Here is a 48,035-nt window from a genome sequence, read left to right on the forward strand (position 1 = left end):
GGCAGTTGTACTACGAGACCGACCGGACGCTGTTCCCGCTGCACCGCGGCCCGCACCGGCTGCGGTACACCACCCGGCCGCTGCTGTCCGCCGAGCGGTTCGCGGCCTCGCTCGCCCGGCAGCCCCGACTCCCCGTCCTGCCCGGCCTGGTGGAGCCCCGCCCGCACCGGCCCGGGCCGGAGGGCGACCTGTACGACTACGCGTTCCCCCGGCTGCTGGTCTGCCAGGACCCGGCGATCGCCGCCATGCTGCTGGCCAACCGGCTGCACCTGGAAGGGGGTTGCCCGATTCTCACGGCCGGCCGGCTGCCGCTGGAGGCCCGGCTGGTGGCCGCCCTGGAACGGGCCGGGGACGCCGTGGTGCACGTGCTGCACGACGCCTCGCCGGCCGGGCTGGACCTGTTCGGCCGGGTGCGCGAGCACGCCGGCCCCCGGCTCCGGGTCCGCACCATGGGCCTGCTGCCGCGGCACGCCGCCGCCCTGCACCTGGCCGCGCTCGCCGGTCAACCCCCGTGCGAAGCCGCGGAGTTGCCCGCCGAGCTGCCGGCCGCCGAGCGGGCCTGGCTGGCGAGCGGCCGGGTCGCGGAGCTCGCTGCCGTCCGCCCGGCCCGGCTGCTGCGGACCGTGCTGCGCACCGTCCGCGGCGGCGGCTTCGCCCCGCCCGCCCGTCCGGCCGCGCCCACCCGGGCCCGCGACACCGGCTTCCTGACCTGGCCGACGCCCTGACCCCCGAGGACCGTGGACGATGACTCAGCCACCCGAAATCACCTACAGCGACGAGTTGTTGGCGGACGGCACGGTGCACCGCCGGTACTCCGACGGCCGCAGCGAATGGCGCAGCCGCGGCGCCGACGGCCGGATCCACTGGCGCGACGACCGGGGCGACTCGGGCACCGACGAGCGCCTGGGCCGCGACCTGGTCAAGCGCCTGCACGCGGACGGCCGGGCCGGCTACGGCCGCGACATCGGCTACGGCCGCACGGTGTGGGGCCAGGGCCAGTACGTGCTGGTCAACCGCAGCTCCTTCCCGGGCCGGGTCGGCGTGGTGCTCGGCGCGCTCGGCCTCGGCGCGGGCATCGCGGCCGTCCACTACGCGCCCGAACTGCTCTCCCCCGACGAGGAGGAGGAACTGCGCCGGGAGGCCGAGCGCGCCCGCTCCTCGGGCGGTGACGGCGGTGGCGACGGCGGCGGCGGTGGTGACAGCGGCGACGGCTTCGACGACGGTTTCGACGACCACGACGGCTTCGGCACGGCCGGGGACGGCGGCGACGGGCACGACGCCTCGGACGGCGGCGACGGCTGGGACGGGGACGACTTTGGCTGAGTCGCAGCGCCTCGCCGCGCCCGCCCCCGCGGCGGTGCGCGCCCCGGCCCGCTACACCGTGCTCGCACTGCCGGCCGGCGGCCACCGACGGCCCGAACCCGGCCTGGTGGCGGGCCCGTTCGAGACCGGCGGCCGCCGCACCTCGGCCGCCCTGCTGACGGGCGTGCCCGGTTTCGCGGACGGCCCGTTCACCGTGGACGGCCGGACCGCCGTCGGCGAAGTCACCCTGCACAACCGGGCGGAGCTGCTCGCCGCCCTGTCCGCCGCTGGCCGGCCGGCCGAACCGGCCTGCCCGGACGGCGAGTTGCTGCTGCGCTGCTGGCTGGCGCTGGGCCCGGACGGGCTGCGGACCGCGGACGGCATGTTCACCCTCGCGGTGCTGGACGGCCCGGACCTGGTGCTGCTCCGCGACCACGTCGGCGCCCGCACCGCCTTCCACTGCCGCACCCGGGACGGCGGCTGGGCGGTCTCCAGCTCGCTCCGCGCGCTGCGCGAACGCCCGGACGTGGACACCGGGTTGGACCTGGCCGCCGTCCGCTCCTTCCTCACCTTCGCCTACCTGCCGGGCACCGAGACGCTGCTGCGCGGCGTGTCCGAACTACTGCCGGGCAGGGTGACCCGGCTCGGCGCGGACGGCTCGGTCCGCACCGAGGAGTTCTGGGAGCCGCAGCACCGCACCGCCGGGGCCGAGCTGACGACCGGTCAGTACGCGTCCGAGCTGCTGGAGTTGCTGGAGCAGGCGGTGGCGCGGCGGCTGCCGGCCGGCGAGGACGTCGCGGTGCTGCTGTCCGGCGGCGTGGACAGTTCGCTGGTGACGGCGCTGGCCGCCCGGCTGCACGACCGGCCGGTGCACACCTACTCGATCAGCTTCGGCAACGAACTGCCCAACGAGCTGGGCTACTCGGGACTGGTCGCCGCCCACTGCGACACCCGGCACCGGGTGCTGACCGTGCCCGGCGAACAGGTCGCGGCCCGGCTCGCCGACACCGTCGCGCTGCTCGACAGCCCGGTCGGCGACCCGCTGACCGTACCCAACCTGATGCTCGCCGAAGCCGTCGCCGGGGACGGCCTGAGCGTCTCGCTGAACGGCGAGGGCGGCGACCCGGTGTTCGGCGGCCCGAAGAACCTGGCCATGCTGGTCTTCGAGCTGCTCCGCGAGGACCCGTCCGAACAGGCCCGCGCCGACGCCTACTTGCACACCTACCGCAAGTGTTGGGAGGACCTGCCGGTGCTGCTCACCGGCGAGGCCCTGGCCGCACTGGACGCGCTCGGCCCCGACGCGCACCCGCGCCGGCACGTCGCGCCGTACCTGACGGACCGGCGGATGCCGTCCCTGCTCGACCAGTTGCTGCACTGCAACCTGCGCACCAAGGGCGCCCACCACATCCTCACCAAGGTCGAGCGGCTGACCTCCTCGCAGGGCGTCCAGGGGCGCTCGCCGCTCTTCGACCGGCAGGTGGTCGACCACGCGTTCGGCACCCCGCCCGCGCTCAAACTCCGTGGTACCGAGGAGAAGTGGATCCTCAAGGAGGCGGTGCGGGACCTGCTGCCCGACACCGTCACCTACCGGCCCAAGAGCGGCATGCGGGTGCCCGTCCAGCAGTGGCTGCGCGGACCGCTCAGCGAACTCGCCGGCGACCTGCTGCTCGGCCCCGCCGCCCGCGCCCGCGGCCTGTTCCGGCCCGACACGGTGGAGACCTGGATGCGCGGCGGCGGCCTGCTGCTGCCCCGCCAGGGCGGCAAGCTCTGGCTGCTGCTCACCCTCGAACTCTGGCTGCGCGCCTACGACCTGTGATCCCGGCCCCGCCCCGCCGGGCGACCGACCGTGCAACCCCTGGAGCACCACTGATGGACCTGATCGACCCCCGCACCGGCGACGTCCGTCGCTCCCTCGCCCCCGGCCGCGCCCCCGAGGTGTCCGCCGCCGTGGCGCCGCCCGCGACGCCCGGCCCGGCTGGGCCGCCCTCACCCCGCGCGAACGCCACCGGCGGCTCGCCGCCCTCGCCGACCTGATCGAGCGGCACGCCGCGGACTACGCCGCCGCCGAGGGCGCGGGCACCGGCAAGCCCGCGTCCGAGACGGACGGCGAAGTCGCCGAGGTCGCCGACCTGTTCCGGTTCTACGGCGGCGCCGTCCGGGCCGGCACCGCCCCGCCGCCGGCGACTACCTGGCCGGGCACCAGAGCTGGGTGCGCTGGGAGCCGGTCGGCGTGGTCGCCGCCGTCGTCCCGTGGAACTACCCGCTGCTGATGGCCGGTTGGCGCTGCGCCCGGCCCTGGCCGCCGGGAACACGGTGGTCCTCAAGCCCGCCGAGACCACCCCCGACAGCGCGCTGCTGCTCGCCGCGCACGCCGAACAGGCCCTCGGCCCCGGCGTGTTGACCGCCCTGCCCGGCGACCGGGAGACCGGCCGGCTGCTGGTCGCGGCCGGCTGCGACCTGATCGCCTTCACCGGCAGCCCCGCCGGCGGCACCGACGTCGCCGCCCGCGCCGGACTCACCCCCGTCAGCCTCGAACTCGGCGGCAACAGCCCTGTGCTGGTGCTGCCCGACGCTCCCGCCGACACGTGGCAGCAGCTCGCCGCCGCCTGCACCTACAACGCCGGTCAGAGCTGCGCCGCCCCCGCCCGGGTCATCGTCCTCGACGAGGCCTACGACGCGGCGGTCGGCGCGCTCGCCGCCGCGATGGCCGAGCGCCGGGCCGGCCGGGACTTCGGGCCGCTCAACAACCGCGACCAGGCCGCCCGTTACGACCGCATCGTGGCCGCCAGCGCCGCGAAGACCGTCCGGGTGGCCCCGGCCGCACCGACGGCCTGTGGCGGCCCGCGACCGTCCTCGCCGACCTGCCCGCCGACGACCCGGCCGTGGTCGAGGAGGTCTTCGGCCCGCTGCTGACCGTGCAGCGCGCCACCGGCCTCGACCACGCCGTCGCCCTCGCCGAGTCCGTCCCGCAGGCCCTCGCCGCCTCCGTCTGGACCACCGACCTCTCCACCGGCCTCGCCCTCACCGACCGGCTGTCCGCCGGCGAGGTCTGGCTCAACTGCCACCTCGCCCAGTCCGCCGAACTCCCGCACAGCGGCCGCCGCTCCAGCGGCGCGGGCACCGACCTGTCCACCCTCGCCCTCCGGGAGTACCAGCGCCCGAAGACCGTGACGGCCCGGCTGGTCTGACCCCAGGTGCGGTCCGGGCCTGGGAGGATCGGCGGATGGACGAGGAGCAGCTGACCGGCGGGCTGGCGAACGCCGGGGCGGTGGTGCGGCGCGGGGCGGTGGTGGAGCGGCCCGCGCCGCCGCAGGTGGCGGCACTGCACGGATTCCTGACGGCGCTTCGGTCCGGCGGCTTCGCCGGGGCTCCGCTGCCGGTGGGTGAACCGGCGGGCGGGCGCGAGCAGTTGGAGTTCCTGCCGGGGGACGTCGCGGTCCTGCCGTACCCGGAGTGGGCGCTCGGGGAGGAGGCGCTGGTCTCGGTCGGCCGGCTGCTGCGGCGCTGGCACCGGGCCGCCGCGCGCACGCCGTTCGACGGACGCGCCGGCTGGTCGCGGGAGCTGGCGGATCCGGCGGGCGGGCCGCTGCTCTGCCACAACGACGTGTGCGTGGAGAACGTGGTGTTCCGGGGCGGCGCGGCCGCCGCGCTGATCGACTTCGACCTGGCCGCGCCGGGCCGCCCGCTGTGGGACGTGGCGATGACGGCCCGGTACTGGGTGCCGGTGCTCGACCCGGACACGGCCGCCGAGACCGGCCGCGCCCACCTCGAAGTCCCGCGCCGGCTGCGGCTGTTCGCCGACGCGTACGGCCTCTCCGCCGCCGACCGGGCCGCGCTCCCGGCCGTCCTGGCGGAGGCCACCGCCGTCTGCCGGGCCTTCGTCGGCCGCCGGATCGCCGCCGCGGAGCCCGCGTTCGTGGCGTACTTCGACTCCTGCGGCGGCTGGTCCCGCTGGGACCGCCTGCAGGCCTGGCTCACCGCCCGACTCCCGCTGCTGGAAAGGGCCTTGACGGACTGACGGTACGTCAGGCAGGGGGCTCGATGCGGCCCGCCAGGTGGTCGACGGCGAGGTGGGCGTGCAGGCGGACGCCCGTCGGCAGGGTGTCGTCGTCCAGGTAGAAGCGCGGGTTGTGGTTCGGCACCACGCCGCGGCCGCCGGGGGTGGGGACGATGTTCCCGGCGGCGTCGAACTCGGAGTCCTGGGCGCCGAGCATCAGGTACAGGCCGCCGTACGCGTTGACGAACTCGGAGACGTCGTCGTAGCCGAGCGCCCCGCCGGTCTCCACCACCCGCTCGTCGCCGACCACCCGGCGCAGCGTGGGCAGCGCGGCGTCCAGCCACTCCTGACGGTTGTTCACGGCGGGCACGTCCTGGAGGTGTTCGACGGTCGCGGTGCAGCCGTAGGCCTGCGCGGTGTGCTCGGCGAGCCGGGCGAGGCGCTGCTGCACCTCGGCCATGTCGGACTCGACGGCGCACCGGACGGTGCCCCACAGGGTGACGTGTTCGCCGATGATGTTGAACCGGCCGATGTCCTCCAGGTGCCCGATGGAGACGGTGACGGGGTGGTTGGCGTCGACCTGGCGGTAGAGCTGCCCGATGCCGGTGATGATCGCGGCGGCGGGCGGCATCGGGTCGATGCCCTGCCAGGGGGTGGAGCCGTGCACCTGACGGCCCGTGATGGTGATCTTGACCAGGCAGGACGCGGCGTACTGGTTGCCGACCCGGTAGGCGAGGTGGCCCTTGGGGTGCGGGGTGAGGTGCACGCCGAACACCATGGTGGGCTCGGGGTCGGCGAGCGCCCGCTCGACGAGCATCTGCCGGGCGCCGCCGGTCTCGGTGACGGGCGGGCCCTCCTCGGCGGGCTGGAACACGAACAGCACGGTGCCGGGCAGCTGTTCGCGCACCCCGGCGAGCACCGTGGCGGCGCCGAGCAGCATCGCGGTGTGGCCGTCGTGCCCGCAGGCGTGCGAGACCGGGAACGGGCCGCCCGGGTAGTCCTGGTCGACGGCCGTCGAGGCGAAGTCGGTGCCGCACAGGTCGGTCACCGGCAGCGCGTCGGTGTCGGCCCGCAGCGCGATCACCCGCGTGCCGGGCCGCCCGCCGCGCAGCACCCCGACGACGCCGTGCCCGGCGATGCCGGTGCGCACCTCGTCCAGGCCGAGGGAGGTCAGGTGGTCGGCGATCAGCCGGGCGGTCGCGCCCTCCCGGTTGGACAGTTCGGGGTGCCGGTGCAGGTGCTGGCGCCACGTCACCACCTGCGGTGCCACCTCGGCGCACCTGCGGTCGAGTTCGGCGTGGATCGAATCGCCCATGGTTCCCTGTTCCTTCCGTCCGGCCGGGTCGAGCGTACGACGGACCCTCCCGATCGGCGGATGATCGGACCGGCGTGGCGCGCCGCCGGGCGGGTGAGGTCCGGATTCGCGGACGGTACGGGCGGGGAACGGCTGCCGGGGTGAGCGGTGGCGGAGTGATGCTGGCGGTGTCGAGCGCCCGGCGGGTGTTCGACGAGGGCTGGGTGCTGGAACGGAAGTGGGACGGCATCCGGGCCCTGGCGGTGCGGGACGGCGAGCGGGTGACCCTGCGGTCGCGCACCGGACAGCACCTGGAAAGCGCTTACCCGGAGCTGGTGACGGCGCTCGCCGCGCAGCCCGTGCCGCGCTTCGCGGTGGACGGCGAGATCGTCGCCTTCGAGCACGGCCGGACCAGCTTCGCCCGGCTCCAGCAGCGGATGGGCCTGCACGACCCCGTCCGGGCGCTGGCCAGCGGCGTCACCGTCGACTACGTGCTGTTCGACCTGCTGGCCCTTCAGGGCCACGACACCACCGGCCTGCCCCTGCTGGACCGCAAGCGACTCCTCACCGAGGCCGTCGAGTTCGGCCCTCCGCTGCGGCTGTCCGAGTACACCGCCGCCGAGCCGGGCGTCCCCGTCTCGCTCGCCGAGGCCTGCGCCCGCGGCTGGGAGGGCCTGATCGCCAAGCGCGCCGCCGGCCGCTACGTGGGCGCCCGCTCCGGCGACTGGCTCAAGCTGAAGTGCGAGACCGGGCAGGAGTTCGTGGTCGGCGGCTGGACCGACCCCGCGGGCAGCCGGGAGGCGTTCGGCGCGCTGCTGCTCGGCTACCACGAGCACGGCCGGCTGCGCTACGCGGGCAAGGTCGGCACCGGCTTCGACACCCGCACGCTGCACGCCCTGCACCGCGTGCTGCTCCAACTGGCCTCCCCCGTCAGCCCGTTCGCCGAGGAGGTGCCGCTGCGCAAACCGCACTGGGTGCGCCCGGAACTCGTCGTGCAGGTCGGCTTCACCGAGTGGACCCGCGACGGCCGCCTGCGCGCACCCCGCTACCAGGGCATCCGCACCGACCGCCCGGCGGCCGCGGTGGTCCGCGAGCCGCCGGGCTGATGTCCCGTCAGCGCGCCCGGAACGAGGACGGGCGGGGTGCCCGCGGCCGGCTGCCGCGGGCACCCCGCCCGTCAGGTCGATCCTCCGTCAGGCGCGACGGCCCCGGCGCCGGGTGAGGGCGACGGTGAGCCCGCCCGCCACCAGCAGCGCGAGACCGATCGCCGCCGGAGCCAGCACGTCGCCACCGGTGCTCGCCAGGAAGCCCGACCCCTGCGGGGCCGGCGCGGCCGGGCCCGGGTTGCCGCCGGGCGCCCGGCCGCCGCCGGTGGCGGTCGGCGTCGGCCCCGGGGTGGCCGTGGCCGTCGGGGTGGCGGTCGGCGTGGGCGTGGGTGTCGGGGTGATCGCGGTCTGGACCGTCAGGTCGGTCTCGCAGCTCGACTCCGCCCGGCAACTGCCGCGCCTGCCTGGATCGTTGATGGTGACGGCGCTGTGCAGCCGGCCGTCGCCGTTGCCCGTCACGGTGACCGAGAACCGGACCGTCACGCTGGCGCCCACGATCAGGTCACCGGTCCAGGTCAGCTTCCCGTCCTTGACCTCGGCGGTGCCGTGGGTGGCCGTGACGTCCCCGTTGTAGGCGGCGTCGTCCAGCAGCTGCGACAGGTCGCCGGTGATGCCGGCGCCCATGGCGTCGTCCGGTCCCTGCTGGGCGACCGAGAGGTCGTAGGTCACCTTGTCGCCCGCCTTCACCGTGGAGCCGGCCTTCGGGTCCGAGTACTGGTGGAAGACGAAGGAGCCGGTGACCGCCGGGTCCTGGTAGCTGAACGCCTTGCCGGCCGTGGTGCCGCCGGGGTGGTGACGGTGATCTCCACCGGGCCGGCGGCGCTCGCCGCCGGGGCCGTGGCGGTGATCCGGCCGTCGCCGACGACGGTGAACGAAGTGGCGGGCGCGGAACCGAAGTTCACGGCCGTCGCCCCGTTCAGGTCGCTGCCGGTGAGGGTGACGACGGTGCCGCCGGCCAGCGGGCCGCGGTCCGGCGCGATGCCGGTCAGCACGGGCGGCGTCACGTCGTAGGTGTACGGCACGGCGACGCTGGAACCGGTCGCGGTCACCACCACGACGTCGACCGCGCCGGGCGTGACGTTCTCGGGAGCGGCCGCGGTGATCTGCGTGTCGCTGTCGACCTGGTAGGACTGCGCGGTGTCCGACCCGAAGCGGACGGCGGTCGTCCCGGTGAAGTACTTTCCGGTGATGACGACGGCCGTACCGCCCGCCAGCGGGCCGTGGTTCGGCGCGAGGCCGGTCACGACCGGCGCGGGGGCCTCGTACCGGTACTGCACGGGAGCGGTCGTGCCGGACGGGGTGGTCACCGTGACGTCGACCGTGCCGGGCTCGCTTCCCGCCGGAACGGTGGCCGTGACCTCCGTGTCGCTGACCACGGTGACCGCCGTGGCAGGCACGTCCCCGAAGTGGACCGCCGACGTCCCGGTCAGGTTGCTGCCCTTGACGGTGACGGTGGTGCCGCCGGCCATCGGCCCGAACAGCGGGGTGATGCCGGTGACCGCGGGCGGCGGGCTCTGGTACGTGAACTGCCCGGCGGGCAGCGTGCTCCCGCGGACGGTCAGCGTGACGTCCACGGCGCCCGCGGCGTGCGCGGGGGCGGTCGCGGTGACGGTGGAGCCGTCGACGACCGTGACCTCGGTTGCCGCGACACCGCCGAAGGAGACCGCGGTGGCGCCCGTGAGGTGACTGCCCGTCAGCGTGACGGTGGTGCCGCCCGCCACCGGACCGTGGTCGGGGGCGATCCCGGTGACCGCCGGCGGTACGGGCTTGCCCACCGCCAGACCGAACGGGCCGGACCCGGTGGGCACGGTGGCGGTGACGGTGTTGGTCGCCGTGTCGATCACCGACACGGTGTTCGACGTGTTGTTGGTGACGTACACGACGCGACCGGACGGGTCGGCCGCGATGCCGATCGGCCGGATGCCCACCGGGACGGACGCGATCTTGCGGTTGGTCGAGACGTCCACCACCGACACCGCGTTGTCCCGGGTGTCGGCGCTGTAGACGTACTGCCCGTCCGGCGTGACCGCCAGGCCCTCCGGCCCCTGGCCGACCGGGACGACGGCCACGATCGTGTTGGTGGCCGTGGCGATCACCGAGAGCGTGTTGCTGTTGTAGTTGGCCACGTACACCAGCGAGCCGTCCGGCTTCACCACCAGGCCGGCCGGGTTCATGTTGTAGCCGTCGCTGACGGTGGCGACCACCACGTTGGTGGCCGTGTCGATCACCGACACCGACCGGCTGTAGAAGTTGGCGACGTACGCCAGCCCGCCGTCCGGCGTCAGCCCGATCATGTTCGGGAAGCCGCCGACCGGAACGGTGCCGGTGACCTTCCGGGTGGCCGTGTCGATCACGTCCATGCCGCCCGGGTCGGCACCGACCGAGTGGGCCACGTAGGCGCGCGCCCCGTCCGGTGAGAACGCCACCGGCATCGGGGCCTCGCCGACCGGGATGTCACCGGCGACGGTGTTGGTCACGGTGTCGATCACCGAGACGCTGTTGCTGCCCTTGTTGGTCACGTACGCCTGCGCGCCGTCCGGCGACAGGGCCACGAACTGCGGCTTGCTGCCGACCGGGATGGTGGCGACCACCGCGGCGGTCTCCGGGTCGTAGGCCGTGACCGAATTGCCGTTCTGGTTGACGACGTAGACCAGCTGTCGCGCCGACTCCGCGTGCCCCGCCGCGGCCGGCAGCACCGCCGCCAGCGCCCCGAGCACGACGGTCGCCAGTCCCGCCGCCGCCCCGCGCCGCAGTATTCGTCTGCGGCCCGGGCGGGTCGCCCCGATCTCAGGGGCCAATGCCATCTGGTCCGCCTCTCCGAGGGTGTGATCCGTCCGGCCCCCCGGCCGGACGGCGTCAAATCACGCTTCGTGCGCGGATTCTGACGGTCCATAGAATGGCGGACGGAGGCCCCCGCCGTCCATTCACATCCGGAGTTCGATCCTCCGCAACCTGCTGTCGATGCCCGCGCCCCCGGAGCGCGGCCCGGCCGCCGCGGCCGGGCGCCACGACCGCGCGGCCCACCCCCGGATGGCCCGCTCCGGCGGGCGGCGCTCCCGGGCAGTCCGTACGGTGCCGTTTCGGGGGACGTACCCGAGTGAGAGGCAATCACTGGCATGGCTGGGAAGTTCGAGCTGTACGTGGACGAGTCGGGCAACCACCGGTTCCGGCTGAAGGCGAGCAACGGCGCGGTCGTGGTGACCGGAGACCCGGAGGAGTCCCGGGAGCAGTGCCTGAAGAGCATCGAGTCGATCCGCAAGCTCGCGCCGTACGCGCAGCTCCAGGAGACCGGCGCGAACGCCTGACGGCGCGGCGGCCCCCGCACCGGGCCGCGGCGACGGGCCCGTGACGAGCTGACCGGCCGTCACGGGCCCGTCGCCGTTCGCGGTTCGGGCGCCCGGTCCTGCGGCATGCTTGCGGGGAGAAGGCTGGCGGCCCGGACGAGGGGAACACGGCGATGACGGGGCGTGGATTGTTGGCGGCGGCCGGGGTGCTGTTCCCCGACGAGCAGGGCCGGGTGATGGTGGTCCGGGCGTCGTACCGGGCCAAGCACCCGATCGAGGTGCCGGGCGGCGGCTGGGACGCCTCCGACCCCTCGCCCCGGCACACCGCCGTCCGGGAGATCCAGGAGGAGCTGGGCATCACCCCGGTGCTACGCGAACTCGCCTGCCTGGACTGGTCCCGCAACCACCGCCGCCCGCCCATCGCGGCCTTCCTGTACTGGGCGGACCCGCTCACCGAGGAGCAGCGGGCGGCGATCCGGCTGGAGGCCGAGGAGCTGGACGCCCTGGTGTACCTGACGCCCGATCAGCTGCTGCCGGCCCTGGCGCCGCTGCTCTCCCGCCGGATCGGCTCGTGCGCGCTGGCCCCGCGGTCGGCCGCGCCGCTGGAACTGGCGGACGGGATGCCGGCCGGTCACACGGCGCTGCACCTGCGGCCGTGGCCCGACCCGGTGTACACCGGCCCCGCCGGGATCGCGGCGCTGCTGCCGCCGGGCGGCGACCGCCCGGCCCCGCCGCCGCCGATGGACCGGGAGACGTACTACGCCAGCCGCCCGCGGATCCGCGGCAAGGCCCGGATGCTGTTCCGGGACGAACGCGGCCGGGTGCTGCTGGTGCGGCTGACGCCGTGGAACGACGAGTCGGTGTGGGTGCTGCCGGGCGGCTCGATCGAGGCCGACCTCGAACTGCCGCGCGAGGCGGCGCGGCGGGAGACCCGGGAGGAACTGGGCTGGGAGCGCGAGCCCGGCCGGCTGCTGGCGATCGACTGGATGCCCGGCCGTGGCGACGAACTCCCGCGCACCGTCCTGGTGTTCGACGGCGGGACGGTGACGTCCGAGCTGCTGTCGACGATCCGGCTGCAGGAGGAGGAGATCGCCGAGTGGGGCCTGTTCACCCCGGAGGAGGCGCAGCGCCTCCTGCTCCCGCCCGGCGCGCAGCGGCTGGCCGCCTGCCTGGACGTCCTCGGCCTGCCGCCGGGCGCGGGCCCCGCGGAACTGCTGAACGGGGTGCCGCAGTCCGGCTCGCCGGTGGTGGCGGGGCCGTAGCGGGGCCTGTCCCGCGCGGCCGGCCGGGCGCGTCGTGCGGAGAGCGGGGCCTGTCCCGCGCGGCCGGGCCGGGCGCGTCGTGCGGATAGCGGGGCGCTCGGCGGGGGAGGATACGGGGATGGAGCGCTCGACGAGGCCTGCGCACGAACGTGACCACGAGCCCGGGCCGGGGCTGGGGCTGACGGGCCGTGCGGTGCGGTCGCTGGGCGGCGGCGACCGCCTGGTGCTGCGGCTGGACGACGGGCTGCTGCTGACGGTCCGCAACGACTTCCGGCTGCTGCGCGGCGCGGAGGTCGACCACTTCTACCCGGCGCTCGGCGTCGCCCCGTCCGGCGCCCTGGGCGCACTGTCGGAGGCCACCGTCACCGGCGCGACCGTCACCCCCGCCGGGGGCCTGCGCCTCGCCTTCGACTCCGGCCACACGCTGGCCGTCGCCCCCGACCCGGCTCCCGGCGGGCCGGCCCACCCGTGGCAGCTCTCCTCCCCCGCCGGCCTGCTCTTCACCGGCGGACCGGCCGGCGGACCGGCGGACGATCAGGGCGTCCGCCGGTAGGCCGAGCGGTCGTGGCCACGGACCCGCGAGGGCGGTGTGCGGTCGGGGGCCGCCTCGTGCCCCGCGCCTCCGGATTTGCCTTGACGTGCACTCCAACTCCTAGGTTCCGGGCATGCGATACATCAAACTCGGCACGACCGGTCTGGAAGTCTCCGCCATCGCTCTCGGCTGCATGAGCTTCGGCGAGCCGGAGCGGGGCGGCGAGCCCTGGTCGCTGGGCGCGGACGCCAGCCGAACCATCATCAGGCAGGCCCTGGAGGGCGGCGTCAACTTCCTCGACACGGCCAATGGGTACAGCGCCGGAAGCAGCGAGGAGATCGTCGGTCGGGCGGTCAAGGACTTCGCCCGGCGCGAGGAGGTCGTTCTCGCCACCAAGGTCTGGATGCGGATGCGCCCCGGCCCGAACGGCGCCGGGCTGTCCCGCAAGGCGATCTTCGCCGAGCTCGACGCCTCCCTGAAGCGGTTGGGGACCGACTACATCGACCTGTACCAGATCCACCGCTGGGACTACGACACCCCGGTCGAGGAGACCCTGGAGGCACTGCACGACGCGGTCAAGTCCGGGAAGGTCCGCTACATCGGGGCTTCTTCGATGTACCCCTGGCAGTTCACCAAGGCCCTCTACCTGGCTGATCTGAACGGCTGGACCCGGTTCGTGTCGATGCAGGACCACTACAACCTCATCCACCGAGAAGCGGAGCGGGAGATGCTCCCGCTCTGCGCCGACCAGGGCATCGGTGTCATCCCGTGGAGCCCGCTCGCGCGGGGCAGGCTGACCCGGGTCCGGGACACCACCACGGCGCGTGCCGAGACCGACCCGGGCGGCAAGATCCTCTACCGCGACGGGGACCGGGCGGTGGCCGAGCGCGTCCACGAGATCGCGGACAAGCGGGGCCTCTCCCCGGCCCAGGTCGCCCTGGCCTGGGTCATGCGCAACCCGGCGGTGACCTCGCCCGTCGTCGGGGTCACCAAGCCTGCCCAACTGGCCGACGCGATCGCCGCGGTGGAGGTCGAACTCGACGGGGACGAGGCCGCCCACCTGGAGGAGCCCTACCAGCCGCACGAGGTCGCCTACCTGGAGGAGTCGTTCTACAAGTCGCGCCCTGCGACGGGCTCCCGGTAGTCCGGGCCACCGCCGGGCTTCGACGAGTCACCGGCCTCGCCTTTCCCGAACCCGGCGGTCCGACAGGGAACCGGTCGGCTGAGGGCTCGTCAGCCGGTGCGCCGAGGCCGGTAGGTCGTGCACGGTCGCCGCCCGGTTACCCTCGACCATGATCACTTCCAGCGCCCCCACCACGGTCTTCGACATCGACGGCACGCTCTGCTTCGACGGCCGGACGATCGACGGCCGCATCCTGTCCGCGCTCGACGCCTGCGAACGGGTCGGCCACCACCTGGTGTTCGCCTCCGCCCGGCCGGTCCGCGACCTGCTCCCGGTGCTCGGCGGGGCGTTCTCCGGCGCGACGCTGATAGGCGGCAACGGCAGCCTGGTCTCGGTCGGCGGCCAGGTCCGGACGCGCTCCGTGTTCGCCGCCGCGCACCTCGCCGCGCTGCTCGGCGAGGTCGAGCGGTTCGGGGCCGGCTACCTCGCCGACGGCCCGTGGGACTACGCCTACACCGGCCCCGCCGACCACCCGATCATCGGCCGCGTCGAGGCGCACGGGCTGGGCCGCCGCGTCGACCTCGCCGAACTGCCCGCCGTGGTCAAGTTCCTGGTGGTCTCGGCGTCCGACCTGCCCGGCCTGGCCGAGTCCTGCCGCGCCCTCGGACTCTCCGTCAACCACCACGTCGGCGAGGCGATCATCGACTTCGCGCCCGGCACCACCGACAAGTGGGAGGCCCTGGCCTCGCTGGGCATAGACCACTACAACGCCTTCGGCAACGACATCAACGACCTCGCCATGCTCAGCCACGCCCGGCACGCCGTCCGGGTCGGCGCCCACCCCGCGCTCGACGGCGCCGCGCACGTCACGGTCGCCGCGGACCCGGAGGCCGTCGCCGCGGAGATCCTGCGACTGGCCGCCGGGACGCACGCCGCCTGAGCCCGCGCCCCTGCCGGACGGCGGGTTCGGCAGGTTCGGCGGGTTCGGCAGGTTCGGCAGGTTCGGCAGGTTCGGCGGGTTCGGCGGGTTCGGCGGGTTCGGCGGGTTCGGCGGGTTCGGCGGGGGCCGGAACCTTCGGCGGTGAGGGTGCGTCACTAGGATGACCGCCGATCATGGCGGACGGGGGGGTCGGAAGGGGCGGGGCATTGTTCGGGATCATCAGGCCGTGTCGGCACCGGCTGTCGGAGCGTCTGCACGCCTCCTGGCTGGCGCACCTGTGCGGGCTGTGCCTGGCCCTGCGGGACGACCACGGCCAGTTGGCGCGGACCGCGACCAACTACGACGGCCTGGTCGTCTCGGTGCTGGTCGAGGCGCAGTCCCCGCGCGAGGCGGACCGGCGGACGGCGGGCCCGTGCCCGCTGCGCGGGATGCGGACGGCCCCGGTGGCCCGGGGCGAGGGGGCGCGACTGGCGGCGGCGGTGTCGCTCGCGCTCGCCTCGGTGAAGGTCCGGGACCACGTGCTGGACGGGGACGGCCTGTTCGCGCGCCGCCCGGTCGCGGCGGGGCGCGCCGGGTGACCAGGCGCTGGGAGCGGCAGAGCGCGGGCAGCGCGGCCGCCGTCGGGTTCGACACCGGCGTGCTGCTGGCGGCGGCGTCCCGGCAGGAGGAGGCGGAGCGGCTGGTGACGGCCGGCGGTCCGCTGCTGCTGGCGACCGCGCCGACCGAGGAGGCGACGGCGGCGGCCTTCGCCCACACCGCCGTGCTGGCCGGGCGTCCGGGCAACGCGGCGGCGCTCGCCGAGGCGGGCCGGCTGTTCGGACGGCTGGCGCACCTGCTCGACGCGGCCGAGGACCGGCAGCAGGACGAGGCGCAGGGCCTGTGGAACCCGCTCACCGTGACGGGCACCTCCCAGCAGGAGGCCCGGCGGCTCTGCCGGGACGCCGTGCACGGCATCAAACTCGCCCTGGCGGAGGTGGAGTTCACCGACCGGGCGCTGGTGCACCGGCTGCTGGCGCACGAGACCGGCGAGGCGGTGGACCGGGTGTTCGGCCGGGCCGGGCACGCGTGCGCGCACCAGGCGCCGGCCGGGTCGACGCCCGCCGGGACGGGCGCCGGCGGGTCGGGTGCCGGCGGGTCGGGCGGGCCGTCCACGCCGACGGACCCTGATGCGCCGTCGGGTCCTGCCGCCCCGTCGGGTCCTGACGCTCCGTCGGGTCCGCAGCTGCCGCCGGTGCCCCCGAAGCCGCACCGGGGTCTGATAGCCGGCTGCGCGGCCTGGCTGACGATGGCCTGCACCTGCCAGTTGCTGTGCTGCGAGCACGACCACCCGTTCTCCCGGGAGCGCCGCAAGGGCTTCTGCCAGCGCAACTGCGACTCCTGCTGCGACGCGTGCGACTGCTGCAGCGGCTGCGACGGGGGCTGCTGCGGTGACGACGGCTGCTGCGGCGGATGCGACTGCTGCGGGTGCGACGGGTGCGGCTGCGACTGCTCGTAGGACGTGGAGGAGACGGAACGGATGGATGACGTGGAGCAGTTCGCGGCGGCGACGGAGCTCGCCGAGTGGGGCCCGGCGGAGATCCGGGCGCTGGCCGGCGGCGCGGACGACCCGTTCGGGACCGGTCCGCTCGGTGGGACCTGGCGGCCCAAGGACCGGCACTTCGGGGTCCGGCACGAGGGCCGGGTGGTCGCGCACGCCGGGTTCGTGGTGGTGCCGGTGGAGGTCGGCGGGCAGCGCTTCGAGGTCGCGGGCCTCGGCGGCGTCCTCGTCGATCCCGCGCTGCGCGGCCGCGGGCTGGCCCGGATCGCCGTCACCGGCGCGCTGAACGCCGCCCGCGCCGACGGCCTGGACCGGGCGCTGCTGTTCTGCTTCCCGGACCGGTCCCCGCTCTACGCCCGCCTCGGCTGGCACGCCCTCCCCGAGGCGGTGACGGCCGATCAGCCCGACGGTCCCGCTCCCGTCCCGCTCGGCGCGATGTGGAAACCGCTTTCCCCGGGCGTCGCCTGGCCGGCCGGACCGGTCCGCCTGCGCTCGCTTCCGATGTGAACGGGCGGGTCCTGCTGCTGGACGCGGCACCCGGGGAACTGCTCGGGCGGGAACTCGACCGGCTGCTCGGCCACGGTCTCGACCTGACGCTGAACCTGCGCCGGGTGGCGGACCCGGCAGCGGCGCGGGCCGCCTGGGCCGGGCGGCTCTCCTTCACCGACTTCGACCCCTTCGACGAGTCGGGCCTGCGCGACGCGGTGCGGGACGGCGGGCGGGGCTTCGACGCCCTCAAGTCCCGGGCCGGAGTGCCGCTGCGGGCCGGCTTCCTGACGGCGGCCACCGATCGGGCACTGGCCCGGCCGCTGCGGGTGATCGGCCGGGCGGGCGCCGGCACCGACCACGTCGACCTGGCCGCCGCCGCCCGGCTCGGCGTGACGGTGACGCACACCCCCGGGTCGAACGCGGTCGCCGTCGCCGAGTTCGCGCTCGGCCAGATCCTGGCCCTGACCCGCCGCCTGGTCGACCTGAACGCGGCCGCCCACCAGGGGCGTTGGACCTCTCCCCCGCCGGCCCGCGGCCTGTCCGAACTCACCCTCGGCGTGGCCGGACTCGGCCGGATCGGCCGAGCACTGGCCGTCCGGGCCTCGACGCTCGGCATGCGGGTGCTCGGCTGGTCCCGAAACCCCGTACGGATCGAGGGAGTCGAGCAACTCGGCTCGCTGGAGCAGCTGTTGGCCGCCAGTGACGTACTGTCGCTGCACCTGCCGCTGACCGCCGACACCCACGGCCTGCTCGGCCCCACGGAGTTGGCCCTGCTGCGGCCCGGCGCACTGCTGGTGAACACGGCCCGCGGCGGCCTGGTCGACGAGCACGCCCTCGCGGCGGCCCTGCGCGACCCCGCCCACCCGCTGGCGGGCGCGGCCGTCGACACCTTCGAACACGAGCACGCCGCATTCGCCTCCCCGCTCTGCGGCCTCCCGAACGCCCTGCTCACCCCGCACGTCGCCGGCATGACCCACGCCGCAATGGAACAGGCCGCACTACGCTGCGCCGACCACCTCGCCGCACTCCTGGCCGGCCACCCCGACGGCGTGCCGGTCGCCCGGCCCTGAGCGGACAGCCGGGCTGACGGCGCGTCATGCCCGTTAGAGCGGGGCTGTTGCAGGGCTGTTGCCCGTACTGTGATCGGGGTCACGGACCGGAGCGGTGGCGGCATGGTCGACTCTTCGGATGCCTACCATCGCCACCCGGCCTGCCCGGCCTGCCCGTTCCGCCGTGGTCACCGTCGTGGCCGTCGTGGCCGCCGCCGCTCTGCTGGCCGGGTGCGGGGAGGTGACCGCGGACGCCGGGTCGGCCGCGCCGGCGGCGAGCGCGGGGCCGTGCGGGGTGGCGCCAACGGGGGCGGCGCGGGAGGGCTGGGCCCGGGACGGCGTGCGGATCCTCTCCGTCAGCGACACCTGCGCGGAGTTCGAGGTGACCAATGCCGGCGCGGAGGCCGCCGACTTCTCGGTCCTGTTCGGGTGGACGGGCCGCGACGAGCGGCTGAACTCCGACCCGACCGGCACGGTGACGGCGGTGCCGCCCGGCGCGACCGCCCGCGGCCGGGTCGACGTGGGCTCCGGCGGCCCGCGGGGGCTGACGTCCGGTCAGCCGATCATCCCCGGCGTGAAGATCACCCGGGTGCGCAGCATCCCGACCGCCGAGGCACCGTCCCAGGGCGGCCCGTGCCCGGCCTCGGGGGTGCGGCTCTATGCGGACCGCGGCGACGCGGCGATGGGACTGCGGGTGGTCGGCCTGCACCTGGTGAACTGCGGGACTTCACCGGTGACCCTGGACGGCTACCCGCAGGTGCAGGCCCTCGACGAGGCGCACAAGGCGGTCGATCCGCTGGAGGTGCTGAAGGGCGGTGCGGCGATCGCGACCGGCACCGGGGCGGACGCGCCCCCGCAGCGGTTCGTGCTGGCCGCGGGCGAGGGCGCGAGCTCCATGGTGGTGTGGCGCAACACCAATGACGCCTCGTCGGCCCCGGTGCTCGCTCCCTACCTGCGCGTGCGGGCCACCCCGGACGCCGCACCGGTGACGGTCACCCCGGAACTCGACCTCGGCACCACCGGCCGGCTGGGCATCGGCGCGTGGACCCGCGAGGTCGTCGCTCCCTCCTGAACGACCCTCCTGAGCGCCCCTCCTGAACTACCCTCCGGGGCCGCACCGGGAAAGCGCTTGCCCGCTGCCACATCGCCGCCGCGGCAAGCGCTTTCCCTCCCCGCCCCTCTCCTCACCTCACCGGCCGGCTCGCGTCAGCCGACGTGCACGCGCGGTCGGCGACTGCGGTCGGACTCGGCCTCGCGGAGCACCTCGCGGGTGACGGGCGCCACCTCGCCCTGGCCGAACAGGAAGAACCGCAGGAACTGGGCGAACGGGTTGCCCTCGGTCCACTCGAAGTAGATGTGCGGGAGCTGCCCGGTGGTGTCGCGCACGTGCAGGAGTATCGCGGCGAGCGCGTTCGGGACGCTGGAGTGTTCGAGCGTCAGCACCCGGTACCGGTCGTGCAGCACCTCGCCGCGGACCTTCAGTTCGGCCTCGAAGTCGGACGGGTCGAGCACCGTGACCTCGACGAAGACCAGATCGTCCTCGACCGGGATGTCGTTGTCGGCGCGGATCTGGTGCACCTTGTCGCGGTACTCGGCGAGGTCGCGGCCGGCCGGCTCGTTGGCGATGAACCGGATCGTCCGGTGCGCGGTGTCGCGCACGAAGCGTTCCGCGACCTCGTCCAACTGGACGTCCGTGACGCGGAGTTCGAAGGCGCGGGCGAGCCGGGAGGCGAGCGAGACCAGCACGATGCCGGCGATGAAGCAGGCGCCGATCTTCACGCCGTCGGGGCGTTCGGCGATGTTGACGGCGGTGGTGTAGACGAACACGGCGGCGATGACGGCGAAGCCGATGGTCCAGTTGCGCTGCCGGGCGGCGCGGGCGGCGATGGTGACGGCGATCGCCGCGGAGGTGATCAGCACCAGCACGCCGGTGGCGTACGCGCCGCCCTGCTTGTCGACGTTGGCGTCGAACAGCCAGGTGACCAGGAAGGCGATCGCGGTGAGCACCAGCACCATCGGCCGCACCGCGCGGGCCCAGTGCGGGGCCATGCCGTATCGCGGCAGGTAACGGGGCATCAGGTTGAGCAGTCCGGCCATCGCGGACGCGCCGGCGAACCACAGGATGGCGATGGTCGACAGGTCGTAGACCGAGCCGAACGCGCCGCCCAGGTAGTGGTGCGCGAGGTAGGCCAGCGCACGCCCGTTGGCGGGGCCGCCGGCCTCGAAGTCGGCGGCGGGGATCAGCAGCGTGGTGATGAAGCTGGTGGTGATCAGGAAGCAGCTCATGATCACGGCGGCGGTGGTGAGCAGCTTGCGGGCGCCGCGGATCCGTCCGGTGGGCCGGTCCTCGGTGTCGTCCGGGTCGCCCTCGATGTGCGGCATGACGGCGACGCCGGTCTCGAAGCCGGACAGGCCGAGGGCGAGCTTGGGGAAGACCACCAGGGCGACGCCGATCATCGCGATCGGGTTGCTGTGCTCCACGCTGAGGGCGTTCGTCCAGTCGGTGATCACGGACGGGGCGGTCAGGACGTGCCAGAGGCCGACGGCGACCACCACCACGTTCAGCGTGAGGTAGACCGCGACCAGGACGACCGCGACGCCGATCGCCTCGCTGAAGCCCTTCAGGAAGACGCCGCCGAGCAGGGCGATCAGCAGCAGGGTGATCAGCACCTGGTGGCCGCTGAGCACGCTGGTCAGGTGCGGGTTCTCCACCAGGTGCGCGGTGGCGTCGGCGGCGGACAGCGTGATGGTGATCAGGAAGTCGGTGGCGGCGAAGCCGAGCAGCGCGAGGACGAACAGCTTGCCCTTCCAGAAGGACAGCAGCCGTTCGAGCATCGCGATCGAGCCCTCGCCGTGCGGGCTCTCCTGGGCGACCCGGCGGTAGACGGGGAGCGCGCCGAGCAGGGTGACGGCGACCAGCACGATGGTGGCGATCGGGGAGAGCAGTCCGGCGGCGAGGGCGGCGATGCCGGGCTGGTAGCCGAGGGTGGAGAAGTAGTCCAGGCCGGTCAGGCACATCACTCGCCACCAACGCTGGCCGTGCTGCTGGTCGGTGGCCTGGGCGTGCGGGCCGGGGTGTTGCTTGGCCATGTCCGACAGGCCTTCCAGCAGCCAGGACCGCAGGCGCTGGCGCGCCGACCCTGCGTCCGTGGGGGCGGATTGGACCACTGTCTTGCTCCTGTCGCGAGGTCGGGAGCCCCGGACCGCCGGATGCTCCGGCCCACCGGGCGGACTCCCACGCCAATGTAGGTCACCTCCGCCGCCGTCCGGGGCAGGCTGGAGCGTAACGTCCCCCGTCTGCCCGGCCCGGCGCCGGGCCTGGCCGCTTGACGCCCCGTTGGCCGGGGTTTGACGTGCCGTTTGCCCGCCGGCGAGCGGACGATGCGCGACGGTCGGCATGCTTCTCGGGCCTCGCACCGCGGACCTGTGGGCGGTCCGTCCGAGCGGCCCGCAGATGGTTCGAGCACGTCCCGAGGCTCGCTGTCAAGGGCCGACCGGCCCCGAACCGGGAGGCGGTCAGGGCGGATGGGCCCTGTCGGGGCCGGTGTTCGGTTTGGCACACTGCAGGGTGTCTGTACCCGGGCGGCGCCCCGGGCGTCCGGGATCGCGCGAGGAGAGTCACTGCCATGTCCGAGGGTTCGGCACCGATCAGGGTGTTCCTGCTGGACGACCACGAGGTGGTCCGCCGAGGGGTGTACGACCTGCTGGACTCCGAGCCCGACCTGGAGGTGGTCGGCGAGGCCGGCACCGTCGAACAGGCCCTGGCCCGGGTGCCGGCACTGCGCCCGGACGTCGCGGTGCTGGACATGCGGCTGCCCGACGGCGACGGCGTCTCGGTGTGCCGGGAGTTGCGCTCCCGGATGCCGCAACTCGCCTGCCTGATGCTCACCTCCTTCGACGACGAGGAGGCGCTGCTCGACTCGATCATGGCCGGTGCGGCGGGCTACGTCCTCAAGCAGATCAGCGGCACCGACCTGGTGACCGCGATCCGCACGGTCGCCTCCGGGCAGTCGATGCTCGACCCGGGCGCGGCGACCCGGCTGATGGCCCGGCTGCGCGGCGAGGCCCCGGCGCCCGCCCCCGACTTCCCGCACCTCACCGAGCGCGAGCGGGAGATCCTGGCGCTGATCGGCGAGGGCCTCACCAACCGGCAGATCGGCGAGCGGGTGTTCCTCGCCGAGAAGACCGTCAAGAACCACATCTCCCGGCTGCTCGCCAAGCTCGGCGTGGAGCGCCGCGTGCAGGCCGCGGTGATCGCCACCCAGACGCTGGCCGCGCACTCCTCCGAGCGCGGCGCCTGATCCGCGCCCTGCCCCCGACCCGCTCCCGGCTCCGGCCGGGGCCGGTGGTGCTGTCCTAGCTGCTGGCTAGGGTTCCCCCCGGGTGGCCGACCGCACGTGGCGGCCACGCGAACCATCGGTGTGTCAGGAGGGGCAGTGCGGCGCTGGGAACTGGTCGGGGACGGTTCGGCGAAGTTCTGGGAGGCGGCGGCCGACGGTGCGTCGGTGCAGGTCCGGTACGGCCGGATCGGCGCCGCGGGACGCACCCAGGTCAAGGACCTCGCGGACGGGGACGCCGCCGGGGCGCACCTCGCGAAGCTGATCGCCGAGAAGGAGCGCAAGGGCTACCGCGAGACGGCCGCCGCCGGGGCGACGCCGACTCCCGCGCCCGCCCCGGCCGCCGTCCCCGAGTCGGTCGACCCGGCCGCCACGACCGGGTCGGTCGTACCGGCCGCCGCGACCGAGCCGACCGAGTCGGTCGAACCGGCCCTGCCCGCCGAACTCCCGGACGAGGACGCCTTCGTGCTGCCGGCGTCCTGGCTCGCGCTGGTCGCGCCCCGCCGCGGCGGCGGCGTTCCGCTCGGCCCGGCCCGGCCGTACTGGACGCCGCCGCGGCAGCGGACACCGAGGCCCTGTGGATCGCCAAGAACGAGACCTGGATCGAGCGGGTGCTCGAGGACCGCGGCTCCGACAAGCACCTGGTGCGGTCGGCCCGGGCGCACCTGAACGGGGAGCCGAACGCGCCCGGGGCGGTGGCGGTGGCGGCGATGCTCCGTCCGACCTGGCTGAAGGGCGGCTTCGAGCAGGTCCTCGACTCCTGGATCGCCCGGTTCGGGCTGGGCTTCGCGGCCCGCGCCACCGTGGCGGCCTTCGAGTTCGACAACGGCTACGCCCGCCCGAACCACCACCAGGGCGTGCTGGTGTCGGACGGTCCGAACCGCCGGGACGTCCGCGGGACGGAGTTCGCCTTCACTCTCGCGCGGGAGGTCCGGCGGCTGCTGGCGCTGGCCGAGGACGCGGAACACCGTTCCGTGCTGGCCGAGTTGGCGGCGATCCGGACCAGGCGCGACCGCCGCATCGTGACCGCCTTCCTCGCCCCGGAGACGCCGGGCTGGGTGGACGAGTGCCTGGACGAACTGCCGAGGCACCGGCAGATCAACGAGGTCGCGCACGCCCTGCTGGTGCAGTCGGTCAACACCGTCGAGCAGACCGAGCGGATCGCCCAGCAGCGGGTCCGGTCCTGGTACGGCTGGACGCCGGGCCAACTGGCCACCGTCGCCGACGCGGTGGGCCCCGCGTGCGTGCCGCTGTACGCCGAGGCCCTGTCGAACCTGTACGACAACGACACCATCCGCGAACTGGCGCTCCACATCGCCGAGTTCCCCGGCGATGAGGCGTTCCGGGTGCTGCTCGACCGGATCGGGGCCCGGCACGTCCGGCCGGGTCTGCTGCGCGCGATGCGCCGCTACCCGGTGCGCGCGGCCCGGTTGTTGGCGGAGGTGGCGCAGCAGGCCGGGCCGGACGCCGCGACTGCCCGCCGGCTGCTGACCAGTCATCTCGGCGAGCTCCGTCCGCGGTTGCCGGAGCTGGTGGCCCGACTCGACGCCGAGACCGCCGAGTTCGTCTCGGCCCTGGCCGCCGCCTCGCGGGTGCCGGAGGCGGCTGCGGGCGCGCTGCCGGAGCTGCTGACCTCGCCGCCGTGGACGCGCCCCCGCCCGGCACGGAAGGCGAAGGTGCTGACCGGCATCGCCGCCGACGAGTCTGCCGAACTGGTCTGGAAGGACGGCGAGTTGGAGCACTGGCAGGGCGGCCGGCCGGCTCCGTGGACGTTCGCCCCGGGCTTCGACTGGGCGGCCGAGGCGGAGCTCCGGCTGACCCACTCGGGCGGTCTCTGGTACGGCACGCAGTTGCTGGTGCACGGCCCGGCCGAGGTCATGGCGCCGTATCTGGAGTCCTGGCGGCCCGGCGAATTCTGGGGCGGCGGCGAGGACTTGCGTCCGGTGGTCGCCAAGTACGGCCTGGCCGCACTGCCGTTGCTGCGGGCGGGGGCGCTGGCCCAGCCCTCGCACGTGATTCCGGCGCTGCTGCCGTTCCGGGACGCCACCGTGGCGGGCGTGATGGCGGACGCGCTGATGCGGCTCAAGTCGCATCAGGCGACGGCCCGTTCGTGGTTCGACCGGCACGGCGTGGCGGCCGGTCTGCTGCTGGTGCCGAGCGCGGTCGGCAAGGCCGGCCGGACCCGGACGGCCGCCGAGAACGCGCTGCGGCTGGTCGCGGCGCAGCGGGGCGCGGAGGTCCTGCTGGCGGCGGTGACGGATCGTCACGGCGAGCGGGTGGCGGCGGCGGTGGCGGAGCTGCTGAGCGCGGATCCGCTGGTCAACGCGCTGCCGGCGCGGATGCCGGAGTTCCCGGAGTGGCTGCTGCTCGGTGCGCTGCCGCAGTTGGTGCTGCGGTCGGGCGAGGCGCTGCCGCGGTCGGCGGTGCGCTCGGTGGTCACCATGATGGCGCTGTCGAAGCTGCGTGACCCGTATCCGGGTCTGGCGCCGGTGGCCGAGCTGCTCCGGCCGGAGTCGGCGGCCGAGTTCGCCTGGGTGCTGTTCGAGGAGTGGCAGCAGGCGGGGATGCCGGCGGCGGACAGTTGGGCGCTGTTCGTGCTGGGCGAGTGGGGTGACGACGGGACGGCCCGCCGGCTGGCGCCGGTGCTGCGGGACTGGCCGGGCGCGGGCGCCCATCACCGCGCGGTGGAGGGTCTGGAGGTGCTGGCGGCGATCGGCAGCGATGTCGCGTTGATGCAGTTGCACGGCATCGCGCAGCGGGCGAAGTTCAAGGCCCTGAAGTCCCGGGCGCAGGAGAAGGTCGCGGAGATCGCGGAGGCACTGGGCCTGACGGGTGATCAGCTGGGCGACCGGCTGGTGCCGGACCTGGGCTTGGACGCGGACGGCACGACGGTCGTGGACTACGGTTCGCGGACGTTCACGGTGGGCTTCGACGAGCAGTTGCGCCCGTTCGTGCTGGACGGTGACGGCAAGCGCCGGAAGGATCTGCCCGCGCCGGCCGCGAAGGACGATCCGGAGCTGGCGCCGGCGGAGCGCAAGCGGTTCGCCGCGTTGAAGAAGGACGTGCGGACGCTGGCGGCCGATCAGATCGTCCGGCTGGAGGCGGCGATGGTCGCGGGGCGGGAGTGGACGGCGGCCGAGTTCCGGACGCTGCTGGTCGCGCATCCGCTGCTCCAGCACCTGGTGCGGCGGCTGGTCTGGACGACGGCGGAAACCGCTTTCCGGGTGGCCGAGGACCGGACGTTCGCCGATGTCCACGACGAGGTGTTCGTGCTTCCCGAGGACGCCGTCGTCCGGCTCGCGCACCCGCTGCTGCTGGGCGACGGCCTGCCCGCCTGGGCGGAGCTGTTCGCCGACTACGAGTTGCTGCAGCCGTTCCGTCAGCTGGCGCGTCCGGCGGTCGCGTTGACGGCGGAGGAGTCGGCCGGGCACCGGCTGCACCGGTTCGAGGGGGCGAAGGTCCCGGTGGGCCGCCTGCTGGGGCTGACCAAGCGGGGCTGGCGGCGCGGTTCGCCGCAGGACGCGGGGGTGGAGCGCTGGTTCCACAAGCCGCTGCCGGACGGCCGGCACCTGGTGGTCGCGCTCGACCCGGGCATCTGGGTCGGTGCGGTGTCGGAGAACGCCGAGCAGACCTTCAGCACGGTGTGGCTGGACACCCGGGCGTACGACTACTGGCCGACCCACACGCACAGCGAGCGGTTCGCCGACCTCGACGCCGTCACGGCCTCCGAACTCCTTGCCGACCTAGAGGAGTTGACGGCCGACTGAGCCCGGTTCCGGGATGCGGCCCGGCGCCGGCGGCCCCCTGGGGAGGGCCGCCGGCGCCGGGCCGGGTCGGGCGTCGGGGTGGTTACGCGTCCTCGACCAGGAGGCGCGCGTTGACGGTGGGGTTGCCGGCCTGGACGAGCGGGAAGGCGGTGCCGATCTCCTCGGAGTGGCCGGGCACGTCGATGCGGACGGACAGCGCCCGGTCGACGAGTTGCTCCTGCGGCATCCGGAAGTCGAGGTTGATGATGCCGTTCTTGACGCAGGTCGGACACTTGCGCGGGGTCTTCGGCTGGAAGAAGTAGCGCTGCGCGACCGGCTCGCCGTCGGAGAGCAGCGTCACGACGAAGGAGCCGGGGATGTTCAGCCGGTCGATGCCCTTCACCCGGACCGAGACCGGGTTGGCGCTGCGGAACGCGAACGTGCCGACGGCGTCGGTGCTTCCGGACAGGTTCTCCAAGACGTTCTCCGGGGGCTGGGGAGGTCCAGCCGGTCGTACGAGACCAGGCTCTCGATGGTCTGGTCGGCCGTCTCGGTGAACGGCGGCAGCGCGTTGAACGGCGAGGTGAGCCAGCCGGTGTCGGCGCCCAGGGTGGACCGGAAGCCGGTGAGGGTGGTGCCGCCGACGCGGGTCTGCCAGCTCAGCCAGAGGCGGTCGATGTTGCAGTGGAAGAACCAGAACACCGGGTCGTAGGAGGCGACGTTCTGGTCGCCCATGGTCGGCCCGATCGCGCCGTGGCCGCCGTCGTGGGCCTGGATCGAGAAGTCCTGGTAGCCGTTCACGTTGTACGCGCCCCAGAGCGACTGGGTCAGCGAGGTGGCGATGTCCTCCAGCACGCCGAAGTTCTGGACGTTCTGCGCGATGCCGGCGACCGAGTACCGCTGGGTGGTGTAGGGGAAGTAGCCGGTGACGGGCTGCGGCGTCGCCTTGGCGCCGGGGTCGGCGGGCAGCACGTACTTGTCGAGCGGCGGGTGCTGGAGGCGGTCGGGCAGGTTGGTCGAGATGTCCCAGTAGGGAAGCGTCACGGCCTCGCAGCCGGGGACGGAGCGCAGCGCGTTCTCGAAGTTGAGCAGGTACTGGCGGTGCCACGGGTTGAAGCGGTCCTCGTGGTGCAGGCACCAGCTCTGCGGGAGGCCGTGCTGGCCGGCCAGCGCGAAGTAGCTGTCGGGGGCGTTCGCGTCACGGGCCATCAGGCCGGTGAACGCCGTCTTGAGCAGCTCGAACTCGGCCTCGGTGAGGGTGGTGACGTCCTTGCGGAGCCGGGTCGGGGCGGCGCCGCCGGGCGGCGGGGGCTGCCGGCGGTGGCGGTGCCGAGGGGGTAGCCGTTGACGATCCAGTTCTTGAAGGTCTGCGCGCGGTCGGCGCTCCACTTGCCCGCGGCGTCCGGCGGCATCTGGGCGTTGGGCGGCGAGGTCTGCGCGAGGACGGCCAGCGCGTTCTTCTTCACCCCGTCGTAGGTGCCGAGTTCGATGCCCTTGGCGGCCATGTGGGAGATGTCCTCGGGGCGGAAGAAGAAGCGGATGTCCGCCATGTAGGTCGGTGCGGCGACGACTTGATCGGCGGGCGGGTTTCCTGGGGTGGTGTTCATGCTTCCTCCGCTGGGCTCCGGACGGGCGTGGGGCCGGCCGCACGGTGCGGTCGGCCGGGCGCGTCGGCCGGCGGCCGGATCCTCCGGGAGGTGCTGGGCGACCGACGCATGGGGCCATGCTCGGAGCGGCGGCGGGCGGGGGCCACGCAGGATGGGCCGGACAGTGCGCACCCACTCGGCCGAACTCCCGCCGGGTGCGGCGTCCCTCCCCGCGCCGGCCGGCCCGGCGGCGTCCGGGTGGGCGGCGCGCGGGCCGCGGGAGGCGTCGGCCGGTGTGCGCCGTCCGTGGTGGTGATCGTCACACGGGTGGGCGCGGTCCCGTCGGGGGCGGGCGGCATACGCTGATCGGCCCGGAGGCCACCGGGCGGCGGCCGGCCCGGGTCCGGTCGTGGGCCGTTCGACGGAGAGGCAGCGCAGTGAGTTCACCCCAGCAGGCCCGCAGCGAGCGGGGGGACGACGGGCAGCGGCGCGGCGCGGAGGCGGCGGAGGTGCGCCGGTTCTGGGCCGGCCTCGGGCTGCCCGGGCTGATCGACGTGCACACCCACTTCATGCCGGAGCGGGTGCTGCGCAAGGTCTGGGAGTACTTCGACGCCAACGGGCCGCTGGTCGGCGGCCTGGCCTGGCCGATCACCTACCGCACCGAGGAGGCCGAACGCACCGCCGTGCTGCGGGAGTTCGGCGTCCGGGCGTTCACCTCGATGCTGTACCCGCACAAGCCGGGGATGGCCCGCTGGCTGAACGACTGGGCGGTCGGCTTCGCCGGCCGCACCCCGGACTGCCTGCACACCGCGACGCTGTACCCGGAGCCGGACACCGGGGCGTACGTCCGGGAGGCGCTGGACGCGGGCGCCCGGGTGTTCAAGGCGCACGTCCAGGTCGGCGACTACGATCCGGCGGACGGGCAACTGCGGTCCGCGTGGGGGATGTTGGCCGAGGCGGGCGTCCCGGTGGTGATGCACTGCGGGTCCGGTCCGGCGCCGGGCCGCTTCACCGGGCCCGGGCCGGCCGCCCAGGTGCTCGCCGCGCATCCGCGACTGCGGCTGATCGTCGCCCACTTGGGCATGCCGGAGTACGAGGAGTTCCTCGACCTGGCGGAGCGGTACGAGCACGTCCACCTGGACACCACGATGGCGTTCACCGACTTCACCGAGAGCTTCATGCCGTTCCCGCGCCGCGCGCTGCCCCGGCTGGCCGGGCTCGGCGACCGGATCCTGCTGGGCACCGACTTCCCCAACATCCCGTACCCCTACCTGCACCAACTCCACGCCCTGGAACGGCTGGACCTCGGCGCCGACTGGCTGCGGGCGGTCTGCCACGACAACGCGGCGAAGCTGTTCGGGCTCTGAGCCTCCGTCAGGTGGCGGGGGTCCGCCCCGGGGCGTATGCCTGCGGGTGGACGCCGCCCGGCCGGGCCGCTGGCTACCATCGCCGCATGGATCGGGACCTGCCGCGCGCGCCGTGGCCGATGCAGCTGCCGCCGGGGGTCTGGACGGCGCTGAGCTGGTGCGCCGCCGGGCTGTTCTCCCTGGTGCTCTTCCTGTCGACGACGTACCGGATGTCGCCGCAGTCGGGGCTCTCGGGTCCGGTGGTCACGCCCGGGCTGCGGGCGGCGCTGGCCGTGGCGCTGGCGCTGCCCGCGGGCTGGGCGCTGCGGCGGCCGGAGCGGGTCCTCGGCGTGCTGCTGGCGGAGTCGGCGGTGGTGGCGCTGCTGCTCGGCGAGCAGGCCTGGCCGTTCTACCTGGCGACGAACTGCCTGATCGGCTACCTCGCCGCGGTCCGTCCCCGCCGGGTGACCGTCCTGGCCGGCACCGCCTCGTTCGCGGTCTGGCTGGTCGAGGAGGTGCTGACGCTGCACGGCACGGAGCAGTTCAGCGACTTCGCCAGCCGTGCCGCCGCCCTCGCGGCGGGCATCGCGGTCCCCTGGGCGATCGGCAACTCGGTGCGCCAGCAGCGCCGTTACCACGAGGCGCTGCGCGCGCACGCCGCCGACCGGGCGATCGCGGCCGAACGGCTGCGGATCGCCCGGGAGTTGCACGACGTGGTGGCCCACAGCATCGGCGTGATCGCGATCCAGTCCGGCGCGGCGCGCCTGGTGCTGGACGTCGAACCCGCGGGCGTGCGACGGGCGTTGGACGCCATCGAGGCGACCAGCCGGGAGACGCTGGCCGGCCTGCGGCGGATGCTCGTCTCGCTCCGCCGGGCCGAGGACGCCGAGGGCTCCGCGCACGCCGACCCGCCCGCGGGCCTGGAGGCCGTCGACCGGCTGGCGGAGACCATGGCGCTGGCCGGGGTCGCGGTGGAGGTGCGGCGGTGGGGGCAGCTGCGGCCGTTGCCGCCGGAGATCGACCTGGCCGCGTTCCGGATCGTGCAGGAGTCCGTCACCAACGTCCTACGGCACGCGGGCGTCGGCCGTTGCCAGGTGCACCTCGTCTACCGGGAAGGGGAGTTGGACGTGGAGGTGGTCGACGACGGGTGCGGCTCGGCGTCCGGGCGGCGGGCCGCCGGGGCCGGGTACGGGATCTCGGGGATGCGCGAGCGGGTCGCCCTGCTGCACGGCCGGTTCAGCGCCGGACCCCGCACCGGGGGCGGCTTCCGGGTCGCCGCGAGGCTGCCCGCATGACGCCCGGAACCGACGGCGGGGCGGCGATCCGGGTGCTGCTCGCCGACGACCAGGAACTGGTCCGCGCCGGCCTCGGCATGGCCGTCGCCCACTCCCCCGGGCTGGAGCTCGCGGGCGAGGCCGCCACGGGCGCGGAGGCCGTCCGGCTGGCCGGGGAGCTCCACCCGGACGTGGTGGTGATGGACATCCGGATGCCCGGCACGGACGGCATCGAGGCCACCCGCCTGCTCAGCGCGGGCGCGGCCGGCCCGCGCCCCGGGTGCTGATCCTGACCACCTTCGACGACGACGAGAACGTGTACGCCGCCCTGCGGGCCGGTGCGAGCGGCTTCCTGGTCAAGGACATGGCGCTGGTGGACATCCTCGCCGCCGTCCGGGTGGTCGCCGCCGGCGACGCCCTGATCGCGCCGAGCGTCACCCGGCGGCTGATCGCCGACCTCACCGCCCGCCCCGACCCGGCCGTCCCGAAGCGCCCCCTGCCGCCGATCACCGAGCGGGAGCGCGAGGTGCTCACGCTGGTCGGCCGCGGCCTGTCCAACGGAGAGATCGCCGAGCAGCTGTTCATCGCCCCCGCCACCGCCAAGACCCATGTCGCCCGCCTGCTCGCCAAGTTGAACGCCCGTGACCGGGTCCAGCTGGTCATCGCCGCCTTCGATGCGGGCCTGGTGTCGCCGTCCGGCTGAGCCGCCCCTGAACCGCGCCCGATCCGCCCCTGAGCCGGCCCTGAGCCCGCCCGCTCGGGCCCGTTGTCCCTGTCCGGCCCTTCGAGCGGGCGGGACAGGGACAACGGGCACTCCGGTCACGGGAGTTGGACGGAGACCTCGGGCTCGGCCGGGGACGGGCCGTCGAACAGAGGCTGCGGCTTCCCCTTCAGGTGGAGGTCGAAGAAGGCGCCGAGGTAGGTCCGGGTGATCTCGATGCCCCGGGCCGGATCGATCGCGCCGGGCGTGCTCGGCAGGCCCACAGCCCGGGCGAGCAGCAGCACGTCGCTGAAGGTGCCGTGCTCGGCGCCCGCGACGGTGAGGCGGCGCTTCCAGCCGTCCAGGCGGCTCCAGGCCTCGTCCCAGCTCGGGTCCGCGCCCGGGGCCTCGCCGGCGGCGGCGCCGAAGAGCAGGAACGGCCGCCCGTCGAGGCCGCCGGCGGGGACCGGGGCGAAGAAGGTGCCGTCCATGTTCACCCCGGCCCGGACCCGGCTGTCGGCGGCCATCGTCGAGGCGGTGGCGTCGCCGCCGATGGAGTGCCCGGCCATGCCGATCCGGTGACGGTCGATCAGGCGCGCGAGCGGCCAGGGCGAGCGCTCCGTGGTCAGCCGGTCGATCACGAAGGACGCGTCCTTCGCCCGGCTCTCGGCGATCGCCGCCGGCCCGCCCGCCGGCGGCCGGTCGCAGATGGCGCAGGTCTCCGTCCGGCCGTCCGGGAAGGTGACGCCGGTCGACTCGTACGGGTGGTCGATCAGCGCGACCACGTAGCCCCGGCTTGCCAGGTCCTCGGCGATGCCGGTGGACAGCGCGCGCGGGTAGGTGAATCCGGGCGAGAGCAGCACCAGCGGGAACCGGCCGGGCGCCGGCTGCGCGCCCGTCCGCGCCCAGGTGCCGGTGGCGGCCAGCGCCTCCGGCGGCAGGCCCGCTCCCGGGCCTTCGCCGCGAGGAACAGCCGGGCCTCCTCGGTGGTCATGTAGGGCGTGGGCGTCCCGCTGCCCGCCCGGGCCGGGTAGTACATCGACAGCATCAGCTCCCGCGGCCCCGCCGACGGCACCCACGGGTCCTGGCGGTGCTGGTCGACGAGGTGCAGCAGGTCGCGCCCGACCGCGAACGGGCCGGTGGGGCGCGGAAGTTCAGCGGTGAATCCGGTTGTGGTCCCGGCCGGGGATGCGGCAGGCAGGGAGGCGGTGGACGCGGTGGCGAAGGCGGGGCCGCGGCGGCGACCGGCAGCGGCAGCAGGAGGGCGAGTGCGGCGGCGACGGCCGCCCTTCGGGTACTGGTCATGCCTCCGAACCTAGGTTCCGCACCCCGTGCCTGACGTCTGCTCGGGAGCGGATCCCCGCGTACGCTCCGGGGCCGATCCGGCCTCCGCCTGCGGGGGTACGGCGGCCGGGCTGTCCGTGGCGCTGGCTAGGGTCGTCCCAACAGTCGTCCGGTCTGCCGCCCCGCCGCAATGCCGCTCGGGGCACCGGCGGGCCGGCTGGTCAGGAGGACCGGTGCAGAACCTCGCCCCCGCCCCGCAGCCGTCCGGTTGCCGTGACGATTCGCCGTACGACGAGGCGTTCGTGATGCCCGACCCCTGGCGGCCGCTGGCGCTGCCCCGGCGTGGCGGCGGCGTCGAGTCGCCGGCGGACCGGCCCGGTCCGGAGGCCGTCGCCGCCGAGGACGCGCTGCTCGCGGAGAGCCGCGAGGCGATCGAGCGGGTGCTCGACGGCGAGGGCCACGACCCGGAGTTGGCGACTGCCGCGTGGGCGTACCTCGGCGGCGCGGCCGACCCGTTGGGGGCGGCGCTGATGCCGTCGCTGCTGCCGCCCGGGGAGTGGTGGGGCGACGAGCGGTGGGCCGAACTGGTCGACGCGTGGACGGCGCGGCACGGGCTGGCCTTCGCGGTGCACGCGGCCGTCCTGGCGCTGGACGTCAAGCGGCAGACCGGCAGGGGCAGTTCGGGGGACGTCGGACAGCTGGTCCGGTACGACCTGCTGTGCGAGAACTACTCGATCCCCGCGCCGTACGGCCTGGTCCGCTGGGCGCGCCACCTGCTGTCGATCGCCGACGAGCCCGCCTATCTGGCGGCCCGCACCGCGCTGGCGGCGCTGCGCACCACGCCGGGCCGCCGGGTGGTGGCGGCGTACCTGATGCCCGAGGTGACCGGCTGGGTGGACGACTGCCTGGCCGAGGAGCCGGCGTACGGGAGCGAGGGCGCGGTGTACCGGACGCTGCTGATGGCCGCGCTCGGCAGCCCGGCGCAGGTGGAGCGCCTCGGGCCCAGCCCCTGGCTGATCTGGCGCGCGTGGACCACGAGCCTGGTCGCCACGCTGGCCGACGGCACGGGCAACGCCTGCGTGCCGTTGCTGGCGGCGGCGCTGCGCGAGGCGGAGGACGGCGCGGCGGCGCGTGAACGCGCCGATTTCCTGCTGGAGTTCCGCACCGACGAGGCGTTCGGGGCGCTGCTGGCCGGCCTGGCGAACCGGTACGTCGCCCCGGTGCTGCGGGAGGCGCTGCGGCGCGATCCGGTGCGCGGGGCACGGCTGTTGGCCTCGGCTGCCCGGGCCGGCGACGAGGACGCCCGGCAGACCCTGAACCGCCACCTGCGGGCGTTCCGGGCACTGCTGCCCCGGATACTTGCCCAACTCGACGCCGCCACGGCCGAGTTCGTCTCCTCGCTGGAGGGCGCCCGGCCGCCGGCCCCGGCCGCCGATCCCTCCGCGCTGCCCGAGCTGCTGACCGGCCCGCCGTGGACGCGGCCGCGCCGAGCGGTCAAGCCGAAGGTGATGACGGGTCTGGTGGTCGAGGAGTCCGCTCAACTGCACTGGCAGCAGGGCGAACTGGAGGAGTGGGCGGAGAACGCGCGCCTCGAGTCCTGGTGGCGGTATCCGGAGTCCACCGACTGGGCGGCGGCCGCCGCACGGGATTGGCGTGACGGTCAAGACCTGTGGTCGGCCTGCCGGTTGCTGCACCAGGGCCCGGTGGGAGTGCTCGCGCCGCTGCTGGCGCAGTGGCGCCCGGGCCGGCTCGACGCGGACCTGGAGTTTCTGCGGCCGGTGCTCGCCAAGTTCGGCCCGGCGGCGGTTCCGGTGGCGCTGCACGCGGCCCGGTCCCGTCCGGCGACCATGGCGCCGCTGCTGCTGCCGATACTGGACGTGGCGGCGGCCCGGGTGCTGGCCGACGGCCTGATACGCCTCAAGTCCGTCGCGGGGACCGCGCGTTCGTGGTTCGCCCGGCACGGCACGGCGGGCGCGCTGCTGCTCGTCCCGGACGCGCTGGCCAAGCCGGGCCGGGGCCGGACGGCCGCCGAAGCGGCGCTGCGGCTGGTGGCGGCGTCCGGCGGCGGCGACGCGCTGCTGGCGGCGGTGGCGGAGCGTCACGGCGCGGAGGCCTCGGCGGCGATCGGCGCCGTGCTGGCGGCGGATCCGCTGGAGAGCGCGCTGCCCGCGCGGATGCCGGAGCCCCCGGAGTGGCTGGAGCCGGCCGTCCTGCCGCAGGTGCTGCTGGCGTCCTCCGGGGCGGCGCTGCCGGAGCCGGCGGTCCGTCACCTGGTGGTGATGGCCGCACTCGGCAAGCCGGGCGCCCCGTACCCGGGTCTCGCCCAGGTCGCCGGGGCGTGCCGTCCGGAGTCCCTGGCCGAGTTCGCGTGGGCGCTGTTCGAGGAGTGGCGGCAGGCCGGGCTGCCCGCGGAGGACAGTTGGACGCTGACCCTGCTCGGCGAGTGGGGCGACGACGGGACCGCCGGCCGGCTGACCCCGGTGCTCCGCGCCTGGCCCGGCCAGAACGCCCACCGGCGCGCCGTGGACGGCCTGGACGTGCTCGCCGCGATCGGCACGGACGCCGCCCTGCGGCACCTGCACCTGATCGCGCAACGGGTGAAGTTCACCGCGCTCAAGGCCCGGGCCCGCGAGAAGATCGCCGAGGTCGCGGAGGGCCTGGGCCTGACGGCCGATCAGCTCGCCGACCGGCTCGTCCCGGACCTGGGTCTGGACGCGGCCGGCACCACCGTCGTCGACTACGGCTCGCGGACGTTCACGGTCGGCTTCGACGAGCAGCTGCGCCCGTTCGTGCTGGACGCGGACGGCAAGCGCCGCAAGGACCTTCCGGCGCCCGGCGCCAAGGACGACCCGCAGCTCGCACCTGCCGAACGCAAGCGCTTCGCGGCACTGAAGAAGGAGGTCCGGGCGCTCGCCGGCGACCAGATCCGGCGTCTCGAAGCCGCGATGATCGCCCGGCGCGGCTGGACTCCCGGCGAGTTCCGCGAGCTGCTGGTCACCCACCCGCTGCTCCAGCACGTCGCGCGCCGCCTCGTCTGGAGCACTGCGGAAACCGCTTTCCGCATCGCCGAGGACCGTACCTTCGCCGACGTCCACGACGTCCCGTTCGTCCTCCCCGAGGACGCCACGGTCCGCCTCGCCCACCCGCTCGACCTGGACGTCCCCGCCTGGGCCGAACTCTTCGCCGACTACGAGATCGCCCAGCCCTTCCCGCAACTCGCCCGCCCCGTCCACGCCTTGACCGCCGACGAGGCCGCCGGGCACCGCCTCCCCCGCTTCGAGGGCCGGACGGTCCTCTCCGGCGCCCTGCTCGGGCTGGTGAACCGGGGGTGGCAGCGCAACGGCGTGCACGACAACGGCATCGAGACCTCGCTCTCGAAGGCGCTGCCGGACGGCCGCTGGCTGAGCGTCACCCTCGACCCGGGCCTCTACGTCGGCGCGCCCAACGAGTACCCCGAACAGACCTTGCAGGAGGTGTGGCTGGGCGCCCGCCCCGGCGAGTACTACCCCGGCGCCCCGAACCAGTACCGCTTCGCCGACCTCGACGCCCTCACCGCGTCCGAACTCCTCACCGACCTGGACCAGTTGACCACCGGCTGACCCGCCCCGCCCCGGGCTGGTCCCACCACCACGGCAACCCGGTGGCGGCCCAGCCCGGCCCGGGCCGGAAGTCGCACCAGGTGCCGTCGAACGGGAACGCCCCGGCCTCGGCGAGCGCGATCACCCGCTCGCCCTCGGCCCGGATCGCCGCGGCACCCGCCTCGTCCCAGAAGAACGGGTGCCCGGTCCGCTCGGTGAACTCCTCCTCGTCCTTCCACCGCCAACTGCGGTCGGGGGCCACCAGGATGTCCAACGCCTGGTCGATGTGGTCGGTCCCGCCGCTCCACCGGCCCACCGGCGACTCGAGGTTGACGTACCACCCGACGAACGAACCGTCCGGATCGAACGACCACCACACCGAGTGCGCGGCCTGCGGCGGCGTCAGAATGAGCGTGCCGTACGGCTGCCAGGTCGACGGCACCGCCAGCGTCGTCAGCCGCATCTCCTCCGCGAGCGGCACCGACCGGGTCGGCGCCCTGGCGAAGGGTCGTTTGCGGCACGGGAGCTGACGGTGAGGTAGCGGGACAGGCTTGTGCCCGGGCGGTCGGTCGGCGGGGTGTCGCAGAGTGCCAGCAAGGAGCCGTGCGGGCCGAAGCCGCCGTTGCCCACGGTGGTGTGGAGCGCGGCGAGGAGCGGGTGCAGGCGGAAGCCCAACTGCTGCTCCGCGGCGTCGACGGTCTCCCTGGTGAGCGGCTCCCGCAGGTGCTCGCTGCCGGTGGCGGCGGCCCGGACGCGGGCCAGCAGCGGTTCGTAGTCGTTCATCCGGGCATCCTCTCCACTCCGGTGTCGCCCGTTCACCGGTTCGCCCGGACGTCCGTGTCGTTTTCCCGCCGGACGGCGGGCGCACCTGCTGGTTGTCTTCGGGTCATGGTCAACGCACACAAGTCCGCGGTCTTCCGCTCCCTGCACACCCCCGCCCGTCCGCTCGCCCTCGCCAACGCCTGGGACGTCGCCAGCGCCCGCGTCGTCGAAGCCGCAGGCGCGCCCGCGATCGCCACCACCAGCGCCGGGACGGCCTGGGCGCTCGGCGCACCGGACGGGGACCGCGTCCCGCGCGATCTGGTGCTGGAGGCCGTCGCCCGGATCGCGGCGGCGGTCGACGTCCCCGTCACCGCCGACATCGAGGGCGGCTACGGGCAGCGCCCCGCCGAGGTCGCCGACACCGTCTCCCGCGTGGTCGACGCCGGCGCGGTCGGCATCAACATCGAGGACGGCACCCGCGCTCCGGCCGCCTTCGCCGAACACCTGGCCGCCGCCCGCGAAGCCGCCCGGAAGGCGGGCGTCGACCTGTTCATCAACGCCCGCGTCGACACCTACCTGCGCGGCCTCGGCGACCCCGCGACCCGCCTCCGGGACACCCTCGGCCGCGCCCGCTCCTACATCGCCGCCGGCGCCGACGGAATCTTCGCCCCCGGCGTCTCGGACCCCACCCTCATCGGCGAGTTGGCCACCGCGCTCCCCGTCCCCCTCAACATCATGGCCGGCCCGGCACCGCCCCGGTCGCCGCCCTCGGAGCCCTGGGCGTCGCCCGCGTCAGCCTCGGCTCTGCCGTGGCCCAGGCCGCGTACGCCGCGGCCCGAAGCGCGGCCCTCGGCCTGTACGGCGCCGGCGACTACGAGACGCTCCGCCACGGCATCGACTACCCGGAGCTCAACAGCCTGTTCAGCAGCGCCGGTTGACCCGACCGGCGAACAGCGCCCGCAGCAGGGACGCGAGTCAGCCCCTGCGACTGCCGGCCGGCGAGCGTGCTCAGCGAGGCCCGGCCCGCGGCGCGGGCGCTCCGGGAGGCGGCACCGTCACGAATCTGAGGTGTCGTCAATCGATGGTGCCGAGCTGCCACTTGAGTTCGCCGTTGTGCCAGTGGTCGGTGCGGGTGAGCCCGGCGGCGGTGGCGACGGCCGCGGAGGCGGGGTGGTCGGGGTGGATGTGGGCGGTGATGGTGTGGGCCCCTTGGTGGCGGAGCCAGGTGACGAGGGCGCGGGCCGCTTCCGTGGCGATGCCTCGGCCCTGCCAGGGGGTGCCGACCACCCAGGCGATCTCGGCGGTGGTGCCGCGCTCGTCGGTGGTGACGGTGGCCTGGACGGTGCCGGTCAGGCGGGCGGCGTCGGCGTCGGTGCCTGTGTCGGTGTCGGTGTCGTCGAGTTGGATCACCCAGTTGCACCAGGACTCGGCGGCGTTGAGCGAGCCGGCCGTCCAGCGCTCGTAGCGGGCGCGGAGAGCCTCGGCGGTATCCGGGGCACCGCCGATGAAGTCGTGCAGCGCGGGATCCGACAGGACGGCGGCCATCTCCTCGGCGTGCTCGACCCGCAGGGGCAGCAGGGTCAGTCGGTCGGTGCGGATGACGGCGGGCTTCACGCTGTTCTCTCCTGGGCGGGGCGTACGACGGGTGTTCATGCGACGTCCGGGTCGGTGCCGAGCGCGCCGGCCGAGCGCAGCGCGTCGCCGAGGTCGCCGGTCAGGATGCGGGGGTGCCGACGCCACCACCACAGGTCCGGGCCGGGCAGGCGGTGGAACCGGCCCAGCACGTGGCCGTCGTCGTCGACGGTCGCCGCCCGGTAGCGGTCGTCCAGGGCTCTGATGGTCGGCGTCCAGAGGTGGACGAGGTGCTCGTCCAGCAGGATCCACGCCTCGTGGAGCCAGTTCCGGCAGTAGAGGTCGTTGGTGTACTCGGAGACCGAGTCCGCGTACCCGCGCTCGACGGAGCGCACCAGGGCCGCCCAGCCGTCCACCCGTTCGGCGACGGTGAACGCCGCCCGCCAGCCGCGCCGGCGCAGCAGTTCACCCACCTCGGTCTCCGTGGCCATGATCACGAGGATCGCACGGGCGGCCCCGCCGCCAGGTCGGGGGGGTCGTGCCGGGTCCGGCGTGCGCCACCGAGTCCGACTCCGGGGAGGGGAGTGCGGCTTCCCGGAGTGACGGGAAGTCAGACGCGTCGCATGCGGTAGACGCAGGTCCGGTAGGGCATGTCGACGTGGTCGTGGCCGGCCAGGGCGGGGTCGGTGGCGACCAGGTCGGTGATCTGCCGGTCCAGGCGGGACTGTTCGGTGGGGGTGGCGGTGAGGTAGGAGGAGCGGGAGCGGACCAGGTCGGTGAGGCGGCCGGTCGGGACGGTCACGGTGTGTTCGGTCAGGCCGAGTTCGGGAGTGGTGAACCACGGGGCGACCGGGCCGTACGGCCAGGCGTCCTCCAGGCCGTAGCTCTCGCTGCCGACGACGGCGGAGAGCGCGGCCACCCACGGGGCCCGTTCGTCGCGGACGTTCCACAGCGCGGCGAGGACGCCGTCCTCCCGCAGGACGCGGTGGATCTCCGGCAGCGCGTCCTGCGGGGTGAACCAGTGGTAGGCCTGGCCGACCACGACGGCGTCCACCGACCCGTCGGGCAGCGGGACGGCCTCGGCGCTGCCGGCCAGCACCTGTGTGCCGGGGTGGCGTTCGGCGGCCACGGCGCGCATCTGCGGGTCGGGCTCGACCGCGACCACCCGGTGGCCGGCGGCCCGCAGGGTGCCGGTCAGGAGTCCGGTGCCCGCCCCGAGGTCCAGGACCCGCAGCGGCTCGGCGCCGAGAGCCCAAGTGACGGCGCGCGCAGGGTAACTGGGCCGGATCGAGTCGTACAGGCGGGCCGCGGAACCGAAGGACAGCGCAGAGGTGGTCATGCCGGTGAGCCTGCCCGGATCCGCCCGCCGATAGCGGCGCTTTCGCCGACCGCAGAACATGCCGTCGCCTCCGGATGCCCTCCGACGACCTGATTGATCAGCCATCAGGACGCGTGTGGGCACGCTCACCTGAGACAGCATCGCGGACCTGAAGACGCGCGGGCGCAGCCGTGGACGGGAGCCCCGGGCTCGTCCCCCACCACCCGGGGACCGGCCGCCACCGCCCGGGGACCGGCCTCGCGGTCAGCGGAGCAGCAGGTCGACCACGCCCGTGAGGTCCTCGTTCCCGTTGCCCTCCGCGAGGCGGCGGCGCATCAGGTCGAAGTAGGGGGTGAGCAACTCGGGGCTCACGCCCTGCTGTTCGGCGGTGGCGAGGAAGGTGGGGGTGCCGGCGACCTGCATGGCGAGGTTGGAGACGACGTTGGTCGTGTAGTCGCCGGTGCGGAGCTGGTCGGCGGTCTGGTGGACGGCGGGGGCCATCGCGGTGAGCCAGTCGGCGAGGAGCGGGGCCAGTGCGGTCGGGTCGATGTCCTCCTTGCGGATCAGGGCGAAGGCGTGCGCGGCGCCGGCGAACATGCCGTACATGGCGCTGAGCAGGGCCACGTCGTGGAGGGCGGCGTGGCCGGGGTCCTCGCCGACCCAGCGGGTGTCGACCGGGACGGCCAGGGTGGGCCGGTGACGGTCGAACAGCTCGCGCGAGCCGCTGTAGAAGACGTAGCCGCCGGCCTGCGGGACGCCGATCATCGGGGGAACGGCCATGATGCCGCCGTCCAGGTAGCGGGCGCCGCGTTCGTGGGCCCAGGCGGCGCGGGCGCGGGCCTGTTCGGGGGTGCTGGTGGTCAGGTTGACCAGGTCGCGGCCGGTGAGGTCGGTGCCGGCGAGGGCCTGGTCGATCGAGGCGTCGTCGAGCAGGCAGACGACGACCAGGGTGTTCGCGGCGACCGCCTCGGCGGCCGTGGCGGCGACGCTCGCGCCGTCGGCGGCGAGGGCCGTAGCCCGGGACGGGGTGCGGTTCCAGACGGTGACGGGGTGGCCGGCGGCCAGCCAGGTGCGGGCCAGGGCGGTGCCCATCGCGCCGAGGCCGAGCAGCGTGACGGGGGTCTTCGCGGTGGGGTCAACGGTGGTGTGTGCCATGCCGATTAGGCTGGTCCAGGGCCCGGTGGTGATCAAGTACGCACTTTCAGGTGGGTGCTTACCCCGGGGTGAGCCAGCAGGTCGGAGGGGTGGGGGCATGGCGACGCTGAACAGGCCGGGCACGCCGGACGGGCACGTCTGCGGGATCGACGCCGCGATGGAGGTGATCGGCGGCAAGTGGAAGGTGCTGATCCTGTGGGCGCTGCACGAGCACCCGTGCCGCCGGTTCGGGGAGCTCCGGCGGCTGCTCCCGGGCGTCACCGAGAAGGTACTGGCCTCGCACCTGCGGGAGTTGGAGTCCGACGGCATCGTGCAGCGCGTCTCGTACGAGGAGGTGCCGCCGCGCGTCGAGTACTCGCTGACGGCGGACGGCAGGCGGCTCAACGACGCGCTCGAACCGCTGGCCGCCTGGGGCCGTGAGCGGCGAACGGCCGGATCTCGAGAAGCAGGCTGATCCCCGGACGGCAGGGGCTCCGGACACCTGCCGATCACCGGACGACCCGAGCGCCGGACGCGGGCCGGTCCCCGTACGGCAGGGGCTCCGGACGCCGCCCGGCCCTGGGCGGCCGGTCCGGGCGGGGCGGCGTTTCTGGACTTGCCGGTCCATTTCGTGCTGCCTAACGTGCTGCTCACGGTCCGGTCAACGGGCCTCCACAGCAGAGGAGCTGTGCCATGCACGCGATCCGCATCGAGGAGCACGGCGGTCCCGAGGTGATGCGCTGGACCGAGCTGCCCGACCCCGTTCCCGGCCCCGGCGAGGTACTGGTCCGGCTGGGAGCGGCGGGCGTCAACTACATGGACACCGGCGCGCGGGCGCTGGGCGGCCCGGGCTGGGCGGCGCCGGTGGTGCTCGGCGCCGAGGGGATGGGGTACCTGACCGCGCTGGGCGCGGGCGTCACCGAGTGGGCGGTCGGGGACCGGGTGGCCTGGTTCTACCACCCGGGCAGCTACGCCGAGTTGCTGGCGGTGCCGGCGGCCTCGCTGGTGAAGGTGCCGGACGGGGTGTCGGACGAGGTCGCGGGCGGCCTGCTGATGCAGGGACTGACGGCCAATCACCTGAGCACCGAGACCTACCCGATCGGCCCGGGCGACACGGCGGTGGTCCACGCGGCAGCGGGCGGGGTCGGCCAGCTGCTGACCCAACTGGTGAAGGCGCGCGGCGGCTCGGTGATCGGCCTGGTCTCCCGCGAGGACAAGGTGCCGGTGGCGAAGGAGGTCGGCGCCGATCACGTGCTGGTGCACTCGGGCGGCGGGTTCGAGGACCGGATCCGGGAGCTGACGGACGGCCGCGGCGCGGACGTCGTCTACGACGGCGGCGGCGCGGACACCTTCCGCTCCTCCCAGCTGTCGCTGCGCCCGCACGGCGTGCACGCGTACTACGGCCCGTTCATGGGCGTGCCGACGCTGCGGCCCACCGACCTGCCGAACAGCATCCTGCTCACCTATCCGGTGGTGCACCACCACGTCGCCACCCGGGAGGACCTGGTGCGGCGCGCCGGCGAGGTGTTCGACCTGGTCCGGAGCGGGCGGCTCACGCTGCGGATCACCGGCCGCTACCCGCTCGCGGAGGCCGCCCGGGCGCACGCCGACCTCGAGTCCCGCCGCACCACCGGCAAGCTGCTGCTGCTCCCCTGACAGGCCGTTCCCCCGGCAGCCTGCCCGCCGGGAGGCCGCTGCTCCGGCAGACTGCTCCCCGGACAGACATCTCACCGGGAGGACTCCGTGCCGCTGACCCGCAAGGGCATCGCGACCAGGCAGCGCATCGTCGAGGGCGCGGCCGAGCAGATCCGCGAGCAGGGGGTGTTCGCGGTGCGCCTGGAGGACGTGATGGCGCACACCGCGACCAGCAAGAGCCAGCTGTTCCACTACTTCCCGGGCGGGAAGGACGAATTGCTGCTGGCCGTGGCCCGGCTGGAGGCGGCCCGGGTGATCGAGGACCAGCAGCCGGAGCTCGGTTCCCTCACCGACTGGGACGCCTGGCACCGGTGGCGGGACAAGATCCTGGCCCGGTACCGCCACCAGGGCAGTGACTGCCCGCTGCACACGGCGCTGGCCCAGCTCGGCACGGCGACCGACGCCACCCGGGCGGTGGCCTGCGAGCTGCTCGCCCAGTGGCAGGCCCAACTCGCCTCCGGGATCCGGCAGATGCAGGACAGCGGCGCGATCGCGCCGCGGCTCGACGCCGAGCGGGAGGCCGCGGCGCTGCTGGCCGGCGTGCAGGGCGGGGTGCTGATCCTGATGACCACGGGGTCGTCCGCCCACCTGGAGGCGGCCCTCGACTCCGGGCTCGCCCGCCTCCAGGCCTGAACGGCTTCGTTCGCCTCCGGGCCTGAACACACCCGACGCCCGCCGGGGCCCGCCACAGCCCCGGTGGCGTGGGTTGTCGTGCCCGCCGGGTAGCGTCGGGCGGGTTGAGTCGATCTCGGTGGGCCGCGGCGAGTGCGGGCCCGCGCCGGGGTGCTGGATGGTGCGGAAGGGGTGGCTGCACGGTGGCCGCTGGCGGAGAGGTTCCCGACGGCAAGGTGCCCGGCGGCGAGATGCCCGGCAGCCGGGTTCTCGGCGTCGACGCGGGCGGGCCGCAGCGCCGGACGATGCAGCGGCCGCCCGCCGAGGTGCGCCACGCCGAGGAGTTGGCGGCGCTGCGCGACGCGGACCGCGATCCGCGGCCGCCGGGCTGGCAGTTGAGCCTGCGGGCGGCGCGCCGGTTCGTGGTGGGCGACGAACGGGCCGGAATCAGCCGGAAGTTCGTCGGCAACGCGGCGCTGGTGGAGCGGGCGCTGGTGACGCTGGCGACCGACCGGGGGCTGATGCTGGTCGGCGAGCCGGGCACCGCGAAGTCCCTGCTGTCGGAGCTGATCGCGGCGGCGGTCAGCGGCACCTCCACGCTGACCGTGCAGGGCGGCGCGGCCACCACCGAGGATCAGATCAAGTACGGCTGGAACTATGCCCTGTTGGTGTCGGAGGGGCCGTCGCCGCGCTCGCTGGTGCCGGCGCCGATGCTGCGCGGGATGGCGGACGGCCGGGTCGTCCGCTTCGAGGAGATCACCCGCTGCCCGCTGGAGGTGCAGGACTGCCTGCTCTCGCTGCTCTCCGAACGGGTGCTGGCGATACCGGAGTTGGACGGCCCGGACGGCATGGTGTTCGCCCGCGCCGGGTTCAACGTGATCGGCACCGCGAACACCCGGGACCGGGGCGTCAACGAGATGAGCGCTGCGCTCAAGCGCCGCTTCAACTTCGAGACTGTGTTCCCGATCGGCGACCTGGAGACCGAAGTCGCCCTGGTGGAGGCCGAGTCGGCGGCCCTGCTGCGCCGCTCGGGCGTCGAGCCGGCCCCGGACCGGGACCTGCTGGAGGTGCTGGTCGGCACCTTCCGGGAGTTGCGCGCCGGCGCGGACGGTGCGGCGGGCGGCCGGAGTTCTGCGGTGCTGAGCACCGCCGAGGCGGTGTCGGTGGCGCACGCCGTCGGCGTGCGGGGCTGGTTCCTGCGCGGCGAGCCCGGCAGTGCGGAGGACCTGGTGACCTGCCTGGCCGGCACCGCCGCCAAGGACAGCCCGGAGGACCTGGCCCGGCTGCGCCGGTTCCTGGAACAGCAGGCGGGCCGCCGCCGCGGCGAGCGGTGGCGCGAACTGTACGCCGCCCGGCACCTGTTGGCCGACCGGTGAGCGAACTGCCGCTGGGCGGTGCGGTGTTCCTCGGCGTGCGGCACCACTCCCCCGCCTGCGCGGCGCTGGTCGCGCGGACCGTCGCCGAGTTGCGGCCGGGCCTGGTGCTGGTCGAGGGCCCGGCGGATCTCAATCCGCGGCTGGACGAACTGCTGCTGGGCCACGAGTTGCCGGTCGCGGTGTTCTCGCACTACCGGGACGAGGAGCGGACGGCCACCTCTTGGGCGCCGTTCTGCGCGTACTCCCCGGAGTGGGTGGCCCTGACGGCGGGTCGGGCGGCGGGCGCGGAGGTGCGGTTCATCGACCTGCCGGCCTGGCATCCGGCGTTCTCCTCCCGCGAGCAGCCGCTGACGAACCGCTTCGCCGACGCAGAGGCCCGGTACGCGGAGGCCACCGAGCGGCTCTGCCGGGCCTTCGGCACCGATTCGGTGGACACCCTGTGGGACGGCCTGGTGGAGCTGCCCGATCCGCAGGGCCTGGCCGAACGGCTGGACGCCTACTTCGAGTTGGTGCGCGGCGACGCCGTACCGCAGCCCGGCGACGCGGCCCGCGAGGCGTACATGGCGTCCTGGGTGCGGGCCGCGCTGGCCCGCGCCGGGGGCCGGCCGGTGCTGGTGGTCACCGGCGGCTTCCACACGCCCGCCCTGCGCGCGCTCGTCGCCCCGACCGAACCGGCGGACAAGGAGGCGGTGGACGGGCGGCCCGCGAACAGCGAGTCCGCGGACGGCTGGCCGGAGGTGCCGGCGCCGCCGGACGGGGCGGTCGGCGGGAGTTTCCTGGTGCCGTACTCGTTCGCGCAGTTGGACGCGTTCGGCGGCTACCAGTCCGGCATGCCGTCGCCCGGCTACTACCAACTGCTGTGGGAGCGCGGCGCGGAGGGCGCGGCTGACGGCTTGACCGAGCAGGTGGTGCGGCGGCTGCGCGGGGCGCGGCAGGAGGTGTCGACGGCGGATCTGATCGCGGCGCGGACGCTGGCCGACGGTCTGGCGATGATGCGCGGGCACCGGGTGCGGTCGCGGGCGGACGTGCTGGACGGGCTGGCGGGGGCGCTGGTCGGCGAGGCCTTGGAGGCGCCGCTCCCGTGGCAGGGCCGGCTGCGGCCGACCGCGGGGCCGGATCCGCTGGTGCGCGAGCTGGTCGCGGCGGGTACCGGTGACCGGGTCGGCCGGCTGCACCCGGACACGCCCGCGCCGCCGCTGGTGCACGACGTCGCCGCCGAGCAGGAGCGCTGCGGCGTGACGCTGGGCCGCCCGGTCACCGCCGACCTGACCGACGGTACGCAGTTGCTCCGCAGTCAGTTCCTGCACCGGCTGCGGGTGTTGGGCGTTCCTGGGCACGTGCGGGAGAGCGGTCCGGCGGGGGGCGGCGATCCGGTGTTCACCGAGCGCTGGGTGCCGGAGCCGGGCGGGTGGGCGCACCGGCGGGACGCGGCGCTGGTCGAGGCGGCGCGTACGGGCGCGGCTGGCCGAGGCGGCAGCCGCGGCGCTGGCGGAGCGGGCGGCGGGGGTGGGTGCGGAGCCGGGCGCGCTGGCCGGCCTGCTGTTCGACGCGGTGCTGTGCGGGGCGGGGTCGCTGACCGCCGAGCTGCTGGGCACGCTGGCCGTCCGGGTCGGCGAGGTCGCCGAACTGGGCGCGGTGGGCCGGGTGTTGGCGACGGCGCTGGACCTGTGGCGGCACGACCGGGTGTACGGGGTGGCCGCCGACGAGCGGCTCGGCGCGGTACTGGACGCGGCGTTCCGGCGGGTGCTGTGGCTGGCCGAGGGGCTGCACGGCGGGGCGGGGGTCGATCCGGACCGGCTGCGCGCCGTGCTCGCGGCCCGGGACGCGCTGCGGTTCGCGGGCGCGATGCTGACGGTCCGCCGGTTCACCGCGCTGGCCACCGCCGACCGGATCGCCGGGGATCCGGCCGCGCCGCCGGATCTGCGGGGCGCGGCGCTCGGCCTGTACTGGTCGCTCCCGCCGTCCGGTCAGCCGCTCAAGAGCATCGACGAAATCGCCGACCGGGCCCGGGCGTTGGCGGCCGATCCGGTGCGGCTGGGCGACTGGCTGGCGGGCCTGTTCGCGTTGACCCGGGTGCAGTTGACCGGCCCCGAGCTGGGCACGGCGGGCCGGCCGTCGCTGTTCGACGCCCTGGACGCGATCGTCACCGGGCTGGCGCCGGACGAGTTCCTGCGCGGACTGCCCGCCCTGCGGCAGGCGTTCGCGTTCTTCCCGCCGCGCGAGCGGGAGCAGATCGCCGCCCGGCTGCTGGCCCGCCGCGGGCGCGGCGGTTCGGCGCGCGGGCTGCTGCGCACCGGCGGCGACCCCTTGCAGCTGGCCCGGGCCGCCGCGCTCGAACGGTCCGTCGACGAGCTGCTGTCGGCCTATGGACTGTCGCCGTACGGGCCGGCGACGGACGGACTGACAGCGGGCGGGACAGCGACGTCCGTCCCGACTGCCGTACCGGCCGAGGAGGTTGTCACCACGGGCATGGCGGGGAGCGCCGCGCCGGCGCTGCCGGACGAGGGGCTGGAGCGCTGGCGGCTGATCCTGGGCGCGCCCGCGGAGCGGTACACCGGGGCGCTGTGCGGGCGGGCCGCCGAGCAGGACGGCGCGCTGGAGTGGCTGTACGGCCGCGACCCGGAGGCGGGCCGGCGCGGGGTGCGGCAGGGCGCGCCGCGGCGGCGGTCCGGCGGGACCGAGGATTCCCGGCTCACGGCGGTGGACTGGCTGGACGACGTGCACCGGCTGTTCCCCAAGGAGACGGTGGAGCGCCTGGAGCGGGACGCGGTGGAGCGGTACGGCATCGACGAGATCGTCACCGATCCGGAGGTGCTGTCCCGGGTCGAGCCAAGCACCACGCTGCTCCGCGCGGTGCTCCGCACCAAGCACCTGATGAGCCCCGAACTGCTGTCTCTGGCACGGAGGTTGGTGGAGGCGGTGGTCCGCGACCTGCTGGCCCGGTTGCAGCCGGAGCTGCGCCGGGCGTTCACCGGCGCCCGTGCGCCCGGGCGCAGCCGGGTGCCGTTGGCGCGGAACTTCGACTTCCGCACGACGGTGCGGGCCAATCTGGCGCACTATCAGCCGGAGCGGCGGCGGGTGCTGATCGAGCGGCCGTACTTCCACACCCGGACCCGGCGGACCCTGGAGCAGTGGCAACTGGTGCTGCTGGTCGACCAGTCGGGCTCGATGGCCGGGTCGGTGATCCATTCGGCGGTGACGGCGGCGTGCCTGTGGAACCTCCCGGGCCTGCGGACGCACCTGGTGGTGTTCGACACGGCGGTGGTCGATCTGACGGCGGAGGTGTCGGATCCGGCGGAGTTGCTGATGCGGGTGCAACTGGGCGGCGGCACCGACATCGCCCGGGCGGTGGACTACGCGGCGGGTCTGCTCGACAATCCGCGGCGCAGCATCGTGGTGCTGGTCACCGACTTCTACGAGGGCGGCGACGCGGGCCGACTGGTGCGCGGGGTGCGGAAGTTGGTGGAGCAGGGCAGTACGGTGCTCGGCCTGGCCGCGCTGGACGAGGAGGCCGACCCGGCGTACGACCGTGAGCTCGCGGGCCGGCTGGCCGAGGCGGGGGCGCACGTGGGGGCGATGACGCCGGGCCGGCTGGCGGAGTTCGTGGCGGAGAAGGTGGGGCGGTGACGGGCGGGACGGCGGTGCGCGCCGATCTGCTGGCGCTGGACGCGGACACCCTGGCGGCGCTGGCCAATCGGGGCCTGGTGAAGCGGGCGGCGCGCGAACTCGCCTCCGGCGACGGGCCGGTGGTGGAGCTCGCGGCGGACGGCACGCTGGCGGGGGCGTTCCCGGACGGGAGT

At 74.8% G+C, this 48,035-nt stretch carries 40 protein-coding genes and 6 pseudogenes; 32 read left to right on the forward strand and 14 right to left on the reverse strand.

Features of this window, described 5'->3' with window-relative positions:
* From KCH_RS42265 to KCH_RS04280, 8 genes and pseudogenes are all read left to right on the forward strand, one after another.
* On the forward strand, window positions 1-725 hold a 725-nt coding region (locus KCH_RS42265), incomplete at its 5' end, for a hypothetical protein (RefSeq protein WP_035859139.1).
* A 19-nt stretch (window positions 726-744) separates the two neighbouring features.
* Window positions 745-1,323, forward strand: coding sequence for a hypothetical protein (locus KCH_RS04265; protein ID WP_035859142.1), 579 nt, complete (start codon window positions 745-747; stop codon window positions 1,321-1,323).
* On the forward strand, window positions 1,316-3,118 hold the full coding sequence (locus KCH_RS04270) for an asparagine synthetase B family protein (protein WP_051652720.1): 1,803 nt from the start codon (window positions 1,316-1,318) through the stop codon (window positions 3,116-3,118). The genes KCH_RS04265 and KCH_RS04270 overlap by 8 nt, the downstream gene beginning before the upstream one ends.
* A gap of 53 nt (window positions 3,119-3,171) precedes the next feature.
* A complete protein-coding gene (locus KCH_RS43930; RefSeq protein WP_244305741.1) occupies window positions 3,172-3,336 on the forward strand; it encodes a hypothetical protein in 165 nt (54 codons plus the stop codon).
* A pseudogene (locus tag KCH_RS45840) lies at window positions 3,315-3,572 on the forward strand (aldehyde dehydrogenase family protein); the annotation flags it as partial. The gene KCH_RS43930 and the pseudogene KCH_RS45840, both read left to right, overlap by 22 nt.
* Window positions 3,533-4,215: pseudogene (locus KCH_RS45845) on the forward strand (aldehyde dehydrogenase family protein). The pseudogenes KCH_RS45840 and KCH_RS45845, both read left to right, overlap by 40 nt.
* Complete coding sequence (locus KCH_RS45850) at window positions 4,164-4,490, forward strand: aldehyde dehydrogenase family protein (protein WP_279635936.1); 327 nt, start codon at window positions 4,164-4,166, stop codon at window positions 4,488-4,490. Before KCH_RS45845 ends, KCH_RS45850 begins: the two are co-directional and overlap by 52 nt.
* Window positions 4,491-4,525: 35 nt before the next feature.
* A complete protein-coding gene (locus tag KCH_RS04280) occupies window positions 4,526-5,320 on the forward strand; it encodes a phosphotransferase (protein WP_035859143.1) in 795 nt (264 codons plus the stop codon).
* Window positions 5,321-5,327: 7 nt separating this feature from the next.
* On the opposite strand, the gene KCH_RS04285 is transcribed toward KCH_RS04280, so the two are convergent.
* Entirely contained in the window at window positions 5,328-6,614 is a 1,287-nt protein-coding gene (locus tag KCH_RS04285; protein WP_035859146.1) for a M20 metallopeptidase family protein, read from the reverse strand.
* Between the two features lie 158 nt (window positions 6,615-6,772).
* Between KCH_RS04285 and ligD the strand changes: the two genes are divergently transcribed.
* Entirely contained in the window at window positions 6,773-7,699 is a 927-nt protein-coding gene (gene ligD / locus KCH_RS04290) for a non-homologous end-joining DNA ligase (protein WP_084223229.1), read from the forward strand.
* 87 nt (window positions 7,700-7,786) lie between these two features.
* Here ligD and KCH_RS04295 read toward each other — a convergent pair whose 3' ends face one another.
* Window positions 7,787-8,368 (reverse strand): DUF11 domain-containing protein, encoded by a 582-nt coding sequence (locus KCH_RS04295; protein ID WP_157031889.1) that lies wholly within the window; start codon window positions 8,366-8,368, stop codon window positions 7,787-7,789.
* Window positions 8,369-8,382: 14 nt separating this feature from the next.
* The gene (locus tag KCH_RS04300; protein WP_157031890.1) at window positions 8,383-10,503 is read right to left on the reverse strand and encodes an IPT/TIG domain-containing protein; all 2,121 of its coding nucleotides are present in this window, start codon (window positions 10,501-10,503) and stop codon (window positions 8,383-8,385) included.
* Window positions 10,504-10,815: 312 nt separating this feature from the next.
* Between KCH_RS04300 and KCH_RS04305 the strand changes: the two genes are divergently transcribed.
* The 9 genes and pseudogenes from KCH_RS04305 (at window position 10,816) to KCH_RS04345 (ending at window position 18,987) form a co-directional block, all read left to right on the forward strand.
* Entirely contained in the window at window positions 10,816-11,004 is a 189-nt protein-coding gene (locus tag KCH_RS04305) for a YegP family protein (RefSeq protein ID WP_035859161.1), read from the forward strand.
* Window positions 11,005-11,156: 152 nt separating this feature from the next.
* On the forward strand, window positions 11,157-12,245 hold the full coding sequence (locus tag KCH_RS39115; RefSeq protein ID WP_084223233.1) for an NUDIX hydrolase: 1,089 nt from the start codon (window positions 11,157-11,159) through the stop codon (window positions 12,243-12,245).
* 118 nt (window positions 12,246-12,363) lie between these two features.
* Complete coding sequence (locus tag KCH_RS04315; protein ID WP_157031891.1) at window positions 12,364-12,798, forward strand: DUF6188 family protein; 435 nt, start codon at window positions 12,364-12,366, stop codon at window positions 12,796-12,798.
* Between the two features lie 112 nt (window positions 12,799-12,910).
* Entirely contained in the window at window positions 12,911-13,921 is a 1,011-nt protein-coding gene (locus tag KCH_RS04320) for an aldo/keto reductase (RefSeq protein WP_035859165.1), read from the forward strand.
* A 148-nt stretch (window positions 13,922-14,069) separates the two neighbouring features.
* On the forward strand, window positions 14,070-14,840 hold the full coding sequence (locus KCH_RS04325) for an HAD hydrolase family protein (protein WP_035859169.1): 771 nt from the start codon (window positions 14,070-14,072) through the stop codon (window positions 14,838-14,840).
* A 206-nt stretch (window positions 14,841-15,046) separates the two neighbouring features.
* A pseudogene (locus KCH_RS04330) lies at window positions 15,047-16,335 on the forward strand (DUF5685 family protein).
* 21 nt (window positions 16,336-16,356) lie between these two features.
* Entirely contained in the window at window positions 16,357-16,884 is a 528-nt protein-coding gene (locus KCH_RS04335) for a GNAT family N-acetyltransferase (RefSeq protein WP_035859171.1), read from the forward strand.
* Window positions 16,881-17,936 (forward strand): NAD(P)-dependent oxidoreductase, encoded by a 1,056-nt coding sequence (locus tag KCH_RS04340; RefSeq protein ID WP_035859174.1) that lies wholly within the window; start codon window positions 16,881-16,883, stop codon window positions 17,934-17,936. The genes KCH_RS04335 and KCH_RS04340 overlap by 4 nt, the downstream gene beginning before the upstream one ends.
* 118 nt (window positions 17,937-18,054) lie before the next feature.
* Window positions 18,055-18,987, forward strand: coding sequence for a DUF4232 domain-containing protein (locus KCH_RS04345; RefSeq protein WP_035859177.1), 933 nt, complete (start codon window positions 18,055-18,057; stop codon window positions 18,985-18,987).
* 134 nt (window positions 18,988-19,121) lie between these two features.
* On the opposite strand, the gene KCH_RS04350 is transcribed toward KCH_RS04345, so the two are convergent.
* Window positions 19,122-21,005 carry an APC family permease gene (locus tag KCH_RS04350; RefSeq protein ID WP_244305142.1) on the reverse strand — a complete coding sequence of 628 codons (1,884 nt, stop codon included), beginning with the start codon at window positions 21,003-21,005 and terminating at the stop codon, window positions 19,122-19,124.
* Window positions 21,006-21,541: 536 nt separating this feature from the next.
* On the opposite strand from KCH_RS04350, the gene KCH_RS04355 reads away from it, so the two are divergent.
* From KCH_RS04355 to KCH_RS04360, 3 genes are all read left to right on the forward strand, one after another.
* Window positions 21,542-22,216, forward strand: coding sequence for a response regulator (locus KCH_RS04355; protein ID WP_035859183.1), 675 nt, complete (start codon window positions 21,542-21,544; stop codon window positions 22,214-22,216).
* A gap of 135 nt (window positions 22,217-22,351) precedes the next feature.
* A complete protein-coding gene (locus tag KCH_RS43935) occupies window positions 22,352-22,921 on the forward strand; it encodes a WGR domain-containing protein (RefSeq protein WP_244305144.1) in 570 nt (189 codons plus the stop codon).
* On the forward strand, window positions 22,864-26,019 hold the full coding sequence (locus KCH_RS04360; RefSeq protein ID WP_244305146.1) for a DUF4132 domain-containing protein: 3,156 nt from the start codon (window positions 22,864-22,866) through the stop codon (window positions 26,017-26,019). Before KCH_RS43935 ends, KCH_RS04360 begins: the two co-directional genes overlap by 58 nt.
* An 82-nt stretch (window positions 26,020-26,101) precedes the next feature.
* On the opposite strand, the gene KCH_RS04365 is transcribed toward KCH_RS04360, so the two are convergent.
* The 3 genes from KCH_RS04365 to KCH_RS42275 are packed head-to-tail and all read right to left on the reverse strand — an operon-like array spanning window position 26,102 to window position 27,605.
* Window positions 26,102-26,476: a hypothetical protein gene (locus KCH_RS04365; RefSeq protein ID WP_035859185.1), complete on the reverse strand. Its 375-nt coding sequence runs from the start codon at window positions 26,474-26,476 to the stop codon at window positions 26,102-26,104.
* Window positions 26,398-27,207 (reverse strand): tyrosinase family protein, encoded by an 810-nt coding sequence (locus KCH_RS42270; RefSeq protein ID WP_035859188.1) that lies wholly within the window; start codon window positions 27,205-27,207, stop codon window positions 26,398-26,400. The genes KCH_RS04365 and KCH_RS42270 overlap by 79 nt, the downstream gene beginning before the upstream one ends.
* Window positions 27,207-27,605 carry a hypothetical protein gene (locus KCH_RS42275; RefSeq protein ID WP_035859190.1) on the reverse strand — a complete coding sequence of 133 codons (399 nt, stop codon included), beginning with the start codon at window positions 27,603-27,605 and terminating at the stop codon, window positions 27,207-27,209. The genes KCH_RS42270 and KCH_RS42275 overlap by 1 nt, the downstream gene beginning before the upstream one ends.
* A gap of 416 nt (window positions 27,606-28,021) precedes the next feature.
* On the opposite strand from KCH_RS42275, the gene KCH_RS04380 reads away from it, so the two are divergent.
* The 3 genes and pseudogenes from KCH_RS04380 (at window position 28,022) to KCH_RS04390 (ending at window position 30,907) form a co-directional block, all read left to right on the forward strand.
* On the forward strand, window positions 28,022-28,951 hold the full coding sequence (locus KCH_RS04380; RefSeq protein WP_051652723.1) for an amidohydrolase family protein: 930 nt from the start codon (window positions 28,022-28,024) through the stop codon (window positions 28,949-28,951).
* A gap of 86 nt (window positions 28,952-29,037) precedes the next feature.
* Window positions 29,038-30,225: a sensor histidine kinase gene (locus KCH_RS04385; RefSeq protein ID WP_208865918.1), complete on the forward strand. Its 1,188-nt coding sequence runs from the start codon at window positions 29,038-29,040 to the stop codon at window positions 30,223-30,225.
* Window positions 30,222-30,907: pseudogene (locus tag KCH_RS04390) on the forward strand (response regulator). The gene KCH_RS04385 and the pseudogene KCH_RS04390 overlap by 4 nt, the downstream one beginning before the upstream one ends.
* A 116-nt stretch (window positions 30,908-31,023) precedes the next feature.
* Here KCH_RS04390 and KCH_RS46435 read toward each other — a convergent pair.
* Window positions 31,024-31,767 carry an alpha/beta hydrolase family protein gene (locus KCH_RS46435; RefSeq protein WP_341865340.1) on the reverse strand — a complete coding sequence of 248 codons (744 nt, stop codon included), beginning with the start codon at window positions 31,765-31,767 and terminating at the stop codon, window positions 31,024-31,026.
* 654 nt (window positions 31,768-32,421) lie between these two features.
* Here KCH_RS46435 and KCH_RS04400 point away from each other — a divergent pair.
* Window positions 32,422-35,787 carry a DUF4132 domain-containing protein gene (locus tag KCH_RS04400; protein WP_035859191.1) on the forward strand — a complete coding sequence of 1,122 codons (3,366 nt, stop codon included), beginning with the start codon at window positions 32,422-32,424 and terminating at the stop codon, window positions 35,785-35,787.
* On the opposite strand, the gene KCH_RS04405 is transcribed toward KCH_RS04400, so the two are convergent.
* Window positions 35,756-36,229, reverse strand: coding sequence for a ribonuclease FAU-1 family protein (locus tag KCH_RS04405; protein WP_051653874.1), 474 nt, complete (start codon window positions 36,227-36,229; stop codon window positions 35,756-35,758). The two genes, KCH_RS04400 and KCH_RS04405, sit on opposite strands and share 32 nt — an antisense overlap.
* On the reverse strand, window positions 36,220-36,549 hold the full coding sequence (locus KCH_RS36805) for a hypothetical protein (protein ID WP_051652724.1): 330 nt from the start codon (window positions 36,547-36,549) through the stop codon (window positions 36,220-36,222). The genes KCH_RS04405 and KCH_RS36805 overlap by 10 nt, the downstream gene beginning before the upstream one ends.
* Window positions 36,550-36,654: 105 nt before the next feature.
* Between KCH_RS36805 and KCH_RS04415 the strand changes: the two are divergent.
* Window positions 36,655-37,466: pseudogene (locus KCH_RS04415) on the forward strand (isocitrate lyase/PEP mutase family protein).
* Between the two features lie 136 nt (window positions 37,467-37,602).
* Here KCH_RS04415 and KCH_RS04420 read toward each other — a convergent pair.
* From KCH_RS04420 to KCH_RS04435, 4 genes are all read right to left on the reverse strand, one after another.
* Window positions 37,603-38,181, reverse strand: a complete 579-nt coding sequence (locus KCH_RS04420) for a GNAT family N-acetyltransferase (protein ID WP_035859194.1) — start codon at window positions 38,179-38,181, stop codon at window positions 37,603-37,605.
* Entirely contained in the window at window positions 38,178-38,591 is a 414-nt protein-coding gene (locus KCH_RS04425; RefSeq protein WP_035870741.1) for a hypothetical protein, read from the reverse strand. Before KCH_RS04425 ends, KCH_RS04420 begins: the two co-directional genes overlap by 4 nt.
* A gap of 119 nt (window positions 38,592-38,710) precedes the next feature.
* Window positions 38,711-39,439, reverse strand: a complete 729-nt coding sequence (locus tag KCH_RS39135) for a class I SAM-dependent methyltransferase (RefSeq protein WP_035859197.1) — start codon at window positions 39,437-39,439, stop codon at window positions 38,711-38,713.
* Window positions 39,440-39,682: 243 nt separating this feature from the next.
* Complete coding sequence (locus tag KCH_RS04435) at window positions 39,683-40,573, reverse strand: NAD(P)-dependent oxidoreductase (RefSeq protein ID WP_035859200.1); 891 nt, start codon at window positions 40,571-40,573, stop codon at window positions 39,683-39,685.
* Between the two features lie 97 nt (window positions 40,574-40,670).
* Here KCH_RS04435 and KCH_RS04440 point away from each other — a divergent pair, with 97 nt between their 5' ends.
* The 6 genes and pseudogenes from KCH_RS04440 to KCH_RS45860 all read left to right on the forward strand — a co-directional run bounded on the left by KCH_RS04440 (window position 40,671) and on the right by KCH_RS45860 (window position 47,862).
* The gene (locus KCH_RS04440; RefSeq protein WP_035859204.1) at window positions 40,671-41,027 is read left to right on the forward strand and encodes a winged helix-turn-helix transcriptional regulator; all 357 of its coding nucleotides are present in this window, start codon (window positions 40,671-40,673) and stop codon (window positions 41,025-41,027) included.
* Window positions 41,028-41,245: 218 nt separating this feature from the next.
* Window positions 41,246-42,208, forward strand: coding sequence for a quinone oxidoreductase family protein (locus KCH_RS04445; RefSeq protein ID WP_035859207.1), 963 nt, complete (start codon window positions 41,246-41,248; stop codon window positions 42,206-42,208).
* Window positions 42,209-42,295: 87 nt separating this feature from the next.
* Entirely contained in the window at window positions 42,296-42,880 is a 585-nt protein-coding gene (locus KCH_RS04450) for a TetR/AcrR family transcriptional regulator (protein WP_035859210.1), read from the forward strand.
* A gap of 230 nt (window positions 42,881-43,110) precedes the next feature.
* Window positions 43,111-44,235: an ATP-binding protein gene (locus KCH_RS04455; protein WP_051653875.1), complete on the forward strand. Its 1,125-nt coding sequence runs from the start codon at window positions 43,111-43,113 to the stop codon at window positions 44,233-44,235.
* A 104-nt stretch (window positions 44,236-44,339) separates the two neighbouring features.
* Window positions 44,340-45,635 (forward strand): annotated as a pseudogene (locus KCH_RS45855) (DUF5682 family protein); the annotation flags it as partial.
* 106 nt (window positions 45,636-45,741) lie between these two features.
* On the forward strand, window positions 45,742-47,862 hold the full coding sequence (locus KCH_RS45860) for a DUF5682 family protein (RefSeq protein ID WP_279635827.1): 2,121 nt from the start codon (window positions 45,742-45,744) through the stop codon (window positions 47,860-47,862).
* Window positions 47,863-48,035: the final 173 nt, after the last annotated feature.

It is taken from the genome of Kitasatospora cheerisanensis KCTC 2395 (assembly GCF_000696185.1).
Classification (GTDB): domain Bacteria; phylum Actinomycetota; class Actinomycetes; order Streptomycetales; family Streptomycetaceae; genus Kitasatospora; species Kitasatospora cheerisanensis.

Excerpts from the sequence above, each read along its gene's own strand:
- KCH_RS04280 (WP_035859143.1), top strand. The coding sequence starts at position 4,526 with ATGGACGAGGAGCAGCTGACCGGCGGGCTGGCGAACGCCGGGGCGGTG.
- KCH_RS04315 (WP_157031891.1), top strand. The coding sequence starts at position 12,364 with ATGGAGCGCTCGACGAGGCCTGCGCACGAACGTGACCACGAGCCCGGG.
- KCH_RS39135 (WP_035859197.1), bottom strand. The coding sequence starts at position 39,439 with ATGACCACCTCTGCGCTGTCCTTCGGTTCCGCGGCCCGCCTGTACGAC.
- KCH_RS04440 (WP_035859204.1), top strand. The coding sequence starts at position 40,671 with ATGGCGACGCTGAACAGGCCGGGCACGCCGGACGGGCACGTCTGCGGG.
- KCH_RS04325 (WP_035859169.1), top strand. The coding sequence starts at position 14,070 with ATGATCACTTCCAGCGCCCCCACCACGGTCTTCGACATCGACGGCACG.
- KCH_RS04320 (WP_035859165.1), top strand. The coding sequence starts at position 12,911 with ATGCGATACATCAAACTCGGCACGACCGGTCTGGAAGTCTCCGCCATC.
- KCH_RS04305 (WP_035859161.1), top strand. The coding sequence starts at position 10,816 with ATGGCTGGGAAGTTCGAGCTGTACGTGGACGAGTCGGGCAACCACCGG.
- KCH_RS04335 (WP_035859171.1), top strand. The coding sequence starts at position 16,357 with ATGGATGACGTGGAGCAGTTCGCGGCGGCGACGGAGCTCGCCGAGTGG.
- KCH_RS04355 (WP_035859183.1), top strand. The coding sequence starts at position 21,542 with ATGTCCGAGGGTTCGGCACCGATCAGGGTGTTCCTGCTGGACGACCAC.
- KCH_RS04405 (WP_051653874.1), bottom strand. The coding sequence starts at position 36,229 with ATGCGGCTGACGACGCTGGCGGTGCCGTCGACCTGGCAGCCGTACGGC.
- KCH_RS04420 (WP_035859194.1), bottom strand. The coding sequence starts at position 38,181 with ATGAACACCCGTCGTACGCCCCGCCCAGGAGAGAACAGCGTGAAGCCC.
- KCH_RS04435 (WP_035859200.1), bottom strand. The coding sequence starts at position 40,573 with ATGGCACACACCACCGTTGACCCCACCGCGAAGACCCCCGTCACGCTG.
- KCH_RS04350 (WP_244305142.1), bottom strand. The coding sequence starts at position 21,005 with ATGGCCAAGCAACACCCCGGCCCGCACGCCCAGGCCACCGACCAGCAG.
- KCH_RS43930 (WP_244305741.1), top strand. The coding sequence starts at position 3,172 with ATGGACCTGATCGACCCCCGCACCGGCGACGTCCGTCGCTCCCTCGCC.
- KCH_RS04285 (WP_035859146.1), bottom strand. The coding sequence starts at position 6,614 with ATGGGCGATTCGATCCACGCCGAACTCGACCGCAGGTGCGCCGAGGTG.
- KCH_RS42270 (WP_035859188.1), bottom strand. The coding sequence starts at position 27,207 with ATGGCCCGTGACGCGAACGCCCCCGACAGCTACTTCGCGCTGGCCGGC.
- KCH_RS04300 (WP_157031890.1), bottom strand. The coding sequence starts at position 10,503 with ATGGCATTGGCCCCTGAGATCGGGGCGACCCGCCCGGGCCGCAGACGA.
- KCH_RS04425 (WP_035870741.1), bottom strand. The coding sequence starts at position 38,591 with ATGGCCACGGAGACCGAGGTGGGTGAACTGCTGCGCCGGCGCGGCTGG.
- KCH_RS04445 (WP_035859207.1), top strand. The coding sequence starts at position 41,246 with ATGCACGCGATCCGCATCGAGGAGCACGGCGGTCCCGAGGTGATGCGC.
- KCH_RS04455 (WP_051653875.1), top strand. The coding sequence starts at position 43,111 with ATGCCCGGCAGCCGGGTTCTCGGCGTCGACGCGGGCGGGCCGCAGCGC.
- KCH_RS04265 (WP_035859142.1), top strand. The coding sequence starts at position 745 with ATGACTCAGCCACCCGAAATCACCTACAGCGACGAGTTGTTGGCGGAC.
- KCH_RS04345 (WP_035859177.1), top strand. The coding sequence starts at position 18,055 with ATGCCTACCATCGCCACCCGGCCTGCCCGGCCTGCCCGTTCCGCCGTG.
- KCH_RS36805 (WP_051652724.1), bottom strand. The coding sequence starts at position 36,549 with ATGAACGACTACGAACCGCTGCTGGCCCGCGTCCGGGCCGCCGCCACC.
- KCH_RS04385 (WP_208865918.1), top strand. The coding sequence starts at position 29,038 with ATGGATCGGGACCTGCCGCGCGCGCCGTGGCCGATGCAGCTGCCGCCG.
- KCH_RS42275 (WP_035859190.1), bottom strand. The coding sequence starts at position 27,605 with ATGAACACCACCCCAGGAAACCCGCCCGCCGATCAAGTCGTCGCCGCA.
- KCH_RS39115 (WP_084223233.1), top strand. The coding sequence starts at position 11,157 with ATGACGGGGCGTGGATTGTTGGCGGCGGCCGGGGTGCTGTTCCCCGAC.
- ligD (WP_084223229.1), top strand. The coding sequence starts at position 6,773 with ATGCTGGCGGTGTCGAGCGCCCGGCGGGTGTTCGACGAGGGCTGGGTG.